This window comes from Micromonospora sp. WMMD737 (assembly GCF_049179055.1).
Taxonomy (GTDB): domain Bacteria; phylum Actinomycetota; class Actinomycetes; order Mycobacteriales; family Micromonosporaceae; genus Micromonospora; species Micromonospora reichwaldensis.
In genome coordinates this window covers 1,373,659-1,429,290 of sequence record NZ_JBMHMH010000001.1, presented here as the reverse complement: position 1 = coordinate 1,429,290, position 55,632 = coordinate 1,373,659, and the positions used below count along the sequence as shown (strand labels likewise).

Annotated in this window: 53 protein-coding genes (2 of these 53 cut by a window edge); 32 read left to right on the top strand and 21 right to left on the bottom strand. The window is 74.4% G+C overall.

Going from position 1 to position 55,632, the window contains the following annotated elements:
- The 7 genes from egtA to ACN27A_RS05515 form a co-directional block, all read left to right on the top strand.
- A protein-coding gene (gene egtA, locus ACN27A_RS05545; RefSeq protein WP_421450195.1) for an ergothioneine biosynthesis glutamate--cysteine ligase EgtA crosses the window boundary here: on the top strand, positions 1–220 show its 3' end. It extends 1,013 nt beyond the left edge of the window; 220 of the gene's 1,233 nt are visible here — the last part of the coding sequence; the start codon falls outside the window, past its left edge; its stop codon occupies positions 218–220.
- A complete protein-coding gene (gene egtB, locus ACN27A_RS05540) occupies positions 217–1,554 on the top strand; it encodes an ergothioneine biosynthesis protein EgtB (protein ID WP_421450194.1) in 1,338 nt (445 codons plus the stop codon). Before egtA ends, egtB begins: the two co-directional genes overlap by 4 nt.
- A gap of 151 nt (positions 1,555–1,705) precedes the next feature.
- Entirely contained in the window at positions 1,706–2,452 is a 747-nt protein-coding gene (gene egtC / locus ACN27A_RS05535; protein WP_357580883.1) for an ergothioneine biosynthesis protein EgtC, read from the top strand.
- 45 nt (positions 2,453–2,497) lie between these two features.
- Positions 2,498–3,463: an L-histidine N(alpha)-methyltransferase gene (gene egtD / locus ACN27A_RS05530; RefSeq protein ID WP_421450193.1), complete on the top strand. Its 966-nt coding sequence runs from the start codon at positions 2,498–2,500 to the stop codon at positions 3,461–3,463.
- 248 nt (positions 3,464–3,711) lie between these two features.
- A complete protein-coding gene (locus tag ACN27A_RS05525; protein WP_421450192.1) occupies positions 3,712–4,299 on the top strand; it encodes a TMEM165/GDT1 family protein in 588 nt (195 codons plus the stop codon).
- Positions 4,300–4,337: 38 nt separating this feature from the next.
- On the top strand, positions 4,338–4,700 hold the full coding sequence (locus tag ACN27A_RS05520; RefSeq protein ID WP_421450191.1) for a DUF1622 domain-containing protein: 363 nt from the start codon (positions 4,338–4,340) through the stop codon (positions 4,698–4,700).
- Positions 4,697–4,981, top strand: coding sequence for a hypothetical protein (locus ACN27A_RS05515; protein ID WP_421450190.1), 285 nt, complete (start codon positions 4,697–4,699; stop codon positions 4,979–4,981). Before ACN27A_RS05520 ends, ACN27A_RS05515 begins: the two co-directional genes overlap by 4 nt.
- Positions 4,982–5,188: 207 nt before the next feature.
- Here the strand turns inward: ACN27A_RS05515 and nhaA are convergent, their stop codons facing one another.
- Positions 5,189–6,505, bottom strand: coding sequence for a Na+/H+ antiporter NhaA (gene nhaA / locus ACN27A_RS05510; RefSeq protein WP_421450189.1), 1,317 nt, complete (start codon positions 6,503–6,505; stop codon positions 5,189–5,191).
- A gap of 331 nt (positions 6,506–6,836) precedes the next feature.
- On the opposite strand from nhaA, the gene ACN27A_RS05505 reads away from it, so the two are divergent.
- Positions 6,837–8,297: a polysaccharide biosynthesis tyrosine autokinase gene (locus ACN27A_RS05505; RefSeq protein WP_421450188.1), complete on the top strand. Its 1,461-nt coding sequence runs from the start codon at positions 6,837–6,839 to the stop codon at positions 8,295–8,297.
- Here ACN27A_RS05505 and ACN27A_RS05500 read toward each other — a convergent pair.
- On the bottom strand, positions 8,278–8,832 hold the full coding sequence (locus ACN27A_RS05500; protein WP_311411159.1) for a low molecular weight phosphatase family protein: 555 nt from the start codon (positions 8,830–8,832) through the stop codon (positions 8,278–8,280). The genes ACN27A_RS05505 and ACN27A_RS05500 overlap by 20 nt on opposite strands.
- 162 nt (positions 8,833–8,994) lie before the next feature.
- Here ACN27A_RS05500 and ACN27A_RS05495 point away from each other — a divergent pair, with 162 nt between their 5' ends.
- From ACN27A_RS05495 to ACN27A_RS05475, 5 genes are all read left to right on the top strand, one after another.
- Complete coding sequence (locus ACN27A_RS05495; RefSeq protein WP_421450187.1) at positions 8,995–10,218, top strand: glycosyltransferase family 4 protein; 1,224 nt, start codon at positions 8,995–8,997, stop codon at positions 10,216–10,218.
- A gap of 121 nt (positions 10,219–10,339) precedes the next feature.
- Entirely contained in the window at positions 10,340–12,118 is a 1,779-nt protein-coding gene (locus tag ACN27A_RS05490) for a DUF4012 domain-containing protein (protein WP_421450186.1), read from the top strand.
- Positions 12,119–12,131: 13 nt separating this feature from the next.
- Positions 12,132–12,779, top strand: a complete 648-nt coding sequence (locus ACN27A_RS05485; RefSeq protein WP_421450185.1) for a hypothetical protein — start codon at positions 12,132–12,134, stop codon at positions 12,777–12,779.
- 254 nt (positions 12,780–13,033) lie between these two features.
- A complete protein-coding gene (locus ACN27A_RS05480) occupies positions 13,034–14,302 on the top strand; it encodes a serine/threonine-protein kinase (RefSeq protein WP_421450184.1) in 1,269 nt (422 codons plus the stop codon).
- Positions 14,303–14,418: 116 nt separating this feature from the next.
- A complete protein-coding gene (locus ACN27A_RS05475) occupies positions 14,419–16,209 on the top strand; it encodes an extracellular solute-binding protein (protein WP_421450183.1) in 1,791 nt (596 codons plus the stop codon).
- 73 nt (positions 16,210–16,282) lie between these two features.
- On the opposite strand, the gene gdhA is transcribed toward ACN27A_RS05475, so the two are convergent.
- Entirely contained in the window at positions 16,283–17,620 is a 1,338-nt protein-coding gene (gdhA, locus tag ACN27A_RS05470) for an NADP-specific glutamate dehydrogenase (RefSeq protein WP_421450182.1), read from the bottom strand.
- A gap of 112 nt (positions 17,621–17,732) precedes the next feature.
- Between gdhA and ACN27A_RS05465 the strand changes: the two genes are divergently transcribed.
- Positions 17,733–18,053 (top strand): MazG-like family protein, encoded by a 321-nt coding sequence (locus ACN27A_RS05465; protein WP_421450181.1) that lies wholly within the window; start codon positions 17,733–17,735, stop codon positions 18,051–18,053.
- A gap of 126 nt (positions 18,054–18,179) precedes the next feature.
- Here the strand turns inward: ACN27A_RS05465 and ACN27A_RS05460 are convergent, their stop codons facing one another.
- Positions 18,180–19,199: an NAD(P)/FAD-dependent oxidoreductase gene (locus ACN27A_RS05460; protein ID WP_421450180.1), complete on the bottom strand. Its 1,020-nt coding sequence runs from the start codon at positions 19,197–19,199 to the stop codon at positions 18,180–18,182.
- 81 nt (positions 19,200–19,280) lie between these two features.
- On the opposite strand from ACN27A_RS05460, the gene ACN27A_RS05455 reads away from it, so the two are divergent.
- From ACN27A_RS05455 to ACN27A_RS05445, 3 genes are all read left to right on the top strand, one after another.
- A complete protein-coding gene (locus ACN27A_RS05455) occupies positions 19,281–19,892 on the top strand; it encodes a helix-turn-helix domain-containing protein (protein ID WP_421450179.1) in 612 nt (203 codons plus the stop codon).
- A 177-nt stretch (positions 19,893–20,069) separates the two neighbouring features.
- A complete protein-coding gene (locus ACN27A_RS05450) occupies positions 20,070–20,489 on the top strand; it encodes a protein-tyrosine phosphatase family protein (RefSeq protein WP_421450178.1) in 420 nt (139 codons plus the stop codon).
- A gap of 204 nt (positions 20,490–20,693) precedes the next feature.
- Positions 20,694–20,942 carry a hypothetical protein gene (locus ACN27A_RS05445; RefSeq protein WP_421450177.1) on the top strand — a complete coding sequence of 83 codons (249 nt, stop codon included), beginning with the start codon at positions 20,694–20,696 and terminating at the stop codon, positions 20,940–20,942.
- Between the two features lie 167 nt (positions 20,943–21,109).
- Here the strand turns inward: ACN27A_RS05445 and ACN27A_RS05440 are convergent, their stop codons facing one another.
- Entirely contained in the window at positions 21,110–23,383 is a 2,274-nt protein-coding gene (locus ACN27A_RS05440) for an ATP-binding cassette domain-containing protein (protein ID WP_421450176.1), read from the bottom strand.
- A gap of 177 nt (positions 23,384–23,560) precedes the next feature.
- Between ACN27A_RS05440 and ACN27A_RS05435 the strand changes: the two genes are divergently transcribed.
- Positions 23,561–24,301, top strand: a complete 741-nt coding sequence (locus ACN27A_RS05435) for a MerR family transcriptional regulator (RefSeq protein WP_421450175.1) — start codon at positions 23,561–23,563, stop codon at positions 24,299–24,301.
- Between the two features lies 1 nt (position 24,302).
- On the opposite strand, the gene ACN27A_RS05430 is transcribed toward ACN27A_RS05435, so the two are convergent.
- The 3 genes from ACN27A_RS05430 to ACN27A_RS05420 all read right to left on the bottom strand — a co-directional run bounded on the left by ACN27A_RS05430 (position 24,303) and on the right by ACN27A_RS05420 (position 26,314).
- Positions 24,303–25,031: a class I SAM-dependent methyltransferase gene (locus ACN27A_RS05430; protein WP_421450174.1), complete on the bottom strand. Its 729-nt coding sequence runs from the start codon at positions 25,029–25,031 to the stop codon at positions 24,303–24,305.
- A gap of 165 nt (positions 25,032–25,196) precedes the next feature.
- The gene (locus tag ACN27A_RS05425) at positions 25,197–25,937 is read right to left on the bottom strand and encodes a YwiC-like family protein (protein WP_421450173.1); all 741 of its coding nucleotides are present in this window, start codon (positions 25,935–25,937) and stop codon (positions 25,197–25,199) included.
- Positions 25,938–25,981: 44 nt separating this feature from the next.
- Positions 25,982–26,314, bottom strand: coding sequence for a cupin domain-containing protein (locus ACN27A_RS05420; RefSeq protein ID WP_311411144.1), 333 nt, complete (start codon positions 26,312–26,314; stop codon positions 25,982–25,984).
- Between the two features lie 277 nt (positions 26,315–26,591).
- On the opposite strand from ACN27A_RS05420, the gene ACN27A_RS05415 reads away from it, so the two are divergent.
- Positions 26,592–27,932 carry a D-alanyl-D-alanine carboxypeptidase family protein gene (locus ACN27A_RS05415; RefSeq protein WP_421450172.1) on the top strand — a complete coding sequence of 447 codons (1,341 nt, stop codon included), beginning with the start codon at positions 26,592–26,594 and terminating at the stop codon, positions 27,930–27,932.
- 87 nt (positions 27,933–28,019) lie between these two features.
- Positions 28,020–28,838 (top strand): peptidylprolyl isomerase, encoded by an 819-nt coding sequence (locus ACN27A_RS05410; RefSeq protein WP_421450171.1) that lies wholly within the window; start codon positions 28,020–28,022, stop codon positions 28,836–28,838.
- Positions 28,839–28,996: 158 nt separating this feature from the next.
- Here ACN27A_RS05410 and ACN27A_RS05405 read toward each other — a convergent pair whose 3' ends face one another.
- Positions 28,997–30,019, bottom strand: a complete 1,023-nt coding sequence (locus ACN27A_RS05405; protein ID WP_358122666.1) for a LacI family DNA-binding transcriptional regulator — start codon at positions 30,017–30,019, stop codon at positions 28,997–28,999.
- 237 nt (positions 30,020–30,256) lie between these two features.
- Here ACN27A_RS05405 and ACN27A_RS05400 point away from each other — a divergent pair, with 237 nt between their 5' ends.
- The 6 genes from ACN27A_RS05400 to ACN27A_RS05375 all read left to right on the top strand — a co-directional run bounded on the left by ACN27A_RS05400 (position 30,257) and on the right by ACN27A_RS05375 (position 37,649).
- Positions 30,257–31,555 (top strand): ABC transporter substrate-binding protein, encoded by a 1,299-nt coding sequence (locus ACN27A_RS05400; protein ID WP_421450170.1) that lies wholly within the window; start codon positions 30,257–30,259, stop codon positions 31,553–31,555.
- An 8-nt stretch (positions 31,556–31,563) separates the two neighbouring features.
- Positions 31,564–32,505, top strand: a complete 942-nt coding sequence (locus ACN27A_RS05395; RefSeq protein ID WP_421450169.1) for a carbohydrate ABC transporter permease — start codon at positions 31,564–31,566, stop codon at positions 32,503–32,505.
- A complete protein-coding gene (locus ACN27A_RS05390) occupies positions 32,502–33,323 on the top strand; it encodes a carbohydrate ABC transporter permease (protein ID WP_421450168.1) in 822 nt (273 codons plus the stop codon). The genes ACN27A_RS05395 and ACN27A_RS05390 overlap by 4 nt, the downstream gene beginning before the upstream one ends.
- Complete coding sequence (locus ACN27A_RS05385; protein WP_421450167.1) at positions 33,320–35,698, top strand: beta-glucosidase family protein; 2,379 nt, start codon at positions 33,320–33,322, stop codon at positions 35,696–35,698. The genes ACN27A_RS05390 and ACN27A_RS05385 overlap by 4 nt, the downstream gene beginning before the upstream one ends.
- Positions 35,699–35,701: 3 nt before the next feature.
- Positions 35,702–36,691 carry an acetylxylan esterase gene (locus tag ACN27A_RS05380; protein ID WP_421450166.1) on the top strand — a complete coding sequence of 330 codons (990 nt, stop codon included), beginning with the start codon at positions 35,702–35,704 and terminating at the stop codon, positions 36,689–36,691.
- Between the two features lie 226 nt (positions 36,692–36,917).
- Positions 36,918–37,649 carry a M15 family metallopeptidase gene (locus tag ACN27A_RS05375; RefSeq protein ID WP_421450165.1) on the top strand — a complete coding sequence of 244 codons (732 nt, stop codon included), beginning with the start codon at positions 36,918–36,920 and terminating at the stop codon, positions 37,647–37,649.
- Positions 37,650–37,689: 40 nt separating this feature from the next.
- On the opposite strand, the gene ACN27A_RS05370 is transcribed toward ACN27A_RS05375, so the two are convergent.
- From ACN27A_RS05370 to ACN27A_RS05345, 6 genes are all read right to left on the bottom strand, one after another.
- The gene (locus ACN27A_RS05370; RefSeq protein ID WP_421458374.1) at positions 37,690–38,817 is read right to left on the bottom strand and encodes an acyl-CoA dehydrogenase family protein; all 1,128 of its coding nucleotides are present in this window, start codon (positions 38,815–38,817) and stop codon (positions 37,690–37,692) included.
- Positions 38,818–39,024: 207 nt separating this feature from the next.
- Positions 39,025–39,807, bottom strand: a complete 783-nt coding sequence (locus ACN27A_RS05365; RefSeq protein ID WP_421450164.1) for an alpha/beta hydrolase — start codon at positions 39,805–39,807, stop codon at positions 39,025–39,027.
- 22 nt (positions 39,808–39,829) lie between these two features.
- The gene (locus ACN27A_RS05360) at positions 39,830–41,020 is read right to left on the bottom strand and encodes a spore photoproduct lyase family protein (RefSeq protein ID WP_421450163.1); all 1,191 of its coding nucleotides are present in this window, start codon (positions 41,018–41,020) and stop codon (positions 39,830–39,832) included.
- Between the two features lie 43 nt (positions 41,021–41,063).
- The gene (locus ACN27A_RS05355) at positions 41,064–41,477 is read right to left on the bottom strand and encodes a DUF4180 domain-containing protein (RefSeq protein WP_421450162.1); all 414 of its coding nucleotides are present in this window, start codon (positions 41,475–41,477) and stop codon (positions 41,064–41,066) included.
- Positions 41,470–41,925: a helix-turn-helix domain-containing protein gene (locus ACN27A_RS05350; RefSeq protein WP_421450161.1), complete on the bottom strand. Its 456-nt coding sequence runs from the start codon at positions 41,923–41,925 to the stop codon at positions 41,470–41,472. The genes ACN27A_RS05355 and ACN27A_RS05350 overlap by 8 nt, the downstream gene beginning before the upstream one ends.
- Positions 41,926–42,019: 94 nt before the next feature.
- Positions 42,020–42,619 (bottom strand): DUF6058 family natural product biosynthesis protein, encoded by a 600-nt coding sequence (locus tag ACN27A_RS05345; protein WP_421450160.1) that lies wholly within the window; start codon positions 42,617–42,619, stop codon positions 42,020–42,022.
- Positions 42,620–43,074: 455 nt separating this feature from the next.
- Here ACN27A_RS05345 and ACN27A_RS05340 point away from each other — a divergent pair, with 455 nt between their 5' ends.
- From ACN27A_RS05340 to ACN27A_RS05325, 4 genes are all read left to right on the top strand, one after another.
- Positions 43,075–44,274, top strand: coding sequence for an RtcB family protein (locus ACN27A_RS05340; protein WP_421450159.1), 1,200 nt, complete (start codon positions 43,075–43,077; stop codon positions 44,272–44,274).
- A 120-nt stretch (positions 44,275–44,394) separates the two neighbouring features.
- A complete protein-coding gene (locus ACN27A_RS05335) occupies positions 44,395–45,492 on the top strand; it encodes an SRPBCC family protein (RefSeq protein ID WP_421450158.1) in 1,098 nt (365 codons plus the stop codon).
- A 223-nt stretch (positions 45,493–45,715) separates the two neighbouring features.
- On the top strand, positions 45,716–47,365 hold the full coding sequence (gene abc-f / locus ACN27A_RS05330) for a ribosomal protection-like ABC-F family protein (protein ID WP_421450157.1): 1,650 nt from the start codon (positions 45,716–45,718) through the stop codon (positions 47,363–47,365).
- Between the two features lie 55 nt (positions 47,366–47,420).
- A complete protein-coding gene (locus ACN27A_RS05325) occupies positions 47,421–47,900 on the top strand; it encodes a hypothetical protein (RefSeq protein WP_421450156.1) in 480 nt (159 codons plus the stop codon).
- A gap of 10 nt (positions 47,901–47,910) precedes the next feature.
- On the opposite strand, the gene ACN27A_RS05320 is transcribed toward ACN27A_RS05325, so the two are convergent.
- From ACN27A_RS05320 to ACN27A_RS05305, 4 genes are all read right to left on the bottom strand, one after another.
- Positions 47,911–48,801 (bottom strand): Gmad2 immunoglobulin-like domain-containing protein, encoded by an 891-nt coding sequence (locus tag ACN27A_RS05320; RefSeq protein WP_421450155.1) that lies wholly within the window; start codon positions 48,799–48,801, stop codon positions 47,911–47,913.
- Entirely contained in the window at positions 48,798–50,201 is a 1,404-nt protein-coding gene (locus tag ACN27A_RS05315) for an ATP-binding protein (RefSeq protein WP_421450154.1), read from the bottom strand. Before ACN27A_RS05315 ends, ACN27A_RS05320 begins: the two co-directional genes overlap by 4 nt.
- Positions 50,202–50,214: 13 nt before the next feature.
- Positions 50,215–50,895, bottom strand: coding sequence for a response regulator (locus ACN27A_RS05310; protein ID WP_421450153.1), 681 nt, complete (start codon positions 50,893–50,895; stop codon positions 50,215–50,217).
- Between the two features lie 95 nt (positions 50,896–50,990).
- Positions 50,991–51,569 carry an AMIN-like domain-containing (lipo)protein gene (locus tag ACN27A_RS05305; protein WP_421450152.1) on the bottom strand — a complete coding sequence of 193 codons (579 nt, stop codon included), beginning with the start codon at positions 51,567–51,569 and terminating at the stop codon, positions 50,991–50,993.
- A gap of 225 nt (positions 51,570–51,794) precedes the next feature.
- Between ACN27A_RS05305 and ACN27A_RS05300 the strand changes: the two genes are divergently transcribed.
- Positions 51,795–53,045 carry a snapalysin family zinc-dependent metalloprotease gene (locus tag ACN27A_RS05300; protein ID WP_421450151.1) on the top strand — a complete coding sequence of 417 codons (1,251 nt, stop codon included), beginning with the start codon at positions 51,795–51,797 and terminating at the stop codon, positions 53,043–53,045.
- A 139-nt stretch (positions 53,046–53,184) separates the two neighbouring features.
- On the top strand, positions 53,185–53,892 hold the full coding sequence (locus tag ACN27A_RS05295) for a hypothetical protein (RefSeq protein ID WP_421450150.1): 708 nt from the start codon (positions 53,185–53,187) through the stop codon (positions 53,890–53,892).
- A gap of 197 nt (positions 53,893–54,089) precedes the next feature.
- Here ACN27A_RS05295 and ACN27A_RS05290 read toward each other — a convergent pair whose 3' ends face one another.
- Together ACN27A_RS05290 and ACN27A_RS05285 are read right to left on the bottom strand one after the other, a co-directional pair.
- On the bottom strand, positions 54,090–54,740 hold the full coding sequence (locus ACN27A_RS05290) for a C39 family peptidase (RefSeq protein WP_421450149.1): 651 nt from the start codon (positions 54,738–54,740) through the stop codon (positions 54,090–54,092).
- A gap of 731 nt (positions 54,741–55,471) precedes the next feature.
- Positions 55,472–55,632, bottom strand: partial view of an ATP-binding protein gene (locus ACN27A_RS05285; protein WP_421450148.1) — the final stretch only. The gene runs 2,677 nt beyond the window's last position; 161 of the gene's 2,838 nt are visible here — the last part of the coding sequence; the start codon falls outside the window, past its right edge; it ends in the stop codon at positions 55,472–55,474.

The window sequence follows — 55,632 nt, the reverse complement described above, 5'->3', positions numbered from 1 at the left end:
GGTCCGTGCGGCCCGCGCCGTCGCCGGGCCGGTGGCGCACCGCTGGCACGCCGCCGCCCGCCACGGCCTGCGCGACCCGGCGCTTGCCGCCGCGGCGGCGGACCTGTTCGACCTGGCCCTCGCGGCCCTGCCCCGGCTCGACCTGCCGGCGGCCCTGCACGACGACATCGACCGAGGCGTACGGCGGCGACGCGACGTCGCGGGGAGGAGTCACCGGTGACCGGAACGTCCACGCGCCCGGCGGGCCCGGAGCAGTTGCGCAGCCGGATCGCGGCGGAACTCGAACGCACCCGCGCCCGCACCGCCCTGCTGACCGAGGCGGTCGACGAGGCCGACCTGACGCGACAGCACTCGCCGCTGATGTCCCCGCTGGTCTGGGACCTCGCCCACGTGGGCAACCAGGAGGAGCTCTGGCTGGTCCGGGACGTGGGCGGGCGCGAACCCGTCCGGCGGGACATCGACGACCTGTACGACGCGTTCAAGCAGCCCCGCCGGGACCGCCCGGCGCTGCCGCTGCTGCCCCCGCAGGAGGCCCGCGCCTACCTGCTCACCGTCCGGGACAAGGTGCTCGACCTGCTGGACCGGGTCGCGTTCACCGAGCGGCCGCTGGTCGCCGACGGCTTCGCCTTCGGCATGATCGTGCAGCACGAGCAGCAGCACGACGAGACGATGCTCGCCACCCACCAGCTGCGCGCCGGCCCGGCGGTGTTGCACGCCCCGCCGCCGCCGGAACCGACGACCAGGGTCGACGGCGAGGTGCTGGTGCCGGCCGGCGAGTTCACCATGGGCACCGACGCCGACCCGTGGGCGCTGGACAACGAGCGACCCGCCCACCGGGTCCACCTGCCGGCGTACGCCATCGACGCCGCGCCGGTGACCAACGGGCGCTACCGCGAGTTCATCGCCGACGGCGGCTACGACGACCCGCGCTGGTGGAGCCCGGCCGGCTGGCGGCACCGCCGGGAGGCGGAGCTGGTCGCGCCGATGCACTGGCGACGCGACGGCGACGGCTGGGCCTACCGGCGGTTCGGGCGGTGGGCGCCGGTCCGCGACGACGAGCCCGTGGTGCATGTCTGCTACCACGAGGCGCGGGCCTACGCGGCCTGGGCCGGCAAGCGGCTGCCGACCGAGGCGGAGTGGGAGAAGGCGGCCCGCTGGGACCCGGCCTCCGGCCGCTCCCGCCGCTACCCGTGGGGCGACGACGACCCCACCGCCGAGCACGCCAACCTGGGCCAGCGGCACCTGTGGCCCGCCCCGGTGGGCGCCTACCCGGCCGGCGCCTCGCCGCTGGGCGTGCACCAGCTCATCGGCGACGTGTGGGAGTGGACCTCCACGCCGTTCCGGGGGCACCCGGGCTTCACCGCGTTCCCCTACCGCGAATACTCGGAGGTCTTCTTCGGCGACGACCACCGGGTGCTGCGCGGCGGGTCGTTCGGCACCGACCGGGCCGCCTGCCGGGGCACCTTCCGCAACTGGGACTTCCCGATCCGGCGGCAGATCTTCAGCGGTTTCCGCTGCGCGCGGGACGCCCGGCCGGAGGAGTCGCAGCCGTGAGGACGGGGCGGCCGGACGGTTGGGCCGGACCAGGCACCCTGCTCCGGGACCGCCCCCCGGGGCGGGGCGACGTCGGCGACCGGCGCCCGGGGCCGGGCGACACCAGAGGTTGGCGCCCGGACCGTCCCGCCGGTCGGGGCGGTGCCGCCTGATGTGCCGCCACCTGGCCTACCTGGGGCCGCCGGTCACCCTGCGGGAGCTGCTGTTCGACCCGCCGTACTCGCTCGTGCGGCAGTCCTGGGCGCCCCGCGACATGCGCGGCGGCGGGACGATCAACGCCGACGGCTTCGGCGTCGGCTGGTACCCGGGCGACGGTGAGCCGGTGCGCTACCGGCGGTCGCAGCCGATCTGGAGCGACCCGACCATCGCCCAGCTCGCGCAGGTCACCTCGGCCGGCGCGGTGCTGGCCGCCGTCCGCTCCGCCACGGTGGGCATGGCGGTCCTCGACGGGGCCGCCGCCCCGTTCGCCGAGGGGCGGTGGCTGTTCAGCCACAACGGGGTCGTGCGGGGCTGGCCCGACTCGATGGTCCCGCTCGCCGCCACCCTGCCCGTACGCGACCTGCTCACCCTCGACGCGGCCACCGACTCGGCGCTGGTGTGGGCGCTGGTGCGGCACCGGCTGCGGGCCGGGGTGAAGCCGGCGCGGGCGGTCGCCGAGACCGTGACGGCGGTGGCCGGGGCCGCGCCCGGGTCCCGGCTCAACCTGCTGCTCACCGACGGGCGCACCGTGGTGGCCAGCGTGGCCGGGCACGCGCTGTCGATCCGCGCGACGCCGGCCTCGGTGCTGCTGGCGTCCGAGCCGCACGACGACGACCCCGGCTGGCAGGCGGTGCCGGAGGGGCAACTGGTGGAGGCCACCGCGACGGGGGTACGCGTCCGCGCCCTCGCCGAGGTCTGACCGCCGGCCGACAGGGACGTTCCACCCGACGACGAAGGGGATGACATGAGCGCGGAGCCGCTGGAGATCCACCTGGAGGAGCAGGACCTGGGCCGCAGCCTGCGGGAGGACGTCCGCACCGGCCTGACGGCCGAGGAGAAGTGGCTGCCCCCCAAGTGGTTCTACGACGCCCGCGGCAGCGAGCTGTTCGAGCAGATCACCCGCCTGCCGGAGTACTACCCGACCCGCGCCGAGCGCGCGGTGCTGGCCGAACGGGCGGCCACGATCGCCGAGACGACCGGGGCGAAGACGCTGATCGAGCTCGGTTCGGGCTCGTCGGAGAAGACCCGGCTGCTGCTGGACGCGTTCACCCGCCGGGGCGGGCTCGGCACGTTCGTGCCACTGGACGTGTCGGTCAGCGCGCTGCGGCAGTCCACCGCCGAGATCGCCGCCGACTACCCCGGGCTGCGGGTGCGCGGCATCGTGGGGGACTTCACCCGCCACCTGGACCGCCTGCCGACCGGTGGGCGCCGGCTGGTGCTCTTCCTGGGCGGCACGATCGGCAACCTCCTGCCGGTCGAGCGGGCGCGGTTCCTCGCCGCGATGCGGGCCGCGCTGGAGCCGGGGGACTGGCTGCTCATCGGGACCGACCTGGTCAAGGACCCGGCGGTGGTCGTGCCGGCGTACGACGACGCGGCCGGGGTCACCGCCGAGTTCAACCGCAACGTGCTGCGGGTCGTCAACCGGGAGCTGGGCGCCGACTTCGACCCGGCGGGGTTCGCCCACGTAGCGCTCTGGGACGCCGAGCGGGAGTGGATCGAGATGCGGCTGCGGGCGCGGCGGCCGATGCGCGTACGGGTGCTGGACCTGACGGTCACCTTCGCCGAGGGCGAGGAGCTGCGCACGGAGGTGTCGGCGAAGTTCCGGCCCGAGGGGATCGCCGCCGAGCTGGGCTCGGCCCGCTTCGCCGCCCACGACTTCTGGACCGATCCGGCCGGCCTCTTCGGCGTCACCCTGGCCCGCGCCGAGTGACCGGTGCGGCCGCGCAGGTGACCGGCGGGTGAGCGTCTTCACCCGCCGGAGCCGGCCCGACCGGTGATCGGCTAGGCTGGGCGACGCGAAGGGGAGTAGCCCCCAATGTCGTGGTCGACACACTGGTGCGTTCCGCATCCGGCCACGCGGCCTCGTCATCCGAGGCGGGCGAGACCTTCGACCCAGGCTGTTGCAGCCGGGTCGAGGGCGCCCCCGTACCTCCTCCCGGCATGATCCGGAAGGATGTCATGGAAGGTTTTCTCGTCGCGCTGGTCGTCAGCTTCGGCGTCATCTTCGTCGCCGAGCTGGGGGACAAGTCCCAGCTGATGGCCCTGACCTTCGCCACCCGCTTCAGGACCGTGCCGGTCCTGATCGGGATCACCGTCGCCACCGCCGTGGTGCACCTGGCCTCGGTGGCGATCGGCTACGGGCTCGGCGCCGCGCTGCCGACGGAGTGGATCTCGCTCGTCGCGGGCCTGGCGTTCCTCGGTTTCGGCGCGTGGACCCTGCGCGGTGACTCGCTCACCGAGGAGGAGAAGCGCAAGGCCGAGAAGAGCAGCAAGTCCGCCATCGTCGCGGTGTCGGTCGCGTTCTTCCTGGCCGAGCTGGGCGACAAGACCATGCTCGCCACCATCACCCTCGCCACCCAGTACGGCTGGTTCGGCACCTGGCTCGGCTCGACGATCGGCATGGTGGCGGCGGACGCGCTCGCCATCCTCGTCGGGCGGATGCTCGGCCGGCGGCTGCCCGAGAAGACCATCAAGTACGGTGCCGCGGTGCTCTTCGCGATCTGCGGGCTCTGGCTGATCCTGGAGGCCGTCACGCAGCTCACCTGACGCCGACTACCGCCGTGCTGGCCGGGTAACGGCAGCGGATGGGCGTCGAGGAGATCCTGCGCCACGGCTACCAGGGCCTGGTCACGGCGGTGGAGGTCGCCGGGGCGGTGGTCATCTTCGTCGGGGCGGCGTGGGCGGCGCTGCGGTTCGTGGTCGAGGGACTGCGGCACCGCAGCGCCGCCGTGTTCACCCCGATCCGGCTCTCCCTGGGGCGGTTCCTCACCCTCGGGCTGGAGTTCCAGCTCGCGGCGGACATCCTGCGTACGGCGGTCTCGCCGACCTTCACCCAGATCGGCCAGTTGGCGGCCATCGCCACGATCCGGACCGCGCTGAACTACTTCCTGGGCCGGGAGATCCGCCAGGAGCAGCAGCAGGTCCGGGAGTCGGAGCGCGTCCGGTGATCCCTGCCCTGGTCACCGCCACCACCGCCCTCGCCACCCTGGCCGGGCTGGCGGTGCTGCTCGGCACGGGCTCCTGGCGGTGCGCCATGCGGGTGCTGCTGGACCTGCTGACCGCCGCCGGGCTGCTGCGGCTGGCCGGCGGCCAGGGCTGGACGGCCCTGGCCGCGGCGGCGGCGATCGTCCTGCTGCGCCGGCTGCTCTGGGCCGCGCTCACCGCCGGCGGGCCGACCGGACCGCCGGGGCGGGTCCGACGTCCGCCGGCGCCGGACGCGGCCGGATGACCGACGCCGGGCCGGCACCGCCAGCGGTGACGGCAGGCCGGGCGACCGGCCCGGCGTGGCGGCCTCGGCCCGACCCGGCGGCCCGGCCGGGCGACCGCCCCGGCCCGGCGCGGCGAGCGGCCCGGCGGCCCGGTGCGGCGAGCGGCCGGCGGCCCGGCGCGGCGAGCGGCCCGGTGCGGTGCCTCGTCCGGGGGCGCGGCGGCCGGTTCAGCCCTGCTCGCGCTGGTAGACGTCCGGCACGCCGTCGCGGTCGGCGTCCACCCGCTCCGCCTCGGCGATCCGCCGGTAGGCGGCGTTGCGCCGCATCAGCACGACCGTGGCGAGCAGCGCGGAGATCACCGAGCCGGCCAGCACGGCCGCCTTGACGTTGCCGGCGGCGGCGCTGCCGGGGCCGAACGCGAGTTCGCCGATCAGCAGGGAGACGGTGAACCCGATGCCGGCGAGCAGCGCGACGCCGAGCAGGTCCGTCCAGGTGATGTCCTCGTCGAGCTGGGCGCGGGTGAACCGGGCGAGCAGGAACGTCGAGCCGAAGATCCCGACGACCTTGCCGAGCACCAGACCGGCGACGACGCCGATCACGATCGGGTCGGTGACGATGGCTCCCAGGTCGGCGCCCCGTAGCGACACCCCGGCCGCGAAGAACGCGAAGATCGGCACGGCGAAACCGGCCGAGACGGGGCGCCAGCGGTGCTCCAGGTGCTCGGCGAGCCCGTGCGCGTCGCCGGCTTTGCCCCGCAGGACGGGCACGGTGAAGCCCAGCAGGACGCCCGCCACGGTGGCGTGCACCCCGGAGGCGTGCATGAGGGTCCAGGCGGTCGCGGCGAGCGGGATCAGCGCCCACCACCACGTCTTGCGCCGCTGCACGAGCAGGCCGAAGAGGGCGATGGGGACTAGGGCGCCGAGCAGCGGCAGCGGGCTGAAGTCGGCGGTGTAGAAGATCGCGATGATGGTGATGGCGAGCAGGTCGTCGACCACGGCCAGGGTGAGCAGGAAGGCGCGCAGACCCTGCGGCAGGTGCGAGCCGATGACCGCGAGGACGGCGAGGGCGAAGGCGATGTCCGTCGCGGTGGGGATGGCCCACCCCCGCAGCCCGTCGCCGCCGAGGTTGACCGCGACATAGATGAGCGCGGGCACCACCATGCCGCCGACCGCCGCGACCACGGGCAGCGCCGCCCTGCGGGGGTCGCGCAGTTCGCCCGCGACGAACTCCCGCTTGAGTTCCAGCCCGACGACGAAGAAGAAGATCGCCAGGAGGCCGTCGGCGGCCCAGGCGGCCAGGTCCAGATCCAGGTGCAGGGCCGCGCCGCCCGGCCAGGGCACCCAGGCGCCGAGGGCGGCGTAGGAGGATTCCCAGGGCGAGTTCGCCCAGGTGAGCGCGATCATCGCGCCGAACAGCAGGAGCCCGCCGCCGACGGTCTCGGTCCGCAGCACGTCGGCCAGGAACCGGGCCTCCGGCCAGGACGTACGCGAGAAGAAGCGCCGGTTCGGGCGGGGGCGGTCGGCGGGCGGGGTGCGGTCGGTCATACGCGGTTCCACCTCGGTCTTGGGCAGCGTCAGACGACGCCGACCAGGCTTCCCGGCACACCGTTGCCGACCCTATCCAGCATCGGCGTGACTGGCGAGTCGGGGCGGCTCATTGCCGCCGAGGTCACGCCCGCCCGGTTTTCGCCGCCACCCGGGACGCCGTCCGCCCGTTTGTCCGGTGGTGGGTCGGGCGCCGATGTCAAGGGATGAAAGTACGTAACTCGGGACATAAGGCGTATGAGTCGCTTTAATGGTTTCACGAGATTAAGTCGACCTTGGGGGTTTTCGTGAAGTTCTTTGGCGTTACCGGCCTGGTACGGAGGCGCGCCTGATGGACCTGTACCGCCAACTCCGCCTCGTGCGCCGGCACTGGTGGATCGTGCTCCTCACCGTCATGGTCGCGCTCGGCGTCACCGCCCTCGTCACCGTCCGGGCGCAGCCCCGCTACGTCGCCTCGGTGACCTTCTTCGTCACCACGCCCAGCCAGGGCGTCACCGACGCCTACCAGGGCGGCCTCTTCCTCCAGCAGCGGGTCAAGTCCTACGCGGAACTGCTGACCAGCGACCGCCTCGCGCAGAGCGTGGTCGCCGAGGCTCCCGTCGGGCTCACCGCCGAGGAGGTCCAGCGCCGGGTCAGCACCTCCACCGAGACCGGCACCGTGCTGCTGCGCGCGTCGGTGACCGACACGGACCAGAGCCGGGCCCTGAAGGTCACCGAGGTGCTCTCCGCGCAGTTCGTCCAGCTGGTGCAGAAGGTGGAGACGACCCAGGACGGCAAGGCCGGCCCGATCAGGATCGAGGTGGTCAGCGGGCCCCGGGTCACCCCGACGCCCGTCTCGCCGCAGCCGGTCCGCAACTTCGCCGTCGGTACGCTGCTCGGCCTGCTCGCCGGCGTGGGCCTGGCGATCCTGCGCGGGGTCGCCGACGTCCGCCTGCGCGACGCCGCCGGTCTGCGGCGCACGACCGGCAGCCCGCTGCTCGGCGAGATCCCCTTCGAGAGCACCGCGAAGTCGGAGCCGTTGATCGTCGGCGCGGCGGCCAACTCCGCCCGGGCCGAGGCGGTGCGCAAGCTACGCACCAACCTGCGCTTCGTCGACGTGCACGAGCCCGCCCGCGTCATCGCGGTCACCAGCGCCCTGCAGGGCGAGGGCAAGACCACGCTCTCCTGCAACCTGGCGATCGCCCTGGCCGAGGCCGGCTGGCGGGTGCTGCTGGTCGACGCCGACCTGCGCCGCCCGAAGGTCGCCGACTACCTGGGGCTCGACGCGGGCATCGGGCTGACCGACGTGCTGGTCGGCGACGTCCAGGTCGGCGACGTGGTGCAGCGCTGGGGCGACAAGTCCCTGCTGGTGCTCCCGAGCGGTTCGGCGCCGCCCAACCCCAGCGAGCTGCTCGGCTCCAAGGCGATGGCGGACCTGCTGCTCGCTCTGCGGGAGTCCGCCGACATCGTCATTATCGACACCGCCCCGCTGCTGGCCGTGACGGACGGCGTGGTGGTGGCCGTGCAGGCCGACGGCGCGCTCCTGGTCTCCCAGCAGGGCCGCACCTCCCGCAGCCAGGTGGCGCAGGCCGCCCGCGCCCTGAACTCGGTCTCCGTCCGGCTGCTCGGCTGCGTGCTGAACATGGCGAAGGTGGCCAAGGCGGAGGCGTACCAGTACGAGGCCTACCGGGTGGTCGCCGCCGCCGCGACTGCGGAGGTGCCGGCCGACGCGACCCCGTCCGCCCGGCACGCGGAGCGGGCCGACGGCGTCGTCAGCGACCGTACGCAGGAACTCACCCGGCTGTCGCGATGAGCGCCGCGAGGGGTCGCATCGACCGTTCGATCTCCTCCGCGCAGCGTCGGAAGTCGGCGGCGGTGCCGCCGATCGGGTCCCGCAGGTCGTCCGCGTCCCCGGTGGCGGGTTGCAGCCGCCCCCGGGCGCGGGCGGCCGCCTCGACCGCCGCCCGCAGGGGACCGTCGGCCGGATCCGTCGTCGGGTCGGCGGCCGAGGCCAGCCGGCCGAACTGGCGGAGGGTGAACGTCCGGTGCAGCGCGGCCGGCGCGAGGGCGGTGCACACCGAGCGCTGGCGGCGCGTGGCCGTGAGCACCAGCGTCGCCCCGGCCAGGTGCTCCGGGCGCAGCCGCCGGCTGCGGAAGTCGGTGGGATCCCCGCCGGTCTCGGCCGCCAGGTCCGCCGCGTGCGGGTGCATCGGCAGGTCGTCGACGGCGTCCGTGCCGGCGCTGGCGACCGTCACCGCGCGCCCGGCCAGCAGGCGACGGGCGATGTACTCGGCCATCGGTGACCGGCACAGGTTGGCGTGGCAGACGAACAACACCCGGTCGACCATGCGGACCCCTCTCGTCGGTGCCGTCGCGGACGGTGGCGCCGCGCCGGTCGCCGGCCGTCGGAGCCGGCCGGACGTGGAGGGGATGTCGGCATCGTACGCGGGCCGCACGACTCCACGGCACGGTGCCGCGCCGAGGAGTCCCGGCCGGACGGAGGCGGGTCGGTGAGGATCGGGATCCTGTCGTACCACTTCCCGCCCGAGCCGGCGTTCATCCCGGGCAGTCTCGCCGAGGAACTCGCCGTCCGGGGGCACGAGGTGAAGGTGCTGACCGGCTTCCCCGACTATCCCGGCGGCCACGTCTACCCGGGCTGGCGGCAGCGCTGGCGGTACGAGACCCGCAGCGAGCGGCTGACGGTCCGGCGGGTCCCGCGCTACTCGGCCGGGGACGGGTCGCTGCGCGGCCGGATGGCCGGCCACCTGTCGTTCGCCGGCAGCGCGACGGTGACCGGGCGGTGGTTCCTGGCCGACGTCGACGCCCTCTACGTCCACCTGCCGCCGGCGAACGCCTTCGCCGCGGCGGGCCTGCTCCGCCTGCTGGGCCGGGTGCCGACCGTCGTGCACGTGCAGGACGTCTGGGCGGAGGACGAGCCGGTCGGGGCCGAGAACGGGCGGTGGGCCGGGCGGATCGCCGCCGCGATGGCGCGGGTCTACCGGGCCGCGGACGGGATCGCGGTCGCCGCGCCGTCGCTGCGCGACCGGGTCGTCGAGGCGGGTGTGGACCCGGCCCGGGTGCGGGTGGTGCTCAACTGGACCGACGAGCGGATCTTCCACCCCGCCCGGCCCAGCCGCGCCGCTCACCGGCTGGTCCGGCGCGACGAGCGGTGCGTGGTGATGCACGCCGGCACCATCGGCGCCCGGCAGGGCCTGGAGACCGCGGTACGGGCGGCGGCGGCGCTGGACCACACCGTGGACCTCGTCCTGGTGGGCTCGGGCGCGGACGAGCGGCGGGTGCGGGGGCTCGCCGCCGACCTGCGGGCCGAGAACGTGCGCTTCGTCGAGCGGCGGTCTCCGCCGGACATGCCGGACCTGTACGCGGCCGCCGACTACCAGCTCGTCATGCTGCGGGACCTGCCCGAGCTGCGCAGCACCCTGCCGGCGAAGCTCCAGGCGGCGTTCTCCTGCGCCGTGCCCGTGGTGGCCTCCGCCGGCGGCGACACCGCGGACCTGGTGGAACGGGCCCGGGCGGGGCTCTCCTGCCCGCCGGGGGACTGGGCGAGCCTCGCCGACCGGTTCTGGCTGGCCGCCACCATCCCGCCGCCCGCCCGGGCGGACATGGGCCGGCGCGGCCGGGAGGCGTACCTGCGGGAGATGTCGATGTCGGCGGGTGTGGACCGGATCGAACGGCTGCTGTACGAGGCGGCCGCCGGGCGCCCCGGCCGCCGGTGAAAGGGCGAGCGGGGCTCGCATATCGGTCAACCGCGTCATCTTAGGGCGAAAACGATCGTTAGCAGTGTGGAGCGGCAGCGGACCGGGGTCCGCCCGCCGCTCCCCAGGAAGGACGTGTGGTGTGACGGAGAGCGCGAGACCGCGTCGACGGCGTGGTCGTTCCCGCCGGCGGCGGCAGCTGCGCCGGGCCCTGCTCGCCGCCCTCGTGGTGGGTTCGCTGCTGCTGCTGACCGGTGGCTGGGTGGGCTTCCGGGGCTGGCAGGCCCGCGCCCACCTGCTCAACGCCGCCGGCCTGGCCCGGGAGCTCAGCGCCCAGGTGGTCGGCGGTGACACCGCCCGGGCGCAGCGTACCCTCGCGGCGCTCCAGGAGCAGTCCGGCAGTGCCCGGGCGGCGACCGGCGACCCCGGCTGGTGGGTCGGTCGGCACACCCCGTACGCGGGGGACAACCTGGTGGCCGTCCGGCAGATCTCGGTGGCCATCGACGACCTGGCCCGGCAGGCGTTCCCGCCGTTGCTGCGCGCCGACCTGACCGGCCTGGTGCCGACGGGCGGGCGGCTGGACGTGGGTCGGCTGCGGGCCCTGTCGGCCGAGCTGGCCAGGGTCGACGCCACGGTGCAGGGCGCCCGGGACAGCCTCGCGACGGTGCCCACCGAGGGCCTGGTCGGTCAGGTCCGCCAGGCGCTCGGCGACCTGCGGGGCGAGATCGACCGGCTGGCCGGCCTGACCGCCGCCGCGAGCGAGGCCAGCCGGCTGCTGCCGGCGCTGCTGGGCGCCGACGGATCCCGCACCTACCTGGTGGTCTCCCAGAACCCCGCCGAGCTGCGCGCCACCGGCGGGATGATCGGCGCGTACGCGGTCATCCACGCGGCCGACGGGCGGGTCCGGATGGGGCGGCAGGGCAGCAGCAGCACGCTGGGCCGGTTCCAGCCGCCGCTGAAGGTGCCCGCCGAGGTGCGCAGCCTCTGGGCCGACCTGCCCGGGATCTATCCGGCCAACGTCAACCTCACCCCGCACTTCCCGACCGCCGCCGCCCTCTACCGGGAGATGTTCCGCCGGCGTACGGGCACCACCGTGGACGGGGTGCTCGCCGTCGACCCGGTGGTGCTGTCGTATCTACTGAAGGCCACCGGGCCGGTGATGGTGCCGGGGGGTGTGCCGCTGGCCGCCGAGAAGGTCGTGCGGACGGTGCTCAGCGACAGCTACCAGCGGATGGAGAACGAGGAACAGGACGCCTTCTTCGCCGCCTCCGCCGCCGCCGTGTTCGACGCGCTGGTCACGAAGAATGTAGACCCGAAGGCGTTATTGTCCTCATTTGACCGTGCTGTCACTGAACGCCGGATATTGTTCTGGAGTGCCCGACCCGAAGAGCAACGGAAGATCGGCGACAGCCGGTTGGCCGGGGCGCTTCCGGAGAAGGACACCGTGCCCACTGTCGGCGTGTTCCTCAACGACGGCAGTGGCGCGAAGCTCGGCTACTACCTCCGGCCGTCGGCGACCCTGGCGGTCGGCGACTGCCGGCCCGACGGCCGCCGGGAGCTCCGACTCCGGGTCACCCTGCGCTCGTCGGCGCCGAAGTCGGGCCTCAGCCAGTCGGTCCTCGGCCTCGGTCTGGCCGGTGACCCGTACACCGTCCGCACGTTGGTGTCGGTGCACAGCCCCGCTGGCGGGGCGGTGCTCGCCGCCCGTCTGGACGGCGTCGACACGGCGGTGGGCAGCGGCACCGAACGGCGCCGCCAGGTGAGCACCGCCAACGTCGAGGTCGGCCCGGGGGCCTCCCGCACGTTGGAGGTCACCGTCCTGACGGCGACCACCGGCGTCGGTGCCGCCGAGCTGTGGCTGACCCCCACCGTCACCCCATGGACCACCCAAGTTGTTTCCGCACCAAGCTGTGATCAGTAGGAGGGAACCAATCATGCGGCTATCCCGCATCATCATGGCGCTCACGGTCGGTCTGGCCGTGCTGGCCGTGCCGACCGCAGCGGGGGCGGCGCAGCCGCAGCCGACGCCGGGCACCGGAACGCCACAACCACCGATCTACCCGCCGGGCGGTACCCCGACGCCGACACTCACGGTGACCCCGACGACCGTCGTCGTCGGCCAGACCGCCACCCTGATCGGCAGGGGCTGGGGGCCGGGCGAGAGGGTGATCATCACCGTCAGCACGTCGCCGCTCGCCGCCGCCGTGCCGGGCGCCGACCAGGCGCGCCGCAGCGACGGCGAGATCGTCGCCATGGCGCCGGTCTCGTTCCAGCAGGCACCCCAGCCGAACCCCAGGACCCTGGAGGTCACGGCTGACGACGACGGCTACTTCCGCACCACCTACACGCCGCGTCACCCCGGCACGTACACGTTCCGGGCCGAAGGCCAGACGTACAACCGGGTGGCGACCGCGACGCTGACCGTGCTCAAGAAGCACGCGCCGCCGCTGCCCGTCACGGGCGACAGCCTGAGCACCCCGATGAAGTTCGGCGGCGGCCTGGTCGGCGCCGGCGCGGTGCTCCTGCTGCTGTCGCTGGTCTGGCGCAAGCGCCACCGCTTCGGCATGGGAGCCGCGCGCTGACGGTGAAGCTCCCCTTCGGGCAGTGCCCGGACACCGCGAAACGGCTGGCGCCCGTCGGAGACCCTCCGACGGGCGCCAGCCCGTCCCGTACCGCCTCGATCGCGCTTCCGCGCCGGCCCACCCGATCCGCCGGGGCCCGCCCGTGGAGGCCGGCCTTACGTCCCGGGCACCCTCGGCCAGCAGGCGGGGGCATGGCACCATGACCGTGTCCTCCGCTGCCGGGTGGCCGGGGACACGACAGCGATGGAGTCGGGATGACAGGAGTGGCCGGCGCGCCGGTGCCGGGGCTGGCGCCTCTGTGGACGCACGACCCGGTGACCGCCGGCCCCTACCGGCTGCTCGGTCGGCTGGGCGCGGGCGGCCAGGGCGTGGTCTACCTCGGCGAGGACGACCAGGGCCACCAGGTGGCCGTCAAGATGATCAACATCGACCTGAGTGACCTGCGGGCGCGCTCGCAGTTCATGAAGGAGATCGCCGCGGCGCGCCGCGTCGTGCCGTTCTGCACCGCGCAGGTGCTCTTCGCCGAGGTCGACGGCGAACGCCCCTACGTGGTCAGCGAGTTCATCGAGGGCCCGACCCTCTACCGGCACGTCCGCGAGCAGGGCCCGGTCGCCGGCAACGCGCTGCACCGCCTCGCCGTCGGTACGGCCACCGCGCTCGCCGCGATCCACCGCTGCGACGTCGTGCACTGCGACCTGAAGCCCGACAACGTGGTGCTCGGCCGCGACGGCCCCCGCGTGATCGACTTCGGCATCGCCCGCGCCGTGGGCGTCACCGAGACGGTGACCAGCCGGGTGCTGGGGACCACCGCGTACATGGCCCCGGAGCGGTTCCGCAACGACTCGGTCGGGCCACCCTGCGACGTCTTCGCCTGGGCCGCCACCATCGCCTTCGCCGCCGGGGGCCGGCCGCCGTTCGGCACCGACTCGCTCTTCGCGGTGATGCACCGGGTGCTCAACGAGCCGCCCGACCTGCCCGCGCTGCCACCGGGCCTCGACGAGCTGATCAGGCAGTGCCTGGCCAAGGACCCGGCGGAGCGGCCGGAGGCCGAAGAGGTGCTGATGCGGCTGCTCGGGCAGGACGTCCGGGACGCGGGCCCGCTGCGCCGGGAGACCGTGCTCCAATTCGGCAACGAGATTGCCGGCGCGCCGACGCCGGACCAGCCGCTGCCGTTGCCCCGTACCGCGTCGGACGGGCCGACGACGTCGCCGGAACCGACTGCGCCGACCCGAGTCGGTACGGCACCGGCGGCCCGGCCGGAACCGGCGCGACATCAGCAGAGCCCGTCCACGGCTTCCGTGCCCGCCGACCAGGCGGGCGGCGGCTGGGGGCGGCGGCTCCGCCGGGAGTCGACCGACGCCTGGGGCATCTCGACCGCGATCTTCCTCGGCTCGGTCGGCGCCGCGGCCGGCTACGTCGCGGCGAGCGCGGTGGAGGTGGCCGCGGCGACCGGGGCGGCCACCTTCGTCGTGGTCTACGCGGTTCGGCTGCTGGTCGCGACGGCGCTCGGCGACCGCCCCTGACCGAGGGGCGCGGATGGGCGCGGGGAGGTTCGTCCCGGACGCCGGGTCGGGCGCTGCCGGTGGCACCGCACCGATAGGTTGACTGCCATCAGTTGACCGCCGAGGAGGACGTCCCCATGGCCCCAGCCCCGCCGCGCGCACGACAGTGGTTGCCGTACACCGCGGCCGTCACCGCCGGGCTGCTGGTCATCGTCGGGGCGTTCGTGCTCGTCCGGCAGCGGGACGCGGGCACCGACCGGCCCCGGGCCGACTGTGCCGTCCGCCTGGACGTGAACTCCTCGACCGAGAAGGCGGCGCTGCTGGTCGAGCTGGCGAAGCGGTACAACGACAGCGACCGGTCGCTCGACGACGGCGGCTGCGCCCAGGTGCACGTCAGCGCCCTGAACTCGGGCAAGGCCACCGAGGTCCTGGCCGCCGGCTGGCGCGGCACCGCCCTGCCGCAGCCGCAGGTCTGGCTGCCGACGTCGAGCCTCTGGACGGGCCAGCTGCGGCTGCTCGACGAGGCCGCCGGGCGGGCGCCGCAGACCCCGGGCCGCTACCCGTCGATCGCCAACAGCCCGCTGGTCATCGCGATGCCGCAGCCCAAGGGCGAGCTGGTACGCCAGCGCGGGCCGCTGGGCTGGGGGGAGATCCTCGGCCTCTCCGGGCGGCAGGGCTGGGCGGGCTTCGGCAAACCGGAGTGGGGCCGGTTCACCTTCGGCAAGGACAACCCGAACCTCTCGACCTCGGGGCTGGCGGCGACCATCGCCACCTACTACGCCGCCGCGCAGCGCTCCAGCGACCTCACCACGTCGGACCTGGCGGATCCGAAGGTGACCCGGTTCGTCCGGCAGATCGAGGCCAACGTGTCGCACTACAGCGACGACTCGGTGGAGCTGCTGCGCGACCTCGCCGAGGCCGACCTGGCCGGCACGGGCGCCGGCGCCGGCGACATGAGCGCCATCGTCATGCAGGAGGAACTGGTCCACCTCTACAACGAGGGCGGGTTGAGCCCGCGGCAGGAGGGCCAGGAGCGGGGCCCCCGGCCGAAGGTGCCGCTGGTCGCCGTACACCCGAAGGAGGGCACCTTCAACCTGGACCACCCGTTCGTGGTGCTCCCCTCCGCCGACGAACGGCAGCGCGCGGCGGCGGACGACTTCCTGACGTTCCTGACCGCGGACGACCAGCAGGAGAGCTTCGTCCGCCTCGGCTTCCGCGACCACGAGCGCCGGGCCTCGGCGGGGCTGCTCGCCAGCGTCGGCGCCGAGCCCACCGGCGGGCTGACCTACTTCGCGCCGCCGAACCCGGGAGTGGTCGAGGCGATGCTGACCGGCTGGAGCACGCTGCGCAAGAAGGCCAACATCCTGATCGCCCTGGACACCTCCGGGTCGATGCAGGAACGGGTCGGCGACCGCACCCGCTTCCAGGTCGCGTCGGCGGCGGCGGCCAAGGGTCTCGCGCTGCTCAACTCCGAGGACCGGGTCGGGCTCTGGTCGTTCTCCTCGGAGACCCCGAAGCGGCCCGACGGCCCCTACCGGGAGGAGGTCCGGCTCGGCGACTTCGACCAGAAGCGCATCAACAGCCGGATCGCCGGCCTGCACGTCGCGGGGGACACAGCGCTCTACGCGACGGTCCGGGCCGCCCACGAGCAGGTGCTCGACCGGTACGACCCGGACCGGATCAACGCCGTCGTCGTGCTGACCGACGGCAAGAACGAGTACGCCCGGGACAACGACCTGAACCGGCTGCTCGCCGACGTCGCCCTGGACCCGCGGCGCCCGGTGAAGGTCTTCTGCATCGCCTTCGACGGGGATTCGGACTTCGCCACGCTGGACCGGATCGCCAAGGCGTCGTCGGGCAAGGCGTTCGACGCCACCGACCCTGCCATGATCGACGAGGCGTTCGTGAAGCTGGTCAGCAGCTTCTGAGCCGCCGGCGTCGCCGGGGCGGGAGGACGCGCGTCGGCCGCGGCGGCGCTGGCGCGGCGGACCGGCCGCCCCGTCAGATCAGGCCGTGGGCCAGCATCGCCTCCGCCACCCGGCGGAACCCGTCGATGTTGGCCCCGGCCACGTAGTCGCCGGGCAGCCCGTACTCCTCGGCGGTGTTCCAGCAGCGGTCGTGGATGTTGCGCATGATGTCGCGCAGCCGCTGCTCCGACTCGGCGAACGTCCACGAGTCCCGGCTGGCGTTCTGCTGCATCTCCAGCGCGCTGACCGCCACCCCGCCGGCGTTGGCCGCCTTGCCCGGCGCGAAGCGCACCCCGGCCCGGCCGAGGATGCGTACCGCCTCCGGTGTGGTGGGCATGTTCGCGCCCTCCACCACCGCGACGCAGCCGCCGGCCACGAGCGCCGCGGCCTCCGCGCCGCCGATCTCGTTCTGCGTCGCGCACGGCAGCGCCAACTCGCATGGCACCTCCCAGACGGTACGGCCGGAGACCGCCACCGCGTGCGGCACGTGCCGGGCGTAGTCGTCGAGCCGGGCCCGGCGCTGCTCCTTCAGCTCCCGCAGCAGCTCCAGGTCGATGCCCTTGTCGTCGAGGACGTAGCCGGACGAGTCGGAGCAGGCGACCACCCGCCCGCCGAGCTGGTGCACCTTCTCGATCGCGTAGATCGCCACGTTGCCGGAGCCGGAGACCACGACCCGCTTGCCCTCCAGGCTGTCGCCGGACTGCCGGAGCATCTCGTCGGCGAAGAAGACCGCCCCGTAGCCGGTCGCCTCGCGGCGCACCTGCGCGCCCCCGTACGCCAGGCCCTTGCCGGTGAGCACCCCGGACTCGTACCGGTTGGTGATCCGCTTGTACTGGCCGAACAGGTAGCCGATCTCCCGGCCGCCCACGCCGATGTCCCCGGCCGGCACGTCGGTGTCCGCGCCGATGTGCCGGTACAGCTCGGTCATGAAGCTCTGGCAGAACCGCATCACCTCCCGGTCCGAGCGACCCTTCGGGTCGAAGTCCGCGCCGCCCTTGCCGCCACCGATCGACAGCCCGGTCAACGCGTTCTTGAAGATCTGCTCGAAGCCCAGGAACTTCACGATCCCGAGGTAGACCGACGGGTGGAAGCGCAGCCCGCCCTTGTACGGGCCGAGCGCGCTGTTGAACTCCACCCGGAAGCCCCGGTTGACCTGGATCCGGCCGCGGTCGTCCTCCCACGGCACCCGGAAGATGACCTGCCGCTCCGGCTCGCAGATCCGCTCGATGATCCGCGCCTCGGCGTACTCGGGGTGTCTGGCCAGCGCCGGGCCGATGCTCTCCAGCACCTCGCGTACCGCTTGGTGGAATTCCGGCTCGCCCGGATTGCGGGCGACCACGCTGGTGAACACCGTCTCCACGGTCTCCGGCATACGACACGTCCCTTCACTTGCGCTGGTAGACCCTGTTGCTACCACCCGGACCCGGTTACCCGCGAACCGTCCCGCGATACGGACCGTGACCTCCGTCCGGTTCACTGGTCGCGTGGACGAGTCGCTCTGGGACGCGGTCCGGGCCTCGCGCGGCTGGTTGGACGCCGCCAACGGCACCGGACAGACCGAAATGACCTGCCGGATCCTCAAGCTGACCGAGGAGGCGGGGGAGGCGGCGAGCGCCTGGATCGGTCTGCTCGGCCAGAACCCGCGCAAGGGCGTCACGCACAGCCGCGAGGACGTGGCGGCGGAACTGGCGGACGCGGCGTTCACCGCGCTGGTCGCCATCGAGAGCCTCGGGCTGGACTCCCGTCTCGTGCTCGACGCGTGCGCCAGGAAGGCCCGCGCCCGCGTCGGTCCGCCTCCCGCCTGAGCCGCCGCGCCAGGGCTTCCCGGGCTGGGCCGCCGCGCCGGCGTCATGCCGACCTCCGGCCGGGGCGCCGTACGCCCCCAAGCCGCCGCGTTCCGGCGCGGCGGCCCATCGGCGCCTGTCGGGACGTCAGAGGCCGTGGCGACGGTCGCCCACCACCTGCTCGCAGAGTGCCGCCTCCGACTTCGCGGAGAAGGGGGCGCGACGGGCGGCGACGGCCCGTCGGGTCTCCTCGGCGACGAGATCGGCGTTGATCTGGGCCCCGACGGCCACGCCGGCCGCCGCGGCGGCACCGACCTGGGCCGCCGGATCCGTGACGTTGCCGGCGACCCACAGCCCGGGCACGTCGGTGCGACCCGTCGCGTCGGAGGGGAGGTGCTCGCCGACCCCCGCCGGGTGTGCCGCGGGCCGCAGCCCGAGCGCCGCGAGGAAGCCGGCGCGCGCCACCATCCGCGACGAGACGGCCAGCGCCTCCCGGCGCACGAGAGTGCCGTCGCCCAGCCGTACGCCCACGAGGCGGTCGTCGACGACCTCCAGGGACGCGACCTCGCCGCCCACCACGCCGATGTCGCGGGCCGCCAGCTGCTCCGCCTGCTCGTCGGTGAGCGGCGGCATGGTGTGGCAGAAGTACGTGACGTCGGCGCTCAACTGCCGGAACAGCAGCGCCTGGTGCACCGAGAACGGCCCGCTGGCCAGCACGCCGATGGCCCGGTCGCGGACCTCCCAGCCGTGGCAGTACGGGCAGTGCAGCACGTCCCTGCCCCAGCGCTCCCGCAGCCCCGGGACGTCCGGCAGCACGTCCACCAGCCCGGTGGCCACCAGCAGCCGGCGCGCGCGGACAGTTCGACCGTCGGCCAGCGTCACCGTGAAGCCGTCGTCGTCGCGGTTCGCGGCGGCGACCTCGCCGGTGACCACCCGGCCGCCGTAGCCGCGTACCTCCGCCCGGCCACGTTCCAGCAGCTCGGCCGGCCGGATCCCCTCGCGGGCCAGCAGCCCGTGCACGCCCTCGGCCGGGGCGTTGCGGGGAGCGCCCGAGTCGAGCACCACCACCGACCGTCGCGCCCGGGCCAGCGTCAGCGCCCCGCTCAACCCCGCGGCGCCGCCTCCGATCACCACCACGTCGTAGCTGCCATCCAACCGATCGGTCACCGTGACCACCTCCCGCGACCCACGATGCGGTCGCCGCCGCCAAGGTGGCAAACATTGTTGCCATAGTGGCAAGATGGCGGCATGGACGACGACCTGGACCAGGCGCTCGGCGCGGTCGGTCCCCGGCTGCGCGCGCTGCGCCGGCAGCGGGAGACCACCCTGGCCGACCTGTCGGCGGCGACCGGCATCTCGGTGAGCACGCTCTCCCGGCTGGAGTCCGGTTCCCGCCGGCCCACCCTCGAACTGCTCCTCCCGCTGGCCAGGGCGCACGGCGTCACGCTCGACGAACTCGTCGACGCCCCGTCCACCGGCGACCCGCGCGTCCACCTGCGCCCGATCACCCGCCACGGGATGACCATGCTGCCCCTGACCCGCCGGCCTGGCGGCATCCAGGCGTACAAGCTGGTGATCCCGGGCGGCGGTCGCAGGGCGGAGCCCGATCCGCAGACCCACGAGGGCTACGAGTGGCTCTACGTCCTCAACGGGCGGCTGCGGGTCGTCCTCGGCGACCAGGACCTCGTGCTCACGCCGGGGGAGGCGGCGGAGTTCGACACCCGCGTACCGCACTGGTTCGGGTCGGCCGACGCCGAGCCGGTCGAGTTCCTCAGCCTCTTCGGCAGACAGGGCGAACGCGCCCACCTCCGCGCCCGCCCCCGAACCCAACCCCCACCCACCCCCTCCACCCACGGCTGACCCGCCCTCGCCCTCCTGCCCCTCCCGCCCGTTCCTCCACCCGGTGATCATGAGGTTGGCGGCACCAGCGGAGATCGACTTCGCCGCTAACCCCATGATCGATGCGGGCGGGCGGGCGGGCGGGCGAGTGGGCGCGGCGGGGCAGCGGGGGAGCGGGGCGGGCGTGAGGATGGGGGGATGAGTGATGTACGGGTGTGGGGCGAGCAGGTGGGGGTCGTCGTACTGCCGAGTGGGGCGCGGGTGCGGGGACGACGGGTCGCGGACGAGGCGTCGCCCGCCGACTTCGCCCTGCTGCTGGCCCCCGGACCGACGCCCGCCTGGCCGCACCGGCGGATCCGGTGGCCCGACTTCTGGGTGCCGGTCGACCGGGCGGACGCGATCGACGCGCTGACCGAGGCACTGCGTCGCGCCCACGACGGCGAACGCGTCGAGGTGGCCTGCCGGGGCGGCACCGGGCGTACGGGCACCGCGCTGGCGGCGCTGGCGATCCTCGACGGGCTGCCGCCCGAGCAGGCGGTGGACTGGGTGCGCGCCACCTATCGCCCGCGGGCCGTGGAGACGCCCTGGCAGCGTCGCTGGCTGCGCCGCCTCACCTGACGCACCGCGCCCGGCCGGCATTGCACCGCGCCCGAGCCGCGCGCCGCACCGGCGTCGCGCGCCCGGGGCACCGCAGCGGCGACTCCCTGCGCCGGGGCAGGCGGGCGCGGCGGGTTGTGGCGCTTGCCATCGGGCGTGTTTGGGCAGGTCACAGGGGGTAGGAGTGGCGCCGCACCCCGATCTCCGAGGCAGGTACCAGGCACCATGGCTCCACCCCGCATTCCCGTCCGCCACCACGGCGCCCACCGGGCACCGGCCCGCCCGGCGTCGGTGACCGCCCGCACCGTGGCGTCGCTGGCCGTTCTCGTCGTCCTCGCCACGCTCTTCCTCGACGCCCTGCTGATCATCGTCGTGCTGCTCACTCCGGTCGCGGCGTCGGTGTCGCCGTTACGCCGTTGGGTGCGCCGGCTGGCGGCGCCGTCCGCCCGGGCGGTCCCCGTGCCCGGACGCTGACCGCCCGGCGGGCGACCCCGGGCACATCCCCCGGGCCAGGCAGCCGGGGGGTGTGGACCGGGCGGCCGGGGGCGATGCGATCCGGGCCGGAGGGCGATGCGATCCGGGGCCGGGCGTGACCGGCCCCGGTGTGGCGTCCGGACGGTCGCCGCCGTTCGGCCAGGGGCTCAGCGGCCCACGTACTCGCGCAGGTGACGGGCGGTCAGCGTGTCGCCGTGGGCGACCAGTTCGGCCGGCGTACCGGTGAAGACGATCCGGCCACCGTCGTGTCCCGCCCCCGGGCCGAGGTCGATCAGCCAGTCGGCGTGCGCCATGACCGCCTGGTGGTGCTCGATGACGACGACGGTGTTGCCGGCGTCGACCAGCCGGTCCAGCAGGGCGAGCAGTTGGTCCACGTCGGCCAGGTGCAGGCCGGTGGTCGGCTCGTCCAGGACGTACGTGCTCCCGCTGTCGGCCATGCGGATGGCCAGCTTGAGCCGCTGCCGCTCGCCGCCGGAGAGCGTGTTGAGCGGCTGGCCCAGGGTGAGGTAGCCGAGCCCGACGTCGACCAGCCGGTCGAGGATCGCCCGGGCGGGGCCGCCGGGGAAGAAGTCCCGGGCCTGGATGGCCGGCATCGCGAGCACCTCGCTGATGTTCTTGCCGCGCAGGCGGTAGGTGAGCACCTCGTCGGTGAAGCGCCGGCCCTCGCACCGCTCGCAGACCGAGGCGACGCCGGCCATCATCGCCAGGTCGGTGTAGACCAGGCCGATGCCCTTGCAGGTGGGGCAGGCGCCTTCGGAGTTGGCGCTGAACAGCGCGGCCTTGACCCCGTTGGCCTTGGCGAAGGCGGCGCGGATCGGGTCCAGCAGGCCCGTGTAGGTGGCCGGGTTGCTGCGCCGGGAGCCCCGGATCGGCGACTGGTCGACGACCACCACGCCGTCGCGGCGGTGCAGCGAGCCGTGGATCAGCGAGCTCTTGCCGGAGCCGGCCACCCCGGTCACCACGGTCAGCACCCCGAGCGGGATGTCGACGTCGACGTCGCGCAGGTTGTGCAGGTCGGCGTTGCGGATCGACAGCTGGCCGGCCGGCCGGCGTACGTGCTCGCGCAGGCGTACCCGGTGGTCGAGGTGCCGGCCGGTGAGGGTGTCGGAGCGGCGCAGGCCGGCGACGTCGCCGGTGAAGCAGATCCGACCGCCGGCCGTGCCGGCCCCGGGCCCGAGGTCGACCACGTGGTCGGCGATGGCGATCGTCTCGGGCTTGTGCTCGACGACCAGCACCGTGTTGCCCTTGTCGCGCAGGCGCAGCAGCAGGTCGTTCATCCGGGCGATGTCGTGCGGGTGCAGGCCGACCGTCGGTTCGTCGAAGACGTACGTGACGTCGGAGAGGCTGGAGCCGAGGTGCCGGACCATCTTCACCCGCTGCGCCTCGCCGCCGGAGAGGGTGGCGGATTCGCGGTCCAGGCTGAGGTAGCCCAGGCCGATCTCGACCAGCGAGTCGAGCAGGTCGCGCAGGTTGCCGGTCAGCGGGGCGACCGACGGGTCGTCGATGGCGCGGACGAACCCGGCCAGGTCGCTGATCTGCATCGCCGAACACTCCGCGATGTTCCTCCCGTCGATCCGGGAGGAGAGTGCCGCCGCGTTGAGCCGGGTCCCGCCGCAGTCGGCGCAGGTGGTGAAGGTGACCGCCCGGTCGACGAAGGCGCGGATGTGCGCCTGCATCGACTCGCGGTCCTTGGCCAGGTAGAGCCGGCGCACCTTGACCGCCAGGCCCTCGTACGTCCAGTTGTTGCTGCCTACCTTGATCTTCGTGGACGGCTTGTGGAGGAAGTCCTGCCACTGCTGCGGCGTGTAGTCCTGGAGCTTCGTGTCGGGGTCGAACAGCCCGGAGTGGACGATGGTCTGCCAGTACCACGAGTCGACGGCGAAGTTGGGCACCTTGATCGCGCCGTCGTTGAGCGAGCGTTCCACGTCGACTAGTTCGTCGACGTCGAGGTCGGAGACCCGCCCCAGGCCCTCGCAGGTCGGGCACATGCCCTCGGCCAGGTTGAAGCTGAACGCGCAGGCCCCGCCCACGTGCGGGGTGCCGAGCCGGCTGAAGACGATGCGCAGCATCGCGTACGCGTCGGTGGCGGTGCCGACGGTGGAGCGCGAGTTCGCGCCCATCCGCTCCTGGTCCACGACGATGGCCGCGCTGAGGTTGCGCAGCGAGTCGACGTCGGGGCGGCTCACGTTCGGCATGAACGACTGGAGGAAGGCGCTGTAGGTCTCGTTGATCAGGCGCTGCGACTCGGCGGCGATGGTCCCGAAGACCAGGGACGACTTCCCGGAGCCGGAGACCCCGGTGAAGACGGTCAGCCGGCGCTTGGGGATGTCCACCGAGACGGAGGCGAGGTTGTTCTCCCGGGCGCCGCGCACCTCGATCATGTCGTGACTGTCGGCGGCGGACCGTGCTGGCTGCTGCATGCGAACCCTTCGCGAGATCGTGGGCGGAGTCCCGCCCGGGGTACATCTACGGGGGCCAGGCCGCCTTCAATCGTCTCATTCAACCGCCCATGGAGGGTTTCGCCTCCTTCAACAGCCGTGGCAGCCCGGAGTGGGAGGGAAAGCCTCAAACGACGTGGAGACCGGTAGGGTGGCCCGGTGGTGGATGCGGGACGACGGGCCGGACGGTGGCGGGGGGCGGAGGTCGCGGCGACCGTAGGCATCTCCGTCCAGCAGGTGCGCAACTACGTCGACCTCGGCGTGCTGCCGCCGGTCGAGCGCACGCCCGCCGGCTACCGCGTCTTCACCGGCGACCACGTGCGGGCGCTGGCGGTGGTCCGGCGGATGGCCGAGGGGCACGGCTGGGCGCGGACCCGGGAGGTCATGGCCGCGGTGCACCGGGGCGACCTGGCGGCGGCGCTGGCGGCGCTCGACGCCGGCCACGCCGAGCTGGACCGGGAGCGGGCCGACATCCGGCGGGTGCTCGGCGCGTTCGAGACCGTGGTGACCAGCCCGGCCGCCGTCCTGCCGGCGCCCCGGCGCGGGGCCCGCATCGGCGAGGTCGCCGACCTGGTCGGCGTCCGCACCTCGCAGCTACGGCTGTGGGAGCAGCGCGGCCTGCTCCGGCCGGTCCGCGAGCGCGGCACCGGCTACCGGGTGTACGACGCGGCCGAGCTGCGCGCCGCGCAGGTCGTGGCGCTGCTGCGCCGGGGCGCGTACCCGTTCGACATCGTCGCGGCGGTGCTCGGCGAGATGCGTACCACCGGCAGTGCCCAGCGGGTCCACGCGGAGCTGGCCAAGCGGGAGCAGGAGCTGCACCGGCGCAGCCTGCGGCGGCTGCACGCCTCGGCCGCGCTGTACGACTACCTGCGCCACCGCGACCCGGCCCTGCCCGGGTGACTCAGCGCAGCACCAGCAGGTCGAGGTGGTCGACGACCGGGCCGCTCGCCCCGTCGGCGGCGGCCCGCAGCCGGGCCAGGCCGTCGGCGTACTCCTCGTCGGTGATCGACTGGAGCGGGGTGTGGGCCCGGCGGTCGAGGCGCTCGGCGAATTCGGCCAGCGATGCCGCCGTGGTCTGCGCGACGGGCTCGACGGTGCTGACGGTGAACCCGGCCGTGGCGAACGCCGCGCGCACCCGCGCCAGGTCCGGATAGGTCTCGAGGACGCGTACCGCCTCCGGGAACCAGCGGAACAGCGTGATCCGCTGGTGCCGGCCGGGAAACGGCGAGCGGATCAGCACGGGCGCGCCCGGGCGGAGCACCCGGCGCAGCTCCCGCGCCGCCGCGTCGAGGTCGGGGATGTGGTGCACCATCGTGGACAGCCACGCGGCGTCCGCCACGGAGTCGCGCAGCGGCAGCGCGACGGCGTCGCCGGCGAGCAGTGGCCGGTGGTTGGCGCGGGAGCGCATCGCCCCGGCGGGCTCCACCCCCACCACCCGGGCGCCGAACCACTCGGTGAAGGCGGTGGCCCAGGCGCCGGTGCCGGCCCCGAGGTCGAGCAGCGTGGTGCCGGTACGCGGCCGAAGGTGTTGCTGCACCGCGTGCCGCCACCGGTCCAGGCCGCTGCGCGGCAGCTCCCGGGTGGCGGCGAAGGCCGCCGCGTCGGCGTCGTCGTAGGAGATCAGAGCCACGGCCATCACCTCGCCACCGTCGCCGGGCGGTCCGGGCGATCGTTCCCCGGTTCTAGTCGGTGAGCGCTGCCGGAGGCAACGGCTTGTGAGCCAACCGACGCGGTGCGTCCCGCCCCGTGGGAGTCCTCCCGTCGACGCGGGCCGACGGGGCCCGGCCCGCCGGGGTCAGAGCGCCACCGCCGCCAGCACCAGCAGGGCGCACGCCGTCTCGACCAGCCCCACCCGCACCGGCGCGACCGGGCGCCCGGCGAGCAGCACCGCCCGGGCCAGCAGCACCGCGAAGACCACGGCGACCGGCACCGGCGCCCAGAGCGCGGCGGCGACCGCGACGACGGCGTGGTACGTCCACGACACCCACCGGTACCGGACGCTGTCCCGCTCCCGGATCATCGTCTTGACGTGCACGACGGTGCCGACCAGGTAGCCCAGCGCCACGACCGTCACCCCGGCCACGCCGGTCCACGACACCCCGGCGACCGTGGCGACGACGAGACCGAGCAGCCCGCACTGCGTCACGAAGGCGAGGTCGTTGACGAACGCCCGGTCGCGCCGCCGGCGCGCGTAGCCGGCGTTGACGGCGGCGAGGGCCACGAAGAACGGGGCGTAGGCGAGCGACGCGGGCCGGGCCACCAGCACCGGCGTGCCGAGCGCGACGGTGGCGAGCCCGTACCCGACGAGGTGCGGGCGCACCCGGCGGATCCGTCCGGTCTTGACCGCCTGCAACCCGAAGTAGGACAGCGGGTATCCGGCGAGCGCGGCCCCGAGCAGGGGAAGGTGCAGCGGGTGCGGACCGGTGACGGTCAGTGCCGCCAGGAAGGGCAGCAGCAGCATCGCCCAGGCGCCGTGCTGCGGCGGCACCCAGCCCGGCGACCGGCCCCGGCCCGGAGCGTGGCCGGGGGCGCCCACGACGGGGCGTCCGGCCGGACGGTGACGACGGGCCGGGACGGTGCTCACGGCCGCGGCGTCACGGTGAGCAGGACGGCGGCGTCCGTGACGGCGTGCAGCGCGTGCCGCAGCGGCGGAATGACCACGAGGTCGCCGGCGTCGCCCTCCCAGGACTCGTCCCCGGCCACCAGGCGCACCCGCCCCACGAGCACCTGTAGCGTCGCCTCGCCCGGGCTGTCGTGCTCGTCGAGGGACCGGCCGCCGCGCAGGGCGAGCAGGGTCTGCCGCAGGCGGCGGTCCCGGCCCGCGTGCAGGGAACGTGCGCTGCGTCCGCTGTCGGCCTCCCGCGCGGCGGCGAGCTGCTCGTCGGCGAGGCGGGTCAGCGAGAGGGCTTCCATGGTCGTCCCTTCGTCGGTGTCGGGCGGCCCGCGGGGCGGGGATGCCGCCTGCGGCGGCGCGCGGCACGTAAACCGGAAGATCGGGTACCGATTTCGGTCTCCAGCTTCCGTCCCGGCCGGGCCCCGCGGCAGGGCCGATGGTCCCGGAACCGGTGAGTCCGCGCCGCGGAAACGGTCGGGCGGGAGGTGAGCCGGCCACGCCTTCGACCCGTCCCGGGCCCCCCGGGCCTGGAGAACCCGGCCCGCGCCCCGAACTCCGCCGACTAGGGTGCGGTGCATGAAGGTTCGGCTGCTGGCGGCCACGGCGACCGCCGTCCTCCTCGGCACCGGCGCTCCCGTCCCCGCGGCGGCCGGCCCGGCCGGTCCCGTCGCCCCCGTGACTTCGCCCGGCGTCGTCGCGCCCGCGACCTCCGCGTCCGGCGTCGTCGCGTCCCCGCCCGGCGTGGCGCCGTCCGCGCCCGGCGTCGTCGGCTCCGCGCCCTGCCCTAAGGCGCCCGCGCCCAGGGTGTCCCGGCCGCCGCGTCCGTCACCGCCGCCGGCCGTGCCGGAGGAGCGGGCCGTGGGCGGCCAGGCGCTCGACACCGCCGGTCTGATCGTCCCGGCGGGGGCCGCGCGCCCGCCGGCGGTCACCGCGACCTCGTGGCTGGTCGCCGACCTGGACACCGGCCAGGTGCTGGGCGGCTGCGGCCCGCACGAGTACGGCACGCCGGCCAGCGTGCAGAAGCTGCTGCTGGCGGCCACCATGCTGCCCCGCCTCGACCCGCAGCAGGTCGTCACCGTCACCGACGGGGACATGGACATCGAACCCGGCTCCTCGGCCGTCGGGCTGGTCGCCGGCGGACGGTACCGGATCGAGACCGTCTGGCTCGGGCTGCTGCTCCAGTCCGGCAACGAGGCGGCCAACGTGCTTGCCCGCCTCGGCGGCGGGCCGGACGGGACGGCCGGCGGCGTGCGGGCGATGAACGAGGAGGCGCACCGCCTCGGCGCCCTCCAGACCCACGCGGTGACCCCCTCCGGTCTCGACGGACGGGGCCAGTTCACCAGCGCGTACGACCTGGCGCTGGTCGCCCGGGCCTGCTTCGCCGACCCGACGTTCCGCCGGTACGCGCTGACCGAGACGCACCGCATCCCCGCCCAGCCCGCACAGCGGACCAAGGGTTTCGAGATCCAGAACGAGAACCAGCTCATCTACCGCTACCCGGGCGCGCTCGGCGGCAAGACCGGCTTCACGGACCTGGCCCGGCACACCTACGTCGGGGCGGCCCAGCGCAACGGGCGGCGGCTGGTGGTCACGCTGCTCGGTGCCGAGCCGCAGCCCGCGCGGGGCTGGGAGCAGGGCGCCGCCCTGCTCGACTGGGGCTTCACGCTGCCGCGGGGCTCCGCCGTCGGCCGGCTGGTCGAACCCGGGGAGCTGACCGCCTCGGCGACCCCCTCGCCACCCGCGCTCGCCGCCACCGTCGACCCGCGCCCGGCCGCGGCCAGCGGCCCGCTCGAGGACGGGCTGATCGCCCGGTGGCCCGTGGCCGCGCTCGCGGCGGGGGCGGTCGCGCTGCTGGGGGCGGCGCTGCTCTGGCGCCGCCGGGCGGCCCGACGCCGCTACGGCAGGGCCCCCTCCTGACCTGTACGCGGGCGGGGCGGATCGACAAGCGACGACGGGATCCATAGACTCCGGTCTTTCCAGCGTCACGAGTCCAGGAGGATCCCCGTGTCGAGCGAACCCCGACCGCACCCCGTCCCGCCGTCGATCGAGGCACCCCGCCGGCCGGCCCGTACGCTGTCCCGCTTCGCCGGGGTAGCCCTGGTCGCGGGCGCGCTGGTCACCGGGGGCGGCGCCGCAGCGGTCGCCGCGCCCGGCGGAGCCCCGGCCGACGCCGCCGTTTCCCGGGTCACGCCCGGCCCGTGCGCCTACACGGAGACGCCCGAGGACCCCGCCGCCCGGCCGGTCCCGCTGCCGCCCGACCCGAGGCGCACCCCCGACCGGGGCACCGTGCGCGTCACGCTGCGCACCAACCAGGGGCCGATCGGGCTGACCCTCGACCGGGAGGCGGCCCCCTGCACCGTGCAGAGCTTCGTGCACCTGGTGCGCCACCGCTTCTACGACCGGACCTCCTGCCACCGGCTCACCGCGTACCCGACGCTGAAGGTCCTCCAGTGCGGTGACCCGTCCGGCACCGGCTCCGGCGGCCCCGGCTACCGCTACGCCGACGAGCTGCCCACCGACCTGCCGCCCGCGCCGACCGACCCGACCGGCGTACGCCGGCTCTACGCCCGGGGCACCCTCGCCATGGCCAACGCGGGCCCGGACACCAACGGCAGCCAGTTCTTCCTGGTCCAGTCGGACTCGGCGCTGCGCCCCAACTACACGGTGTTCGGCTCGATCGACGCCGCCGGCCTGGCCACCCTGGACCGGATCGCCGCCGGCGGCATCGCCCCCACCGTCGAGGACCCCGCGCCGGTCGACGGCGCGCCCGCCCTGCCGGTGGACATCCGGCGCGCGGTCCGGCACCACCACCCGCACCACTGAACCCGAAGGCCCGATGGTCCCCGCCGGCCGCGGCGCCGTTCCGGAGCATCCGCCGGCCCGCGCGGTGACTGCCGGGGGTCAGGCCGGTGGCGATCCCCCGGAACTTCCGGAACGCTGTCGGGAGCGCCGCGGCCGGACGGCGAGCCGCGCGGCGGCGCTCACGGCCGGCGCGGCGGCGCCGTGCTGTCCCGGACGACCAGGTTGGTGGCGAGTTCCACCCGGGGGGAGTCGATGCCCTCGCCCTGCGCCAGCCGCAGCACGGTCCGGGCGGCCAGGCGACCCATCTCCACCAGCGGTTGCCGGACGGTGGTCAGCGGCGGTGACGCCCAGCGGGCCTCGGGCAGGTCGTCGAAGCCCACGACGCTGACGTCGTCGGGGATCCGCAGCCCGCGGCGGCGGACGGCCTCGTAGACGCCGAAGGCCATCTGGTCGCTGGCCGCGAAGATGGCCGTCGGCGGGTCGTCGAGGTCGAGCAGCGCCGTCCCGGCGGCGAAGCCCGAGGCGTGGTAGAAGTCGCCGGGGTGCACCAGGCGGTCCTCCACCGGCACCCCGGCCGCCTCCAGCCCGGCCCGGTGGCCGTCCAGGCGGGCCCGGCTGCACAGCAGGTGCGTCGGCCCGGCGACGAAGCCGATCCGCCGGTGCCCGAGCGACAGCAGGTGCTCGGTCGCGGCGAGCCCGCCGGCCCAGTTGGTGGCGCCGACGGTGGGCACGTCGGTGGCGGGCACGCCGGCCGGGTCGACGACGACCACGGGCACGTTGAGGCGGCGCAGCTGCGCGTGCAGCGGCGGGCTCAGGTGCGAGGTCACGAAGATGACGCCGTCGGTGGCGCGGGCCCGCAGGTTCTGCAACCACTGCCGGGCTGCGGTCGACTGGCGGTGGATCGCGGAGACCACCGTGCCGACGCCCGCGCCGTGCCCGACGTCCTCGACCCCCCGGATGATCTCGACCGCCCAGGGGCTGTCCAGGTCGTTGAAGACCAGGTCGACCAGGCCGACGCGGCTGACCGTGCGGCTGCCCCGGCGCTGGTAGCCGTGCTGGCGCAGCAGCTCCTCCACCCGCTCGCGGGTGCCGGGTGCCACGTCCGAGCGCCCGTTGAGCACCCGCGACACGGTCGGCACCGAGACCCCGGCCTCCCGCGCGATGGCGGTGATGGTGATCCTGCGCCCGTCGTCGCCGTCCACCCGCGTCTCCTTCACCGGTCGGAAGACCGACCGTACCCGTGACCACCGAAAAACGTCCGGAACGGCGGGGCCGCTCCACCGGCCCATCTTGCCCCACGATCGGGGGTTGACGACACGGCAGGTCGGTTCTAGCGTTCGGACGAGTTACGGAAGTATTCCGGAAACTTGTCGGACACCTTTCGGTCGTCGCGCCGGCGGCGACGTCCCCCACCACACCCCCACCACGAGAGGTCGATCATGACTGTACGTACGCGGCTCGGCCGCGTCGTCGCGCTCGGCGCCGCCCTGGCGCTGGCACTGCCACTGGCCGCCTGCGGCGACGGTGACTCGGCCGCGGGCCAGGACGAGATCCGCATCCTGGTGTACGGCGACGCCACCAACAAGGTCGAGAAGCAGCTCGTCGACACGTTCAACAAGACGTCGAAGGTCAAGGCGGTGCTGGACACCATCCCCGGCGCCGACTACCAGACCAAGCTCCAGACCATCATCAACACCAAGCAGGCGCCGGACGTCTTCTTCAACTGGGGCGGGGGCAGCATCACCCCGTTCGTCAAGGCCGACCTGTTGCTGCCGCTGGACGACATGATCGCCAAGGACCCGGGGCTGAAGGCGAACTTCCTGCCGTCGGTCTTCAACACCGCGATGGTCGACGGCAAGGCGTACGGGGTGCCGATGCGCGGCACCCAGCCGGTGCTGCTGTTCCACAACAAGAAGGTCCTCGCCGACGCCGGCATCACCCCGCCGAAGACGTGGGACGACCTGCTGGCGGCCGTGCGGACGCTCAAGGGCAAGGGCATCACGCCGATCGCCCTCGGCGGCGGCGACCAGTGGCCGACCCAGATGTGGTACCAGTACCTCTACGACCGGGTGGCCGGCCCCGAGCTGTTCGCCAAGGCGCTCGGCGGCGACAAGAGCGCCTGGGAGAGCCCGGAGAGCCGCCGCGCCCTGGAGCTGCTGCGGCAGCTGACCGACGCGGGCGCGTTCGGCACCAACTTCGACTCGGTCAAGTTCACCGACGGCGGCTCTCCGGCACTGCTGTCCAGCGGCAAGGCCGGCTTCGAGCTGATGGGCTCGTGGAACTACTCGACCCATCACGACGCCAACCCGACCTTCGCCGCCGAAAGCCTCGGCTGGAGCGCCTTCCCGAGCGTCCCGGGCGGCAAGGGCGACCCGCGCAACGTGGTCGGCAACACCAACAACTTCTACTCCGTGCTGAAGAAGACCCGGCACCCGGAGGCGGTGGCCGAGTTCCTCAAGCTCCAGTACTCCGACGAGTTCGTCCAGGCGCAGCTCGCCATCGGCAACCTGCCCACCACCACCAACACCGAGAAGTTCCTCGACGGCGCCACCAACCCGGACTACCTGAAGTACCAGTTCACCCTGGTCAAGGAGGCCCCGAACTTCCAGCTCTCCTGGGACCAGGCGTACCCGCCGGCCGCCACGACGACCATCCACCAGGCCGTGCAGCAGTACTGCAACGGCCGGCTGGACGCCGCCGGCTTCATCAAGGCGATGCAGTCCCTCCAGGCGGGCTGAGCGCGACCATGTCCACCACCACCCTCGCCGCCCCCAGCGTGACGGAGCAGCGACGGGCCCGACGACGCCCGGGCGGCCCCACCCTCAGCCGCCCGGGCTTCGCCTGGGCGCTGCCCGCCACCCTGTTCTTCGGGCTCTTCGCGCTCGCCCCGCTGGTCCTCGTGGTCGTGCTCAGCTTCACCAGCTGGGCGGGCCTCGGCTCGCCCGAGTACGTCGGGCTGGACAACTGGCAGCGGCTCGCCCGCGACCCGGTGATGATCAACAGCCTGTGGCTGAGCGTCCTGCTCACCGCCCTCGGCGTGCTGGTGCAGACGCCGCTGAGCCTGCTGATCGGCGTGTGGGCGGCCGGGCCGCAGCGCAACCGGGCCGTGCTGTCCGCCATCTTCTTCCTGCCGCTGCTGCTGTCGGCGACCGCCGTGTCGGTGCTGTGGCGGGCGCTGCTCGACCCGAACTTCGGCGTACCCGGCCAGGCCCCGTGGCTGTTCGGCGACGGCAACCTCTTCGGCAGCCGGACGGGCGCGATCGCCGTGCTGGTCTTCGTCGGCAGCTGGCAGTTCATCCCGTTCCACGCGCTGATCTACCAGGGCGCGGCCCGCGCCGTGCCGGCGGTGCTCTACCAGGCCGCCGAGGTCGACGGCGCCGGCCGGTGGGAGCAGTTCCGGCACGTGACCCTGCCGCAGCTGCGCAACGCCATGATCACCTCCGTGGTCCTCATGGTCGTCGGCGGGCTGACCACGTTCGACACCGTGCTGATCCTCACCCAGGGCGGACCGGGCACCGACACCACCATCACCGCCTACCACATGTACGAGCAGGCGTTCCGCAGCTTCGACTTCGGTGCCGGCGCGGCCATCGCCCTGCTCCTCGTCGTCGTCGCCACCGTCATCTCGCTGATCGTGGTCCGGGTCTCCGGCTACGACAGGATGCGCTCCACGATGGAGGGCCTGTGAAGCGGCACCGCCCCAACTGGCTCGCCGGGATCGGCGCGCTGGCCTGGCTCCTCGTGGTCGGCCTGCCGATCTACGTCATGCTGGCGACCACCGTGCAGACCCGGGACGGCTACGGCCGCAACGGCCCGCTCGCCCCGCCCGACACCTTCACCCTCGACAACTACACCGGCGCCTTCGACGAGGGCTTCGGCCGCTACCTGTTCAACACCCTCGTGGTGACGGTGAGCGTGGTGGCCATCGTGCTGCTGCTCGTGCCGCCGCTGGCGTACGCCATCGTGCGCAGCCGCAGCCGGCTCACCTCCGGCGTGTTCCGGCTGTTCCTGCTGGGCCTGGCCATCCCGGCGCAGGCGGTCATCGTGCCGATCTTCTACCTGATCAGCAAGGCGGGGCTCTACGACAACCTCGCCGGCGTCATCCTGCCCACCGCCGCGTTCTCGCTGCCGGTGTGCGCGCTGATCCTCAGCGGCGTCATGCGGGACATCACCGGAGACCTGTACGAGGCGATGGCCATCGACGGCGCCAGCCCGGCGCGGGTCTTCGCCCAGCTGGTGCTGCCGCTGTCGCGCGGCGGGATAGCCACGATCGCGGTCTTCTCCGCCCTGCAGGCGTGGAACGGCTTCCTGTTTCCGCTGATCCTCACCCAGTCCGACTCCACCAAGGTGATCACCCTCGGCCTCTACAACTTCCAGACGCAGTACGGGGTCAACATTCCCGGCCTGCTCGCCGCGGTCGTGCTGTCGATGGTGCCCGTCCTGCTCGTCTATCTGTTCGCCCGGCGGGCCCTGGTGCAGGGGCTGATGGGCGTCGGAGGAAAGTGACCGACAACGTGACCCTCGACATCGCTCCCGGCACCGCGATCTGGACCGACCCGACCCTCGACCCCGCGACCCGGGTGGACGCCCTGGTCGCCGCGATGACCCTGCCGGAGAAGGTGGCCCAGCTCTACGGCGTCTGGGTCGGCGCCGCCGCCGACGGGGGAGAGGTCGCGCCGTACCAGCACGACATGGAGGAACCGGTCGACCTGGACGACCTGCTGGACACGGGTCTCGGCCAGCTCACCCGGCCGTTCGGGACCGCGCCCGTCGACCCCGCGCTCGGCGCGCTGTCGCTGCTGCGGACCCAGCAGCGCGTCGCCGCCGCCAACCGGTTCGGCATTCCGGCGATGGCGCACGAGGAGTGCCTGGCCGGCTTCGCCGCCTGGGGCGCCACCGCGTACCCCGTGCCGCTGTCCTGGGGCGCCACCTTCGATCCGGAGCTGGTCGGGCGGATGGCCGCCGCCATCGGCGCCGACCTGCGCCGCGTCGGGGTGCACCAGGGGCTGGCCCCGGTGCTCGACGTGGTGCGCGACGCGCGCTGGGGGCGGGTGGAGGAGACGATCGGCGAGGATCCCTACCTGGTGGGCACCATCGCCACCGCGTACGTGCGGGGCCTGGAGTCCGCCGGCGTGGTGGCGACGCTGAAGCACTTCGCCGGCTACTCGGCCTCCCGGGGCGGGCGCAACCTGGCGCCGGTGGCGATGGGCCCCCGCGAGCGCGCCGACGTGATCCTCCCGCCGTTCGAGATGGCGGTACGCGAGGGCGGCGCACGGTCGGTGATGCACGCCTACACCGACACCGACGGGATGCCCTCGGCGGCCGACGAGGAGCTGCTGACCGGCCTGCTCCGCGACGCCTGGGGTTTCCCGGGCACCGTGGTGGCCGACTACTTCGGCATCGCCTTCCTGCACACCCTGCACGGGGTGGCCGGCAGCTGGGCCGAGGCGGCGGCCGAGGCCCTGGCCGCCGGCGTGGACGTCGAGCTGCCGACGGTGAAGACGTTCGGCGAGCCGCTGCGCGAGGCGCTCGCGGCCGGCGCGGTGCCGGAGGCGCTGATCGACCGGGCGGTGCGTCGGGTGCTGACGCAGAAGGCGCAGCTCGGTCTCCTCGACGCCGACTGGAGCCCGGTGCCGGCCGCGCTGGCCGGCGCCGACCTGTCCGACCCGGAGGCGCTGCGCGGCACCGTCGACCTGGACCCACCCGCCAACCGGGCGCTGGCCCGCGAGGTGGCCGAGCGCTCCGTGGTGCTGCTGGCCAACGACGGCACCCTGCCCCTGCACCGGCCGGCCCGCATCGCGCTGGTCGGCCCACAGGCGGAGAGCCCCACGGCGGTGCTGGGCTGCTACTCGTTCCCCGCCCACGTCGGTTCCCGGCATCCCGAGGTGCCCGTCGGCATCGCGCTGCCCACCCTGGCGGCGGCGCTACGCGCCGAGTTCCCCGGCAGCGTCGTGGTCACCGTGGCCGGCGTCTCCGTCGACGGCGACGACACCGCCGGGGTGCCGGCGGCCGTCGCGGCGGCGCGGGACGCGGACGTGGTCGTCGCCGCGCTCGGCGACCGGGCGGGACTGTTCGGGCGGGGCACCAGCGGCGAGGGCTGCGACGCCGAGTCGCTGGCCCTGCCCGGGGCGCAGCAGCACCTGCTCGACGCGCTGCTGGACACCGGTACGCCCGTGGTGGTGACGCTGCTCGCCGGGCGACCCTACGCGCTGGGCCGGGCGGTGACCGACGCGGCGGCGATCGTGCAGTCGTTCTTCCCCGGCGAGGAGGGCACCCCGGCCATCGCCGGCGTGCTCAGCGGCCGGGTCGCACCGCAGGGGCGGCTGCCGGTCAGCGTGCCCCGGGGGCCGGGCGCGCAGCCGACCACCTACCTGTCGGCCCGGCTGGGTCAGGCCAGCGACGTGTCCAACGTCGACCCGACGCCGGCGTTCGGCTTCGGGCACGGCCTGGGCTACACCACGTTCGACTGGTCGGATCTGGTCGTCGACGAGCCCTTCGCGGCGACCGACGGTGAGCTGCGGCTGCACTTCACGGTGCGCAACACCGGCTCCCGGTGGGGCAGCGAGGTGGTGCAGGTGTACGCCCACGACCCGGTGGCCTCGGTGGTCCAGCCGGTGCAGCGGCTGGTCGGTTACCTGCGGGTGCCGCTGGAGGCGGGCGCGGCCTGCCGGGTCGACCTGGCCGTGCCGGCCGACCTGTTCGCCTTCACGGGGCGCGACGGGCGGCGCGTCGTGGAGCCGGGGGAGTTGGAGCTGCGGCTGGCGGCGTCCAGCACGGACCACCGGCTCGTGGCGGCGGTCGTGCTGCGTGGTCCGGCCCGGCACGTCGACCACACCCGGCGGCTGCACCCCCGCTTCGCCGTCACGCCGTCGGCCGGCTGAGCGGTGGTCCTCACCGACCTGCCCGAGGAGCAGCTGCGGGCGTACCGGGGCGGGGTGCGGGAGCCGGCGGACTTCGACCGGTTCTGGGCGGACACGCTCGCCGAGTCGCGCGAGTGCGGCTGGCCGGTGCGCGCCGAGGCGGTGCCCACCGGGCTGGCCACGATCGACGTGCACGACGTGACCTTTCCCGGGTTCGCCGGGCAGCCGGTGCGGGCCTGGCTGCGGCTGCCGCGCGGTGCTGAGTCGCCCCTGCCCACCGTCGTGCAGTACGCCGGCTACGGCGGCGGCCGGGGCCACCCGCTGGAGAACCTGCTGTGGGCCTCGGCCGGCTTCGCGCAACTGCAGATGGACACCCGGGGGCAGGGGGCGGGCTGGACCCGGGGGGACACCCCGGATCCGGCCGCCGCCGGCCCCGAGGCGCCCGGGGTGGCCACCCGTGGCGTGACGGACCCCCGCACGTACTACTACCGGCGGTTCCTCACCGACGCGGTGCGGGCGGTGGACGCCGTCCGGACCCTGCCGGCGGTCGATCCGGCGCGGGTAGCGGTCCTCGGGCACAGCCAGGGCGGCGGGGCGGCGCTCGCCGTCGCCGCGTTGACGCCCGACCTGCGGGCCGTCGTGGCCGGCGTGCCCTTCCTGTGCGACATCCCGCGCGCGATCGTGCTCACCGACGCGCAGCCGTACCGGGAGATCCGCGACTATCTGGCCGTGCACCGGCACGCCGAGGAGCGGGTGCTGGACACCCTGGCCTACGTCGACGGGGTGAACTTCGCCCGCCGGTGCCGCCTGCCGGCGCGCTTCTCCGTCGCGCTGATGGACGAGATCGTGCCGCCGTCGACGGTCTTCGCCGCCGTCAACGCCTGCCGGGGGCCGACGGAGCTGTCGGTCTGGCGCTACAACGGTCACGAGGCAGGCGGGATCGACGACGACGAGGCGGCGGTGCGCTTCCTGCGCGTACACCTCTCGCCGGACCGGGCGCCCGACGGCCCGTAGCCTGATAGACAGGGGTGTGGCCAGGCCAGTCCGGATCCGCCGGCGAGCCCCGCGCGCCGCGACCGCCCGTCGGCGGGCGGTGGCCGTGGCCGTCGTGATCGTGGCGCTCGCGCCCGGCTGCACCCGACCCGCGCCGTCACCGTCACCCCCGGCCGCGCCGCCACCGGCGCCCGCGTCCTCAGCGCCGCCGCCGGCGCCGACGTCCGCGGCGTCCGCCCCCGCCGCGATGTCGCCCGGGCCGGGCCTCGTCGTCCTCACCGACGTCGACCCGCGCATCCGGACCGACATCCGGTACGCCACCGCCCACAACTTCGTCGGGCGACCGGTCGCCGGCTACCCCGAACCGCTCTGCCTGCTCACCCGCCGGGCCGCCGAGGCGCTGCGCCGGGTGCAGGACGCCGCCCTCGCCCGGGCCCGCAGCCTGAAGGTGTACGACTGCTACCGCCCCCAACGGGCCGCCGACGACTTCGTCGAGTGGGCCCGGCAGCCCGGCGAGCAGCGGATGAAGGCGGAGTTCTATCCCCGGGTGGCGAAGTCCGAGCTGTTCGACGAGGGGTACGTCGGTGCGCCCACCGCCCACAGCCGGGGCAGCACGCTCGACCTGACCCTGGTCGACGTGCCGACCCCCACCCAGCCCCCGTACGCTCCGGGCCAGCCCCTGGTCTCCTGCACCGCTGCGAAGGGGCAGCGGTTCCCGGACAACGGCGTCGACATGGGCACCGGCTTCGACTGCTTCGACCCGCTCGCGCACACCGACTCGCCCCAGGTCACCGGCGTGGCCCGGGAGAACCGGCGGCTGCTGCGGCAGCTGATGACCGACGGCGGCTTCGTCAACTACGACCGCGAGTGGTGGCACTACCGCTACCGCGACGAACCCTGGCCGGACACGTACTTCGACCTGCCGGTGGCCCGCTCCTCGGCCGAGCCCGTGGGCGGCCAGCGCAGCAGACCCGGCTAGCGCAGCCGACCCGGCTGACGCACCCGACCCGGCGTCGCGCTCACTTGAAGGCGGCGTGGCCGGTCAGCACCTGCCCGATGATCAGCTGATGCACCTCGGACGTGCCCTCGTAGGTGAGCACGGATTCGAGGTTGGCCGAGTGCCGGATGACCGGGTAGTCGAGGGTGATCCCGGCCGCGCCCAGGATGGCGCGGCACTCGCGGGCGATGGCGATGGCCTCCCGCACGCTGTTGAGCTTGCCCAGGCTGATCTGCCGGTGGTCGAGGGTGCCGGCGTCCTTCAGCGCGCCGATCTGCAACGCCAGCAGCATCCCCTTGCCCAGTTCCAGCCCCATGTCGGCGAGCTTGAGCTGGGTGGCCTGGTACGCGGCGAGCGGCTTGTCGAAGATCTGCCGGCTGCGGGCGTACGCGATCGTCGTCTCCAGGCAGTCGTGGGCGGCGCCCAGCGCCCCGAAGACGATGCCGAAGCGGGCCTCGTTGAGACACGTCAGCGGCCCGGACAGGCCGGCGGCCTCCGGCAGCATCGCGTCGGCGGGCAGCCGCACCTCGTCGAGGACGAGTTCCGAGGTCACCGAGGCGCGCAGGGAGAGCTTGCGGGTGATCTCCGGGGCGGTGAAGCCGGGGGTGCCGGCGGGGACGAGGAAGCCGCGTACGCCCTCGTCGGTGCGGGCCCACACCACTGCGACATCCGCGACGGAGCCGTTGGTGATCCACATCTTGGTGCCGTCGAGCACCCAGTCGTCCCCGTCGCGGCGGGCCCGGGTCCGCATGCCGGCCGGGTCGGAGCCGAAGTCCGGTTCGGTCAGGCCGAAGCAGCCGATGGCCTCGCCGGCCGCCATCCGGGGCAGCCACTGCTGCTTCTGCTCCTCGGAGCCGAAGCGCCAGATGGCGTACATGGCGAGCGATCCCTGCACCGACACCAGGGAGCGCAGCCCCGAGTCGCCCGCCTCCAGCTCGAAGCAGGCCAGCCCGTACGCGACGGCGGAGGTGCCGGCGCAGCCGTAGCCCCGCAGGTGCATGCCGAGCACGCCGAGTTCACCGAGTTCGCGGGCGAGTTCCCGCACGGGCAGGCGGCCCTGCTCGTACCAGGTGGCGATCTCCGGGCGGATCCGTCGGTCGACGAAGCCGCGCACGGCGGCCTGGAGGTCCCGGGTGTCGTCGTCGATCAGGGCGTCGACGCCGAAGTACGCGAGCGCGGTCGCGGGGGTGGACAGGGTCACGGTCGGTTTCCTCCCGGGGCGTGCGGGGTGCGTGCCCACGCTACGCGTGCCGGCGACGTCGGGCATGATCGGACGTTCCGGCTCGGAGACGAGCGACCGTCGGGGCCTGAGCGCCGGGCCGCCCCGACCACCGGCACCGCTCAGCCGGCCGCCGGGTCAGGCGCCGGTGCGCAGCGGCAACCAGGCCAGCACGTCCTGGATCTTCGCGTCCCAGTACGCCCAGTCGTGCGCGCCGGGGGAGAAGTCCACGGTGAGCGGCACGCCGCGCTCGCGGGCCGCCGCCACGAAGGTCAGGTTGTCCTCGTACAGGAAGTCCTCGGTGCCGCAGGCGACGCGCAGCGCGGGCAGGTCGTCGCCCGTGGTCCTGCCGAGCAGGGCGAGGAGATCGTCGTCGCTGCCCGCGACGGTGCGCCCGCCGAAGGCGGTGTGCCAGACGCCGGGGTCGAGGGGCGTGGTCGGATGGTGGCGGCGGGCGGCCACGTCGAGCGCCCCGGAGAGGCTCGCCGCCGCCGCGAACCGGCCCGGGTCGCGCAGCGCCCACTTCAGCGCCCCGTAGCCGCCCATCGAGAGCCCGGCGACGAAGGTGTCCTCCCGACGCGCCGAGAGCCGGAGGAAGCCGTGGCACAGCCGGGGCAGCTCGTCGGTGAGGAAGGTCCAGTACCGGTTGCCGTGCTCCTCGTCGCTGTAGAAGCTGCGCCCGACCTGGGGCATCACCACGGCCAGGCCGAGCGGCGCCACGTACCGCTCGACCGAGGTGCGGCGCAGCCAGATCGTGTCGTCGTCGGACAACCCGTGCAGCAGGTAGAGCACCGGCGGATCGCCCTGCGGGGCGGCACCGGACATGCCGACCTGCGAGGAGGTGTGCTGCGGCAGGATCACGGTCATCGAGGTGGCGAGACCGAGCACCTCGGAGTGGAAGTCGACACGCATCAGGGCCACGGTCGTCGACCGTAGCCGATCCTCAGGTCCAGTAGAGGACCCGGCAGGCCGGCAGCCGGGCGGCCAGCTCGCGGTCGAACCAGGTGCGCAGCTCGGCCATCGTGTCGCGCGGGTAGACGTACTTCACCGCGCCGAACCTGCCGTACCTGCGGCTGCGGGCCGACTCGTCCATCTCCAGCCTCGTACGCGGGTACCAGCCGAGCAGCACCTCCTTGCTGCCCGGGGTGAACCGGTGGGTGATCAGCTCGGCGGTCAGGTCGAGCCCCGGCACCCCGGCGACCGCGCCCGCGACCGCGTCGAGTAGCTCGCCGTAGTGCTCCCGCCAGCCGGGCAGCGGCATGATCGGCGCGACGGTCAACCCCACCGGGTAGCCGTCGAGGGCGAGCCGGCGCAGCGCCGCCAGCCGGTGTGGCACCGACGCCGTGCCGCCCTCCATCCGCTCGCTGACCGGACGGCAGTTCACGCTGAACCGGACCCGGGTGCGCCCGGCGTGCGGCAGCCCCACGAACGTGTCCACGTCGGCGTACTTGGTGGTCCAGCGCAGCTGCACCGGGGCGTCCCAGGCGGCGAAGTGCTCCACCGCCCGGCGCCAGCTGCCGGTGAGGTGCTCCAGGGCCAGCGGGTCGGTGTAGCAGGACGCCTCGAAGGTGGTGCCCTCGGCGGCCCGCCCGGTGCTGCGGCTGGTCACGGTGCCCCGCCCGGCGTAGTCGGCCAGGCCGGCGAGGATGTCGTCCAGGTCGGCGTACACCCGCGTCACCGGTGGCCCCGACAGCGAGCCGGCGAGGTAGCAGTACTGGCAGTGGGCCGGGCAGCCCTCCGCCAGGTCGACGCGCCAGTCCGCGCTGGGCGCGATGGGTTGCAGCTTCCGTCGCGACGGCGGGCTCACCACGAGCGCCATGGTCGCCTTCGCCCGCGCGTACGTCTCCCGCTCGGTGGCCCCGCGGATGCCGGTGAGCCGGTTGGCGCGCAGCCGCTCGACCTCGATGCCCAGGGCCTCGACGCGCCGGGCCACGCGCTGGCCGTGCGGGTGGTCCAGGGCGGCCGGCGTGGCGACCACCCGGCGCGGCAGCCACCGCCGCGCCGGGCGCGCCGGCGGCGCCAGCCCGGCCAGGTCGCGGGTAGGCACGCGCTCGCCGCTGGCGTCGTGCGGCGCGGGCGGTACGTCGACGGCCAGCGGCTCGTCGACGTACACCGGCTCGGCCTCCGGCCTCATCCGCGCCGGTTACCCGTCCCGCGCGCCGGCAACCCCGGGGCGGTCAGCCGCGCGTCGGCGCCCCGCCCGGCCCGACGGCCCCACCGGGTCCCGACGGCGGCGCCAGGCGGGCGTCGAGGGCGTCGAGGTCGGGGACGAACCACACGTGGCCGGAACGGTTCGACTCGTGCACGAGGGCGCGCAGGGCCGAACTGGCCGCGAGGTGCGGGCCGATGTCGCCCACGACGGCCAGGCGCAGCCGGTAGTTGACGAACTTCTGCATGACCTCGCCGGCGAAGCGGGTGCCGAGGGAGAAGAAGGAGGCGTCGAGGCGGCTCACCGGCACGGCCACCACCTGGGCACCGAGGAAGGCCGAACCGATCAGGTCCAGCGCGTCCTGCTCGGTGGCCACCGGCGGGCCGTCCGGGTCGCACACCAGCACCGGCACCCCGGCCCGCTCCTGGATGACGTCAGGCACCGTCGGCCTCCCCGGTGAGCAGGCCGTTGTCGCCGTCGAGCACGGCGTCGACCAGGTGCAGCAATTCGGCGGTGGCCGAGGCGCCGCCCAGGATCACGATCTTCATGCGGTTCCGCTCCTCGTCGTGGACGGTCTGGATGCGCAGCGGGTGCGCGGGGTGGTGGGTGGTGTTCGCCGCGGCCAGGACGAGCGTGGCCAGCCGGTCGGCCGCGGCGCGGTCGACGCCGTCGATCTGCAGGATGCTCGACACCTCCACCGCCGTGCCGCCGACGGGACGGGCGGGCGCCGGCCGACCGGTCAGCGCGTCGAGGTCGGCGCGGGCGATCCGGTACTGCTTGCCGATCCGCACCGCCCTGAGCCGCCCGGCGCGGATGTAGCCCCGCACGGTGCGCACGTGCAGGCCCAGCCGCTCGGCCACCTGCTCCACCGAGTACATTTCCTCACTCATCGTTCCCTAATCTAGTCGCAACAGGGAAGGATGGGGAAGTCGATGTGATGCTTACGTCGGTTCCCGCCCGGGCCGATGACTGCCGCGGCCGCCGTCAGGGGCGCTCACGCAGGCGGGCCCGCACCGCGTCGACGTAGGTGTCCCGGGAGGTCGGGCCGCCGAAGCGCAGCCGGTCGTACGCGGTGAACGCCGGCGCCAGCGCGTCCAGTTCGTCGACCAGCGCGGACAGCCGCAGCGCCGTCGCGTCGTCGGTCGGGTCGGCGTCGAGGTCCGCCTGCGCCGCCCGGATGGCCGCCACCAGCTCGTCCTTGCGCCGGATCGTGACCGGACCGACCGACCGCAGGCAGACGTACCGGCCGCTGAGATAGGCGTCCCACTCCGCGGCGCCGGCGTCCTCCTCGGCCCAGTGACCGGTGAACCACGCCTCCAGCGCGTCCGTCCCGCCGGCCTGCTCGGTGAGCGCGAACAGGTCCACGGGTACCATCTCCGCGCCGTCGGAGCGCAGGTATCCCGGTAGCGGAAGCCGCCGGTCGAGCATCAGCCGGCGTACGTCGTCCGCGTCGCACCCGCGTGCGGCGCACAGCTCGTCGAGCACCGCGAACTGCGCGCTGACGTACGCGTCGTCCGCCTCCGTCATCGGGTGGTCGCCGTTGACCTGCCGGTACCTTTCGGCCACCCGCCGCTTGAGTTGCATCCGAACCCCTTCTGCCGCGTCGTCGGGGCGCAACGGTAGTGGCCGGACGGTTCGGTGCCGGCCGAAACGGGACGTGAATATCCGTTGCGGTCACCGTTCCGGCCCACCTACCGTCATCGGCGCAAGGTCAACCGGACGACCCAGGGGAGTACGCCGTGTCGCAGCGCGCCCGCACCGACGCCGTGTGGCCGACGCCGCACGGTGGTGCCGCGCTGGCAACGGGCACACGAACCTGTGGGCGGCGACGTCCCGGACAGGGGCGGCAACGGGGGTGGCGGCGCGTCTAGCGCCGGCGCGCGTACGCGCAGCCGCCCACCCCACCGGGGCCGGGCGGCTTTTTCGTCCCCCCGATCGCCGTCCACCTCCGTCCCCGGCCGCGCCCCGGCGACGTCACACGATCCCTTCCGGTCCCGCCGCGGCGGCGGCGACCAGCCCTCCGACACGAGGAGACGACGATGAGCTACACCCCGCTCGCGGGCACCCGCGCGCCGGTCCGGGTCTGGACCGACCCGTACGGCATCGAGCCGCAGGCCGCCCAGCAACTGCGCAACATCGGCGCCCTGCCGTGGGTGGAGGGCGTCGCGGTCATGCCCGACGTGCACTTCGGCAAGGGCGCCACGGTCGGCTCGGTCATCGCGATGCGGCAGGCCGTCTCGCCGGCGGCGGTCGGCGTCGACATCGGCTGCGGCATGTCCGCGGTGCGCACCTCGCTGACCGCCGCCGACCTGCCGGACGACCTGGCCGGGCTGCGTTCGGCGATCGAGGCCACGATCCCGGTCGGGTTCAACCAGCGGGAGCAGCCGGTCGACCCGCGCCGGGTCCGGGGCCTGGAGCAGGCCGGCTGGGACGACTTCTGGCGCCGGTTCGCCGGCCTCGACCGGCGGGTGGCGCAGTTGGAGACGCGGGCGCAGCGGCAGCTGGGCACGCTCGGCGGCGGCAACCACTTCATCGAGGTCTGCCTGGAGCAGGGCGGCGCCGACGAGGGACGGGTGTGGCTCATGCTGCACTCCGGCTCGCGCAACATCGGCAAGGAGCTGGCGGAGCGGCACATCGCGGTCGCCCGGCGGCTGCCGCACAACACCGACCTGCCCGACCGCGACCTCGCGGTGTTCCTCGCCGGCACGCCGGAGATGGACGCCTACCGCCGGGACCTGTGGTGGGCGCAGGAGTACGCGCGGCGCAACCGGGCGGTCATGCTCGCTCTGCTCTGCGGGGTGGTGCGGGAGCAGTTCCCGCACGTCGGCTACGACGAGCCGATCAGCTGCCACCACAACTACGTGGCGGAGGAGAGCTACGACGGCGTCGACGTGCTGGTCACCCGCAAGGGGGCGATCCGGGCCGGTCGGGGGGACCTGGGCATCATCCCGGGATCGATGGGCACCGGCTCGTACGTCGTGCGGGGCAAGGGGAACCCGGACGCGTACTGCTCCGCCTCGCACGGGGCGGGGCGGCGGATGTCGCGGGCGCAGGCGAAGCGCACGTACAGCACCGAGGACCTGGTCGCGCAGACCGCCGGCGTGGAGTGCCGCAAGGACGCCGGCGTGGTCGACGAGATCCCCGGGGCGTACAAGGACATCACGCAGGTGATGGCGCAGCAGGAGGACCTGGTCGAGGTGGTGGCGCACCTCAAGCAGGTGGTCTGCGTGAAGGGATGACCGTCGGCCGGCGCCCCGGAGGGGTGGGCGCCGGTCGCACGCCCCCGGCGGCCCGCGCGGCGCACCGTGGGGATCCCCCCGTCCGGGGCGGGCCGCGATCGATACCCGTAGAGTCGCGCCGTGATCGAGATCGACGTGCAGGTGGACCTTTTCCACCCGGCGGACCGGGTGTGGCACGCATTGACGGATCGCGCTCTGCTCGCCCGCTGGTTCACCGAGGTCGAGCCGATGGCCGGGTCGCGCGGCCGGTTGCTGCTGTTCACCGCCGGCCTGCCCGGGTTCGACGCCGCCGTCGACGCGGAGGTGACCGACCGGCGGGAGCCTGGGCTGATCGCGTTGCGGTGCCTCGAGGGCGGCCGGCGGAGCCGGCTGGCCTGTGCCGTCGCCCCCACCGCCGAGGGGTGCCGGCTGTCGGTCCGCGAGGTGCTGGAGCACGGCAGCTGGAACGACGAGCAGCGCGAGCGCCGCGAGGAGTCCTACCGGCAGGCGTTGACGGGGCGCCTGCCGGCGATCCTCGACTGGCTGGCCTTCCGGCAGGTCGACCTGAGTCGGGGCGAGCCCGGGATGACCGCCGAGATGCCGGTGACCGAGGTGGTCGGCGACGAGCCGGCACCGGCCGCCTGGCGCCGTCGCTGGCCGCTGCTGGTCGCGGGGCTGGCCGGCGTCGTGCTGGCCGCCGGGGCGGCGGTGTGGGCGGTCCTGCCCGCCGAGCCGGACCCGGTCGCCGGCCCGGTCGCGACGCCGTCGCCCACCGGCACGGCCACCCCGAGCCGTACGCCGCGGGCGACCCCCTCCGCCCGTCCCACGCGCAGCGCCACGCCGACCCCGTCCCGCCCGAGCCGGACGCCGTCGGCGACCCCCACGGCGACGCCCTCGCGTACGCCCACCTCGATCGCGCCGTCGGCCCCCGCCATGACCGCCCGCTACCGGACCGTGTCGACGAGGCTGCTCGGCTTCACGGGCGAGGTGGTCGTCGACAACCCCGGCAGCACGGCGGTGGACGACTGGACGGTGGTCGTCACGCTGGCCGAGGGCGGCTCCCTGACCGACGTCAGCGGGGCGGAGCACCGGCGCGACGGGCAGGTCGTCACCTTCACCGGGCCGCCCGTGCCGCCCGGCCGCTCACGGACCTTCACGTTCGCCGTGCGCGACGTCGACCAGCTCACCAGGGCGCCCGAGGACTGCTCGCTGGGCGAGGACCCCTGCGCGGGCCTCTGACGCCGTCGCGCGTACCCCGGGGCGCCGGGCCGCGCTGTTAGGATGGGCGCGAGTGATCGAGACAGGGAGACCAGACGTGGCGGGTGACGACGACATCTCCGGGTGACACCGGAAGTGCCCGGCCAGCGGCAGGCGTTCGACCGCCGTCGTGGCCGTGGCCCGTCGTCTTCGAATCCCGTCTTCCGGGCGCCCGGCGCGCCCACGTCACCCCGAGGGTCCCCGCATGTCCGACGCGTTCATCATCTGTTCCCGCCTCTCCTTCTCCTGGCCGGACGACACCCCGGTCTTCGAGGGGCTGTCCTGCACGGTGGGTGCCGGCCGCACCGGCCTCGTCGCGCCGAACGGCGCCGGCAAGACCACGCTGCTCAAGCTGATCGCCGGCGAATACCAGCCGACCGGGGGCTCCGTGACCGTCGACGGGGTGCTCGGCTACCTGCCGCAGAGCCTTCCGCTGGCCGGCGACCTGACCGTCGCCGAGGTCATGGGGATCGCGCCGGTGCTCGGGGCGCTGCACGCCATCGAGGCCGGGGACGCCGACGAGGAGCACTTCACCACGATCGGCAACGACTGGGACATCGAGGAGCGCACCCGCGCCCAACTGGACCGGCTCGGCCTCGACGACGTGTCCCTCGACCGGCCCCTGCACACCCTCAGCGGCGGTCAGGTCGTCTCCCTCGGCCTGGCGGCGCAACTGCTGCGGCGGCCCGACGTCCTGCTCCTCGACGAGCCCACCAACAACCTGGACCTCGACGCCCGCCGCAAGCTGCACGCCGTGCTGGAGGACTGGAACGGGTGCCTGCTGCTGGTCAGCCACGACCGGGCGCTGCTGGACCGGATGGACCGCATCCTCGAACTCGACCGGAGCGAGGTCCGCTCCTACGGCGGCAACTTCACCGCGTACGAGGAGGCGGTGCGCGCCGAGCGGGAGGTCGCGGAGAAGAACGTCCGCCACGCCGAGCAGGAGGTCAAGCGGGAGAAGCGGGAGATGCAGCAGGCGCGCGAACGGGCCGAACGCCGGGCCGGCAACGCCGCCCGCAACCTGAAGAGCGCCGGCCTGCCGAAGATCTTCGCCGGCACCATGAAGCGGGGCGCCCAGGAGTCGGCGGGCCGGTCGAACGAGACGCACGCCGCGCGGGTCGGCGACGCCAAGGCCCGGCTCGACGAGGCGGGTCGTGCCCTGCGCGAGGAGCAGCGGATCACGCTGGAGCTGCCCGGCACCAGCCTTCCGGCCGGTCGCACGGTCTTCCACGGCGAGGGGATTCAGGTCCGCTACGGCGGGCGCGCCCTGTTCGCCGGTGACGGCGTGGACCTCACGATCCGGGGACCCGAACGGATCGCGCTCACCGGTCCGAACGGCGCGGGCAAGTCCACCCTGCTGCGCGTGGTCAGCGGCGACGTGCAGCCGGAGGGCGGCCGGACCAGGCGGGCCGACGGCCGGATCGCCTACCTGTCCCAGCGGCTGGACCTGCTGGACCTCGACCGCACGGTCGCGGAGAGCCTGGCCGCGTACGCGCCCGCGATGCCGGAGGCGCAGCGGATGACCCTGCTCGCCCGCTTCCTGTTCCGGGGCTCCCGCGCCCACCTTCCGGTCGGGGCGCTCTCCGGCGGCGAGCGGCTCCGCGCCACCCTGGCCTGCGTGCTGTTCGCCGAACCGGCGCCGCAGCTGCTCCTGCTCGACGAGCCGACCAACAACCTGGACCTGGTCAGCGTCGGCCAGCTGGAGAGCGCGCTCGACGCGTACGAGGGTGCGTTCGTGGTGATCAGCCACGACGAACGGTTCCTCGCGGCGATCGGCGTGGACCGCTGGCTGCGGCTCGCCGACGGCCGGTTGCGGGAGACCGGCGCCCCCGCCGGCCTCGCGCCGGAGTCGTGACCGGGGCCGTGTCACGTGGCACGATGCGGGGTGGACCCGAGCGGGGGAGGCGGCAGTGTCGATGCCCGTTGCCGAGCTGAGTGAGCTGCGACGTCGCCTGTCGCGGGTGATCCTCGTCCATGTCGCGCTCTCGGTCGGGTTCGCGCTGCTCGCGGCGGGCGGCGTGTCGTCGCCCGCCCGGCGGGCGGGGGCGTTCGCCGTGCCGTGGCTGGTGATCGGGGCCGCCGGCGCGCTCGGTGCGTTGCTCATCGCCGCCGCCGCGTGGCGGCTGCGCGCGGGCCTCGCGGCGGGACGGTCGTCGGGGAGCCGGTGGGCAGTGCGGTGGGAGGCGTCGGCCCGCCTGGGCATGGCGCTCGCGGCGGCGGTGGCGCTCGCCGCCGGTGTCGCCGTGGCGCCGGCCGGGTCGGAGCGGGGATTCGTGATCGGGGTGGACGTGGCCCTCGCCGGCGCGCTCGCGCTGTTCGCGCTGGCGGCCGGCGACGTTCGCCGGGCCGTCCGTTCGGCGGAGCGGGCCGCCGCGACGCCGGCCGGATGAACGGCTGGGCTCACCGCCGGAGGGTGGGGGTGAGCGTGACGGGCACCGTGACGACGTGGGTGCGCGTCCCGTCGTCCGCCGAGACCTCGTACACCTCGATTGCGCCGGCCTGCTCCCGGGGCACCCGGTAGGTCACGGCGACCCGGTAACCGCCCCGGCAGCCCGTGCCGCAGGTGGCCGTGGTGAAGGTGGTCGCCACCGCACGGCCGGCGGCGTCGAGCACCCGCACCGTGACGGTCGCCTCGAAGACCTGGGCGGTGCCGGTGACGGTCACGGGGCTGATGACGCGTTCGCCGATGGTCGGACCGGCCACCACGATCGGCGGCAGCAGGTCCGCGTAGTCGCTCCGGCCCACCGGAGGACCGGCGGAGAGGCGCACCCGCCGTACGGTGGGGAACTGGGTGAGCGTGTAGACCACCTGCGCCTCGCGCAGCCGCCGCCCCACGGAGTCGCCGCCGGCCGGGGCGGGCGCGACCGTCGCCACGCCGTCGGCGATGCCGGTGACCTCGCCGCCGGTCAGCAGGGTGGTCAGCCCGGTGGCGGCCTCCACCGGCGTCGGGCCGGCGGCCAGCTCGGTCAGTGCCAGGCGGGACGTCGCCACGGTGGCCGGCCGGGTGCGCCGGGTGGGCGTGATCCGCCCGTCCCGGACGTACCACAGCTCGACGGTGACCGTCCGGGGGCGTGCCGGCGCGACGGTGGTCGGCGCGGGCGCTGCGGCTCGGCTCGGCTCGGCCGGCGGTCGCGGCGGCGCGGTGGTGGGCGGCGGCTCCGGTGCGACGGCGGTGGTGGCCGGCGGCGGCGCGGTGGGCGCGGGGCCGAGCGAGCCGGACCGCGGTGCGGCGCACCCGGCCGGCAGGACCGCCGCGGCGAGCAGGGCGGCGACCGCCGTGTGCCGTCTCATCCCGCGCCATCCGGTGCCGGCGGCCGTGGCACGGCCGGCAGGTCCAGGCGGAAACGGGTGAGCACCGCCGGTTCGCTGTGCACGCCGAGCCGCCCGCCGAGCAGGTGGGCGTTGTCCCGGGCGATGGCCAGGCCCAGGCCGTTGCCCCGCCCGGAGCGGGCCGGGTCGACCTTGTGGAAGCGGTCGAACAGGCGCGGCAGGTGCTCGGCCGGGATGCCCGGGCCCTGGTCGGTGACCTCGAAGACGACAAGCGGTCCGTCGCCGGCCACGGTGGCCCGGATCTCGCCGGCGCCGTGCTCGACCGCGTTGGCGATCAGGTTCGCCAGCACCCGCTCCAGCCGACGCGGGTCGGTGCGCAGTGGGACCGGAGCGCCGGCGACCACCACCCGGTCCGACCAGCCGCGCGCCGCGACGATCGCCCGCAGCAGCGCGACCGGGTCGACGGCGGTGACGGCGAGCCGTTCCCTCCCGGCGTCCAGCCGAGAGATCTCCATCAGGTCCTCGACCAGCCGGCGTAGCCGGACCACGTCGGTGACCAGCAGCTCCGCCGCGCGCCGCGCGTCGGCCGGCAACTCGTCGAGGTGCTCGCGCAGCAACGACGCCGCGGCCACCAGGGCGGTCACGGGGGTACGCAGTTCGTGCGCCACGTCGGCGGTGAACCGCCGCTCCCGGAGCTGGGCCGCCGACAACGCCTCGATCTTCGACTTCAGCGCCTCCGCCATCTCGTTGAACGCTGCGGACCAGGCGCTGAACTCGTCGCGTCCCCGTACCGGCAGACGGGTGTGGAGCAGCCCTTCCGTGAGGGCGCGCGCGGCCAGGCTGGCCCGGCCGACCGGCTCCAGCGTGCGACGGGCGAGCGTGTGCCCCACCCCGGCGGCGAGCAGCACCACCAGCACCCAGCCGGCCAGCAGAGCCGTCCGCAGCTGGTCCAGGTCGGCGGCGAGGCCGTCCTCGAGGGTGACGACGTACAGCTCGGCCGTCGAGCCCGGAACACGGCCGCCGACCACGAGCAGCCGGGGCCGAGCCCCCGGCGACGACCGTTCGTAGCCGAGCTGTCCGGCCGCGACAGTGGCCCGCAGCCCGGCGCCCAGCGGCGGCGCGTACGCCCGGTGGGAGGGCAGCTCCTCGCCGTCGACCAGCACCACGTGCCGGCCGCTGCCCTCGAAGCTGGCCAGCAGCTCGCCGCGCCGTTCGTCGGTCAGGGGCAGGAACTGTCCGGCCAGGACGAGCCGGTAGCGGGCGTCGGCTGCGGCCTGATGCAGGGAGGCGTCGTAGCGGGCCTGGCGCAGCAGCAGCCAGGACCCGCCGGCCAGCAGCCCGGCGGAGACACCGGCGACGAGCACGAAGGCGATGGTCAGCCGGCGTCGCAGGCGACCCGGCGGGACGGCGCGGCCGGCCATCGCGTACGCCCCCTCAGCCCGGGGACAGCTTGTAGCCGGCCCCGCGCACGGTCCGTACGAGCCGGGGGTGGGCGGGGTCGTCCTCGACCTTGGCGCGCAGCCGCTGCACCGCCACGTCGACCAGCCGCGAGTCGCCGAGGAAGCCGTGCTGCCACACCCGGTCCAGCAGCAGCTCGCGGGTGAAGACCTGACCGGGGCGGCGGGCGAGTTCCAGCAGCAGGCGGAACTCGGTGGCGGTCAGCGCGAGTTCGCGTCCGTCCTTGCGGACGAGGAAGCTGCCCGGGTCTATCTCCAGCCCGCCGACCTCGATGACGGTCGTGACGACGGGGTCGCTCGCCCGGCGCAGCACGGACCGGACCCGGGCCACCAGCTCGGGTAGGTCGAACGGCTTGCGCAGGTAGTCGTCGGCGCCGCACTCGAGACCGACGACGACATCGACGGTGTCGGTGCGGGCGGTCAGCATCAGGATCGGCACGCCGCTGCTCCGGCGGATCTCCCGGCAGACCTCGAAGCCGTCGAGGCCGGGAAGCATGACGTCGAGGACGATCAGGTCGGGCGGCCGGGCGCGCCAGGCGGCGAGCCCCTCCCGCCCGTCGCGCGCGGTGTCGACCCGGAAGCCGGCGCGGCGCAGCCCGAGGGCGGTGACCTCCCGGATGGAGGCATCGTCCTCGACGACCAGCACGCGGCCCTCCACCATTCGAGGGTAGCCCCGGGACGATCCGCGTCGACCTGGCGAAACGGACGGTGTCGGGGGTCCGGCCGGCGCCGGTACCCCCGACACCGTGTCGGTCACTGCTGCCACTGGTGCGCCACGTCGAGCACGATCCGGCTGTGCGTGCCCGGTCCGGCCAGCACGGTCAGCCGGAACGGCAGGCGGGCCCGCACACCGATCGCAAAGGTCGTGTAGCCCTCGAAGCTGCCGCCGAAGACCACGTCCCGCAGGGTCGGGTGGCGCAGCAGGTTCGCGACGTGCTCGCCGACCCGGTACGGCACGGTGCCGACGTGCGTGTCGTCGTACGCCGGGGCGCGCAGGGAGACCCGCAGCAGCTCGTCGCCGGCGGTGTACGGGGACAGCGCCAGGCCCTCGCCCTCGGTCCAGGTCTCGCCGTAGCCGACGGTGTAGCCGCTGATCGGACCGGCGAACTCGAACACCACCCGGTCGAAGCAGTCGTGCCGTCCGACGCGTACGTCGACCAGCGGGGCGTCGCTCGGCGTGCCGGCCGACTTCGACGCGCTGCCCCAGGTGATCCCGCAGTACGGCGCCCCGGTCGCCGCCGCGGTGGTGGTCGCCGCGGTGCCGGTGCCGGCGCCGGCCACCAGTCCGGCGAGCACCACGACCAGGGCCGTGAGTCCATTTCTGATCCGCATGGTCTTCTCCCGTGATCTCGTTCCTCCGTGGTGTCCGGCCTCGTGGCCGGGCCGTGGGATCCACGGTGGAACCGCTCGACGGCAGCAGCTTCGCCGTGCGGTAACGCAGGCGTAACAGACGCGGCGGACGGGAATCGCGGGCAGGCGGGCCGGGCGGGAGCGCCGGTATGACGATTCCGTTATGCCGCATATCGGCGACCCTGGCTCTAGCATTCACGTACATCGATGACCGGCGGTGGCACGCCGCCGGACAACCCAGGGAGTGCGTGTATGTTCCGACGACAACTGCTGCACGCGGCGACCGCCGCGCTGGCGGCGGTGCTGGCCGCAACCGGAATGCAGGTTGCCACCGGCGCGAGCGCGTCCGCCGACACGGGCGCGTCCGCCGCCCGGACCGTCTACTACGACGCGAGCCGGGCCGGCGAGTTCCGCACCAACTTCGACCAGGCCGCGGCCATCTGGAACAGCCAGGTCAGCAACGTCCAGCTGGTCGCCCGTACGCCGGGCAACGTCACCATCTACGTCGACAGCGGCTGGCCGCGCGCGCAGGTCACCAGCCTCGGCGCCGGCCGGGTCTGGATGGGCTGGACCGCCGTCAACCAGGGCTACAACCGCACCCGCATCGCCACTCACGAGCTCGGCCACATCCTCGGCCTGCCCGACCGGCGTACCGGGCTCTGCTCCGACCTGATGTCCGGCAGCAGCGCGCCGGTCTCCTGCACCAACGCCTACCCGAGCGCCGCCGAGGCGTCCCGGGTGAACCAGCTCTTCGCCGGCGGTCTCGCCGCGGCGGAGGCGCCGACCGGCACGTTCACGTGGAACGACGGCGACGACATCTCGCCGCAGGTGGTCAACGGCCGCCCGGCGAGTGAGAACTACCCGTGGATGGTGTACGTCTCCGGCTGCACCGGCACCCTGATCAAGGCCAACTGGGCGGTCACCGCCAAGCACTGCGGGACCCCCTCCTCGGTGCGGGTCGGCAGCATCAACCGCACCAGCGGGGGCACCGTCGTCTCCGTGATCCGGGCGGTCAACCACCCGAGCGTCGATGTGAAGCTGCTCCAGCTGGGCAGCTCGGTCAGCTACGCCCCGGCGCCGATCCCGACCACCTCCGGCGCGGTCGGCACCGCCACCCGCATCATCGGCTGGGGCCAGACCTGTGCTCCCCGGGGCTGCGGCAGCGCCCCGACCATCGCGAACGAGCTGGACACCTCGATCGTGGCGGACAGCCGCTGCCTCGGCATCAACGGCCCGTACGAGATCTGCACCAACAACACCAACGGCAACGCGGGCGCCTGCTACGGCGACTCGGGCGGCCCGCAGGTGCGCCGGATCAACGGTGCGTGGGCCCTGATCGGCGCCACCAGCCGGGCCGGCAACAACAACTCCACCTGCGCCACCGGCCCGTCCATCTACGTGGATCTGCCGTCCATCCGCTCCTGGATCAACACCCAGGTCGGCGGCCTGCCGGCCTGACCCACCACGGTACGGGGGACGCCGCCTGCGGCGTCCCCCGTAGCGTCGTCGCCCGGGTCGTACGGCCGGGGCGTCACGCGGCGACCACCCGGAGTGCGGTACGGTGCCTGGCACATCGACCCCCCTTTCGAGGTGAACCATGCATGTCGTGGCCGCGCTCGCCCTGACCCTGGCGCTCGCTCCCGCGCCGACGCCGACGGCCTCCGGCGGGCCGGTCGGTGACCTGCTCGGCGGCGTCGGGCGGGTCGTCGACGACCTGCTCCAGGGAGGCGGCCGGGCCACCCCGGGGACCTCCCCGACTCCCGTGCCGTCCCGCTCTGCGCCGCCCGCCCCGTCCCCGGCCGGCCCGTCGGCCGCGCCGGCTGTCCCGGCGGCGCCGGGCCGGTCGACGCCCGCGTCCAGCCCCGGGGGCGCGTCCGCGCCCGCACCCGCCGGCGACCGGCCTGCCGGGCGACCGGCCGAGCGGGAGGCCGAGGCGCCGGGTCCGCCCGGGCAGGGTGCCGCCTCCGACGCCCCCTCGACGGTCGCTTCCCCGCCACGCGAGGGCGAGGGGGGAGCGGACCGGTGGCTGGTCCACGGACTGGTGCTGGGCGTCCTGGCAGTGCCCGTGCTGTTCGTCCTGCACCGACGGCGGCGGCCCGCCGCCGCGGCCACCGGCCCGGCTGGCCCGGCCAACCCGGCTGGCCCGGCCAACCCGGCCAACCCGCCGACCCCGGCCCTCGCCCCCGAGCCGGACGACGAGCCCGTGGCCGACAACGTGACCCACCTGCCGACGGAACTGAACGCGATCTACGAACTCGGCCGGCTCGACGAGCGGCTCAGCCAGGAGCGCAACCGTCGGTCCTGAGCCGGGTACGGGTGGCGACGGTGGACACCACGCTGGGCGGGACCGGGCAGGGGCGGGTGGCTCGGGTCTGTCCGCCGCCGGCGCCGCGCGAGCCCTCGGCATGGCATGACGAAAGGGCCGGCCCCTTGTGGGGCCGGCCCTTGTCGTTGGGTGTTGCCGGGTGCGTGTCGCTGGGTGGTGCGTGTCGCTGGTGAGGGTCAGGCGGTGTAGCCGCGGGTGGCGATCCAGTCGGCGAGGTTGTCGACGCTCATCCGGTAGGAGGCCTGGTTGGGGTCCGCGGAATCAGCAATCGTCACGGTGTTGCCGTTGTCGCGGTAGCCGACGACGCTGATGTAGTGCCCGCCTTCGAAGGAGTGGGTGGTGCCGTCGGTGTCGGTGGCGGTGCCGGCGATGTTGGCGACGATGGCGTGGCCTTCGTCGATGGCGGTGACGATGTCGGCGCGTAGCTTGTCGGTCTGCTTGTCGTCGGCCTTCGGCTCACGGATCTCGACGGACTGGTAGGCGTCCTTGCCGGTCTCCTTGTTGAGGACGGGGGTGATGTCGTTGATGGAGTTGGTGCCGGCTTCGGTGGTGCCCATGCGCTGGGCCATGCCGTCGACGTCGATGTTCTTGCCCTGCACGCTCAGGGCGTTGCGGGCGGCGGCGGGGCCGCAGTAGTAGAAGTTGGGCTGTGCTTCGTAGCGCACGCCGAGTTCGCGCTCGCTGCCCTTGCGGTCCTGGGCGGCGGTGGTGGGCTTGGCCTCGGCGGGGGCGGCGAGGGCGGTGGTGACGGGGCCGGCGATGGCGCCGCCGGTGAAGGCGAGCCCGGCAGCGGTCAGGGCGGTCTTACGCAGGATGTCGGTACGCATGGTGGCAGCACCTTTCGATCGGGGGTACGCGACACACACCACGGGGGGACCGGTGGCATCGCGGGCTGAGGGAAAGGTCGAGATGTTCGGGGGCCTGCGGCCGGCGGGGGCCGGCCGGGCTCGTCCCGGGGGATGCAACCGGTCGGGCCGGCCACACATTCCACCGTCTCGCGGGCCCGTCCGGTGCGGCGGTCGCCTGCTCGGTGGTCCGGGGATGTAACCACCGTGGGCGGCCGGTCATTCCGGCGGCCCGGCGCCCGGGGTGAGGCGGAGGTACTCGGTGGTCCGGGGATGTAACCACGCCGGCCCGGCCCGCATTCCGCCGACCACCGGCCGGCGAACGGGCCTGGTCACGCGGCCGCGATGGTGACAACGACCCGGCACCCCGGCCCATGCCCACCCGACCCGTGACGCCCACCACCGCCGCCGTCCGGGGCGACGGGTGGAACACCATGGGTGTCACCGGGGCCGGGAGACACCCATGGTGTTCCACTGGTGGCCGGGTCGCCGGCGTCCCTGCTCTCGGATCCGTGCGCTGCGCCTCCGGCCGGCCACCCTGCCGTCACCATGTCGGCCACATGTGGCATATGTCCCATTTTGGGCACCCCTGCGACGGAGCCCCATCCGGACGCGGGGCGTGAACCGGACGACCCGCGCGGACGTTTCATCGGCGGCTGCGGAGACCTTGGCAGAGTCGGGCCCCTGGCGGGGCCCGTTCCTTCCAAGATCGGTCAGTGGCCGGCGGCGGGCGGCAGGCGGCGTTCGATGGTGACGGTCGTGCCTTCGGCGGTGGAGACCAGTCGCACGTCGCCGTACGCGTTCATCAGCGTGGCACCACGCCCCCGGTCCATGGCCGGACGACGGTCCCGCCACGTGCCGAAGTCACGCACCG

What these genes read in the sequence shown, in the direction of transcription:
- egtC (WP_357580883.1), top strand. Translation starts at nt 1,706, where the DNA reads ATGTGCCGCCACCTGGCCTACCTGGGGCCGCCGGTCACCCTGCGGGAG.
- egtD (WP_421450193.1), top strand. Translation starts at nt 2,498, where the DNA reads ATGAGCGCGGAGCCGCTGGAGATCCACCTGGAGGAGCAGGACCTGGGC.
- ACN27A_RS05525 (WP_421450192.1), top strand. Translation starts at nt 3,712, where the DNA reads ATGGAAGGTTTTCTCGTCGCGCTGGTCGTCAGCTTCGGCGTCATCTTC.
- ACN27A_RS05520 (WP_421450191.1), top strand. Translation starts at nt 4,338, where the DNA reads ATGGGCGTCGAGGAGATCCTGCGCCACGGCTACCAGGGCCTGGTCACG.
- nhaA (WP_421450189.1), bottom strand. Translation starts at nt 6,505, where the DNA reads ATGACCGACCGCACCCCGCCCGCCGACCGCCCCCGCCCGAACCGGCGC.
- ACN27A_RS05505 (WP_421450188.1), top strand. Translation starts at nt 6,837, where the DNA reads ATGGACCTGTACCGCCAACTCCGCCTCGTGCGCCGGCACTGGTGGATC.
- ACN27A_RS05500 (WP_311411159.1), bottom strand. Translation starts at nt 8,832, where the DNA reads ATGGTCGACCGGGTGTTGTTCGTCTGCCACGCCAACCTGTGCCGGTCA.
- ACN27A_RS05485 (WP_421450185.1), top strand. Translation starts at nt 12,132, where the DNA reads ATGCGGCTATCCCGCATCATCATGGCGCTCACGGTCGGTCTGGCCGTG.
- ACN27A_RS05480 (WP_421450184.1), top strand. Translation starts at nt 13,034, where the DNA reads ATGACAGGAGTGGCCGGCGCGCCGGTGCCGGGGCTGGCGCCTCTGTGG.
- ACN27A_RS05475 (WP_421450183.1), top strand. Translation starts at nt 14,419, where the DNA reads ATGGCCCCAGCCCCGCCGCGCGCACGACAGTGGTTGCCGTACACCGCG.
- gdhA (WP_421450182.1), bottom strand. Translation starts at nt 17,620, where the DNA reads ATGCCGGAGACCGTGGAGACGGTGTTCACCAGCGTGGTCGCCCGCAAT.
- ACN27A_RS05455 (WP_421450179.1), top strand. Translation starts at nt 19,281, where the DNA reads ATGGACGACGACCTGGACCAGGCGCTCGGCGCGGTCGGTCCCCGGCTG.
- ACN27A_RS05450 (WP_421450178.1), top strand. Translation starts at nt 20,070, where the DNA reads ATGAGTGATGTACGGGTGTGGGGCGAGCAGGTGGGGGTCGTCGTACTG.
- ACN27A_RS05445 (WP_421450177.1), top strand. Translation starts at nt 20,694, where the DNA reads ATGGCTCCACCCCGCATTCCCGTCCGCCACCACGGCGCCCACCGGGCA.
- ACN27A_RS05440 (WP_421450176.1), bottom strand. Translation starts at nt 23,383, where the DNA reads ATGCAGCAGCCAGCACGGTCCGCCGCCGACAGTCACGACATGATCGAG.
- ACN27A_RS05420 (WP_311411144.1), bottom strand. Translation starts at nt 26,314, where the DNA reads ATGGAAGCCCTCTCGCTGACCCGCCTCGCCGACGAGCAGCTCGCCGCC.
- ACN27A_RS05415 (WP_421450172.1), top strand. Translation starts at nt 26,592, where the DNA reads ATGAAGGTTCGGCTGCTGGCGGCCACGGCGACCGCCGTCCTCCTCGGC.
- ACN27A_RS05400 (WP_421450170.1), top strand. Translation starts at nt 30,257, where the DNA reads ATGACTGTACGTACGCGGCTCGGCCGCGTCGTCGCGCTCGGCGCCGCC.
- ACN27A_RS05395 (WP_421450169.1), top strand. Translation starts at nt 31,564, where the DNA reads ATGTCCACCACCACCCTCGCCGCCCCCAGCGTGACGGAGCAGCGACGG.
- ACN27A_RS05375 (WP_421450165.1), top strand. Translation starts at nt 36,918, where the DNA reads ATGTCGCCCGGGCCGGGCCTCGTCGTCCTCACCGACGTCGACCCGCGC.
- ACN27A_RS05360 (WP_421450163.1), bottom strand. Translation starts at nt 41,020, where the DNA reads ATGAGGCCGGAGGCCGAGCCGGTGTACGTCGACGAGCCGCTGGCCGTC.
- ACN27A_RS05350 (WP_421450161.1), bottom strand. Translation starts at nt 41,925, where the DNA reads ATGAGTGAGGAAATGTACTCGGTGGAGCAGGTGGCCGAGCGGCTGGGC.
- ACN27A_RS05345 (WP_421450160.1), bottom strand. Translation starts at nt 42,619, where the DNA reads ATGCAACTCAAGCGGCGGGTGGCCGAAAGGTACCGGCAGGTCAACGGC.
- ACN27A_RS05340 (WP_421450159.1), top strand. Translation starts at nt 43,075, where the DNA reads ATGAGCTACACCCCGCTCGCGGGCACCCGCGCGCCGGTCCGGGTCTGG.
- abc-f (WP_421450157.1), top strand. Translation starts at nt 45,716, where the DNA reads ATGTCCGACGCGTTCATCATCTGTTCCCGCCTCTCCTTCTCCTGGCCG.
- ACN27A_RS05320 (WP_421450155.1), bottom strand. Translation starts at nt 48,801, where the DNA reads ATGAGACGGCACACGGCGGTCGCCGCCCTGCTCGCCGCGGCGGTCCTG.
- ACN27A_RS05315 (WP_421450154.1), bottom strand. Translation starts at nt 50,201, where the DNA reads ATGGCCGGCCGCGCCGTCCCGCCGGGTCGCCTGCGACGCCGGCTGACC.
- ACN27A_RS05305 (WP_421450152.1), bottom strand. Translation starts at nt 51,569, where the DNA reads ATGCGGATCAGAAATGGACTCACGGCCCTGGTCGTGGTGCTCGCCGGA.
- ACN27A_RS05300 (WP_421450151.1), top strand. Translation starts at nt 51,795, where the DNA reads ATGACCGGCGGTGGCACGCCGCCGGACAACCCAGGGAGTGCGTGTATG.
- ACN27A_RS05295 (WP_421450150.1), top strand. Translation starts at nt 53,185, where the DNA reads ATGCATGTCGTGGCCGCGCTCGCCCTGACCCTGGCGCTCGCTCCCGCG.
- ACN27A_RS05290 (WP_421450149.1), bottom strand. Translation starts at nt 54,740, where the DNA reads ATGCGTACCGACATCCTGCGTAAGACCGCCCTGACCGCTGCCGGGCTC.